This window comes from Azonexus fungiphilus, assembly GCF_003634965.1.
GTDB lineage: Bacteria > Pseudomonadota > Gammaproteobacteria > Burkholderiales > Rhodocyclaceae > Azonexus > Azonexus fungiphilus.
Genome location: NZ_RBXP01000001.1, coordinates 1 through 54,928 on the forward strand (window position 1 = coordinate 1; position 54,928 = coordinate 54,928).

The following is a 54,928-nucleotide window of genomic DNA, read 5'->3' on the forward strand; positions in this document are numbered from 1 at the left end:
CGGGGCGCCGACCTAGGGGTGGTCTTCTTTTTGGCTACTTTTTCTTGGCCACGCAAGAAAAAGTACGCCCGCGCGTCAGGCGCGGAACACAGCGCATCAACACACCCAACCGCCCCCAAGAACCCACAGCCAAACCCAAAACCATGACCTCCTCCCGTAAACCCTACATCCGCCCCCTCGACCTCAAGCACGGCCAGGTCGATATGGCCCACGGTTCCGGCGGCCGGGCGATGGCGCAGTTGATCGACGAACTTTTCGCCCGCCACCTCGGCAACGAATACCTCGGTCAGGGCGACGACGGCGCCGTGCTGCCGCTGCCGGGCGAAGGCCGGCTGGTGATGGCAACCGATGCCCACGTCGTCTCGCCGCTGTTCTTCCCGGGCGGCGACATCGGCTGCCTGTCGGTGCATGGCACGGTCAACGACGTCGCGGTGATGGGCGCCAGGCCGCTCTACCTGGCGGCCAGCTTCATCCTCGAAGAAGGCTTCCCGCTCGGCGATCTCGCCCGCATCGTGCAGAGCATGGCGGCGGCGGCGAGCGCTGCCGGGGTGCCGGTGGTGACCGGCGATACCAAGGTGGTCGAGCGCGGCAAGGGCGACGGGGTGTTCATCACCACCACCGGCGTCGGCGTCGTGCCGCCGGGGCGCGAGCTGTCCGGGCGGCGGGCGCGGCCGGGCGATGTGATCCTGGTTTCCGGCACGCTCGGCGACCACGGCATGGCGATCATGGCCGAGCGCGAAAGCCTGGGTTTCGAGTCGCCGATCGTTTCCGACACGGCCGCGCTGCACGGGCTGATCGAGGTGCTGCTGGCGACGGGCGCCGACATCCGTGTGCTGCGCGATCCGACGCGCGGCGGACTGGCCACGACCTTGAACGAGATCGCCCGTCAGTCGGGCGTCGGCATGATGCTGCAGGAGAAGGCGCTGCCGGTGCAGCCGGCGGTCAATGCGGCCTGCGAGTTGCTGGGGCTGGACCCGCTTTATGTCGCGAACGAAGGGAAACTGGTGGTGATCTGCGGCGAAAATGACGCCGAAAGCTTGTTGACCGTGATGCGCGGGCATCCGCTGGGCCGGGCCGCGGCACGCATCGGCAGCGTCCATGCCGACGAACACCATTTCGTCCAGATGACCACCGCTTTCGGCGGCCGGCGCATCGTCGACTGGCTCAGCGGCGAGCAGTTGCCGCGTATCTGCTGAGGCGCGTCAGTGGCGTTCGGCAATGAGCAGGCTGCGTACGTCGCCGACTTCGAAAAGGACCATCTCGCGGGCGTCGGCGAGGTTGTCGGCGTTGCGCACATGGAACAGGTCGCGGCGGCCGTCGGGATAGCGGACGGCGGCGACGTATTCGACACGGGGGCGGGCGATGCTGCGGGAACGTGGCTGCTTGCGCTGGGTGGCGACCATGTTGGTGAACTCCCTGTATGGTTTTTGCGCATCGTAGCGAAAGCCAAGTCCTTGAAAAATATGGCTAAGGTCATAAACGCACTGCCATGGGGCGGTGCACCTCCGGCAATCGCCCGTGGCTGCGTGCTTCATGCCATGCGGTTCTCCTGAAAAAACCTACCCGACATGCGGATATTATTCATAACGCAAAGTTTCAACGGCCTGACGCAGCGACTTTTCGCCGAGCTGGGCGCCGCCGGTCACCAGCTCAGCATCGAGCTGGACATCGCCGATTCGGTGACGGAAGAGGCAGTCGCCCGCTTCCGTCCCGACCTGGTGCTGGCGCCTTTCCTGAAACGGGCGATTCCCGAATCGGTGTGGTCGGCCGTGCCCTGTTTCATCGTTCATCCCGGCATTCCCGGCGACCGCGGTCCGGCTGCGCTCGATTGGGCGATCCAGCGCGGCGAGGCGCGCTGGGGCGTCACCGTGCTGCAGGCCGAGGCAGAAATGGACGCCGGACCGGTCTGGGCCTCGGCGGAATTTCCGATGCGCCCGGCGAGCAAGGGCTCGCTCTACCGCAACGAAGTCACCGAAGCGGCGGTACGCGCCGTATTGCAGGCGGTCGAGCGTTTCGCTACCGGAGATTTCCAGGCGCAACGCGTGCCCGGGGCGGCGCATCCGCCGATGCGCCAGGACGACCGGAAAATCGACTGGAAAACCCGGTCGACCGTCGACGTCCTTGCCCGCCTGCGTGCCGCCGACGGTTTTCCCGGCGTCGCCGACGAACTCTTCGGGCAGCCGTGTCATTTGTTCGACGTCTGGCCGGAAGAGCGCCTGCGCGGTGCGCCGGGAGCCTTGCTGGCGCGCCGCGAGACGGCGCTGTGCCGGGCGACTGCCGACGGCGCGGTATGGATCGGTCACGTCAAGAAGCCGGGCGGCATCAAGCTGCCGGCGACCGTCGCCTTCCCGGAAGCCGCCGAGTTGCCCGAGGCGCCGCTGGCCGGCTGGGGGCAGGCCGACCATCCGACCTGGCAGGACATCGCCTGGCGCGAGGCCGACGGCGTCGGTTTCCTGTCCTTCCGCTTCTACAACGGGGCGATGGGCACGGCGCAGTGCCGCCGGTTGACCGAGGCCTTCGGCTGGGCGACGAGGCGGCCGGTGCGGGTGATCGTCCTCGACGGCGGCAGCGATTTCTGGTCGAACGGCATCCACCTCAACCTGATCGAGGCCGCCGACAGCCCGGCCGACGAATCCTGGGCCAACATCAACGCCATCGACGACCTGGCCGAGGCCATTTTGCGCTGCCAGACGCAGTTGACCGTTGCCGCCGTCGGCGGCAATGCCGGCGCTGGCGGCTGTTTCCTGGCGCGCGCCTGCGACCGGGTCTGGGTACGCGACGGCGTCGTCCTCAATCCGCACTACAAGAACATGGGCAACCTCTACGGTTCCGAGTTCTGGACCTACCTGCTGCCGCCGCGCGTCGGTGCCGACGGCGCCCGGGCGATCATGCAGCACCGCCTGCCGATGCCGGCCGCCGAGGCGGTCGCCTGCGGCTTCTACGACGCCTGCCTGCCGGCGCCCGGCTTTGCCGTCGATGTCGCCCGGCGGGCGCTGGAAATGGCGCAGGCGGCAGATTTCCCGGCGCAACTGGCGGCCAAGGCGGCGCGCCGCGCCGCCGACGAGGCGGTGAAGCCGCTGGCGCAGTACCGGGAAGAGGAGCTGGCGGCGATGCGGCGCAATTTCTACGGCTTCGATCCGGCTTACCACGTCGCGCGTTATCATTTCGTCCATAAGAGCCCGCATTCGTGGACGCCGCGGCATCTCGCCCGGCACCGCGACCTCGACTGGAAAACGCCCGCATGAATGCACCCGTGTTGCGCCGCCTGCCCGCCGTCCTCGTCGTCGACGACGAGCTGCGCTCGCAGGAAGCGCTGCGGCGCACGCTGGAAGAGGATTTCGAGGTGTTCTGCGCGTCCAGTGCCGCCGAGGGCTGGGAAATCCTTGAAATGGAGGAGGCTACTGCCGGTGTCCGCGTCGTCCTCTGCGACCAGCGCATGCCCGGCACCACCGGCGTCCAGTTCCTCAAGGAAGTGCGCCAGCGCTGGCCGGATATCGTGCGCATCATCCTCTCCGGCTATTCCGACGCCGAGGACATCATCAGCGGCGTCAACGAAGCCGGCATCTGGCAGTACCTATTGAAGCCGTGGCAGCCCGAACAGTTGCTGCTGACGCTGCAGCGCGCCGCCGAGCTGTGGCGGCTGCAGCAGGAGAACCAGCGCCTGTCGCTCGACCTGCGCACCGCCGAGCCGGCCTTGCGCCGGCGCGTGGACAGCAAGCAGGAAAAGCTGCGCAGCACTTTCGGCCTGGCCGGCCTGGTGCGTGCCCCGGGCAGCCCGATCGAGCCGGTCTGCGACCTGGTCGCGCGCATCGCGCCCTACGACCTGTCGGTGATGGTCACCGGCGAATCCGGCACCGGCAAGGAAATGGTCGCCCGTGCCATCCACTACGAGAGCAGCCGCGCCGACAAACCCTTCATCACCGAGAACTGCGGCGCCGTCCCCGACACCCTGCTCGAATCCGAACTCTTCGGCTACAAGCGCGGCGCCTTCACCGGCGCCGTCGACGACCGCATCGGCCTGTTCCAGCAGGCCGACGGCGGCACGCTCTTCCTCGACGAGATCGGCGAAACCAGCCCGGCCTTCCAGGTCAAGCTGCTGCGTGTGCTGCAGGAGGGCGAGTTCCGGCCGCTCGGCAGCAACAAGTCGGTGTCGGTCGACGTCCGCGTGATTGCCGCCACCAACCGCGACCTCGAAGCCGACGTGCGCACCGGCCGCTTCCGCGAAGACCTCTATTACCGGCTGGCGACCATCCCGGTGCATGTGCCGCCGCTGCGCCAGCGACCGATGGACCTGCCGCTGCTCGCCGGCCGCCTGCTCGAACAGAGCTGCGCGGCGCTGGGCAAGCCGGTGCGCGGTTTTGCCGAGGCGACGCTGGCCCGCCTCGCCGCCTACGCCTGGCCGGGCAACGTGCGCGAACTGCAGAACGAGATCCTGCGCCTGGTCGCCCTCGCCGACGGCGAACTGCTTGACCCCGAGCTGCTCTCGCCGCGCCTGCTGCACGGACCGGCAACGCCGCTTCCGGCGAGCGACGAATGGACCGACGGCCTGTCCGGCAACCTGCGCCAGCGCATGGACCAGCTCGAACGCCGCGTGCTGCTGGCGGCGATGCAGCGCCACCAGGGCAACAAGTCGCGCGCCGCCAACGAACTCGGCCTGTCGCGCGTCGGCCTGCGCGCCAAGCTGGCGCGCCACGGATTCACCGAGGCATGAAGGTCCTCTGGCTGCAAAGCGGTGGCTGCGGCGGCTGCACCCAGTCGCTGCTCTGCCACGAGCCGCGCCCGCTGTTCGACGAACTGCGCGGCGCCGGCATCGAGTTCGTCTGGCACCCGGCGCTGTCGGAAGCCAGCGGCGAGGAAGCGCTGACCATCCTCGACGACTGCGCCAGCGGCCGCCGCGAGTTCGACGTCCTCTGCATCGAAGGCGCGATGCTGCGCGGCCCCAACGGCACCGGCAAGTTCCACCTGATGGCCGGCAGCGGCCGGCCGCTGACCGAATGGGTGCAGCGCCTGGCCGAGCGCGCCAAGTGGGTCTTCGCCATCGGTTCCTGCTCCGCCTGGGGCGGTTTTTCGGCGAACACGCCGGGCAATCCGCTGGAAGCCTGCGGCCTGCAGTACGACACCGACACGCCCGGCGGCCTGCTCGGCAAGGCCTTCCGCTCGCAGGGGGGCCTGCCGGTGGTCAATCTCGCCGGCTGCCCGACGCATCCGGGCTGGATCGTCGATACGCTGGAAAAGCTGGCTTTCGACGGGTTGACCGTGCACGACCTTGACGAGGTCGGCCGGCCGCTGCTCTACGCCGAGCAGCTGGTGCACCACGGCTGCCCGCGCAATGAGTTCTACGAGTTCAAGGCGAGCGCCGAAAAGCACTCCGACCTCGGCTGCCTGATGGAAAACCTCGGCTGCAAGGGCACCCAGGCGCACGCCGACTGCAACACGCGGCCGTGGAACGGCGTCGGCTCCTGCCTGAAGGGCGGCTACGCCTGCATCGCCTGCACCGAGCCGGGCTTCGAATCGCCCGGCCACCCCTTCCAGGAAACCCCCAAGCTGGCCGGCATCCCGATCGGCCTGCCGGCCGACATGCCGAAGGCCTGGTTCGTCGCGCTCGCCGCATTGTCCAAGTCGGCGACGCCGAAACGAGTGCGCGACAACGCCGTCGTCGACCACACCGTGGTCCGTCCGGGCGTCAAGAAGGGCGGCAAGTGAAGCGGATCCAGGTCGGCCCGTTCAACCGCGTCGAAGGCGACCTCGAGATCGGCCTCGACGTCGATGCCGGCCGGGTTGTCGCCGCGCGCGTCAATTCGCCGCTGTTCCGCGGGTTCGAGCAGGTCCTGGTCGGTCGCGATCCGGCCGACGCGCTGGCCGTCGTGCCGCGCATCTGCGGCATCTGCTCGGTCGCCCAGTCGGCCGCCGCCGCCAACGCGCTGAGCCGGCTGGCCGGCGTCGCGCCGCCGCCGAACGGCGAACTCGCCGGCCGCTTGGTGCTGGCGGCCGAAAACCTGGCCGACCACCTGACCCATTTCTATCTCTTCTTCATGCCGGATTTTTGCCGTCCGGCCTATGTCGACCGTCAATGGCATGGCACTGCCGCCGAACGCTTCACGGCGCAGACCGGCAGCGCCGTCGCGCCCTGGCTGCAGGCGCGCGCGCGGCTGTTCAACCTGGCCGGCTTCCTCGCCGGCCGCTGGCCGCACACGCTGGCGCTGCAGGCCGGCGGCAGCACCAAGGCGATCGGCGCCGGCGAACGCATCCGCATCCAGGCGCTGCTGCGCGAGTTCCGCGCCTTCGTCGAGGAACGGCTGCTCGGCGACCGCCTCGAAGCCTTCGCCGCACTGCCCGACGCCGATGCCCTGCACGCCTGGGCCGCCGCTCGCAACAGCGACGCCGCGCTGTTCCTGCGCGCTGCCAGCGACCTTGGTCTCGACGCCATCGGTCGCGGTAGCGAGCGCTTCCTTTCCTACGGCGCCTACGGACTCTTCCCGGCCGGCGTCTGGCAGCCGGATCTGACGGTCGACCCGCTCGATCCGGCAAAAATCGCCGAGGACGTCAGCCATGCCTGGCTGCACGGCGACGCGCCGCTGCCGCCGGCGCAGGGCGAAACCCGTGTCGCTGCCGACAAGGCTGGTGCCTACACCTGGTGCAAGGCGCCGCGCTACGCCGGCGAGGTCGTCGAGACCGGCGCGCTCGCCCGCCAACTCGTTGCCGGTCAGCCGCTGCTGCGCTCGCTGGTCGCCCGCCACGGCGGCAACGTCGTCGCCCGCATCGTCGCCCGCCTGATCGAAGTCGCCCGCGTCCTGCCGGCGATGGAGGACTGGCTGCGCGCGATCGAACCCGGCGCCCCCTTCTGCCTGCCGGCGCCGCTGCCCGACAGCGGCCACGCCGTCGGCCTGGTCGAAGCCGCGCGCGGTGGTCTCGGCCACTGGCTGAGCGTGAAACGCGGGCGCATCGAGCGCTACCAGATCATCGCCCCGACCACCTGGAACTTCTCCCCGCGCGACGCCGCCGGCACCCCCGGCGCCCTCGAACAGGCCCTGGTCGGCCTGCCCGCCGGCGACGGCGCACCGCCGACCGTGCAGCACGTCGTGCGCAGTTTCGATCCGTGCATGGTGTGTACGGTGCATTGAGGCTGCGGCGTAGAATCTTCCGGGTCTGAACCGCCTGGAGTTCTCATGTCGGAATCCCTGATCCTGCGCCCGCTGGAGCGCGAAGACCTGCGCTTCGTCCACGAGCTCGACAACAACGAAACGGTCATGCACTACTGGTTCGAGGAGCCTTACGAGGCTTTCGTCGAACTCGCCGATCTCTACGACCGCCACATCCATGACCAGAGCGAGCGCCGCTTCATCGCCGAGGTTGGCGGCGAGCGGGTTGGGCTGGTCGAACTGGTCGAGATCAACCACATCCACCGTCGCGCCGAGTTCCAGATCATCATCGCGCCCAGCCATCAGGGCCAGGGCTACGCCACGCTCGCTACCCGCCTGGCGATGGATTACGCCTTCACCGTGCTCAACCTGTACAAGCTCTACCTGATCGTCGATTGCGCCAACGAGCGCGCCGTCAATGTCTACGCCAAGCTCGGCTTCGTCGAGGAAGGGCGCCTGCGCGAGGAGTTCTTCGTTGACGGCGAGTACCGCGACGTGTTGCGGATGGCGGTTTTCCAGCCCGATTACCTGGCGCGGCGGCGGCTTGCTGCGTCGGCTTGAATTTGTAACCGGTTAACAACATTGTCATTAAATTGTCGTTGATCTATGCTCTCCTGATAAAAAATCTCAGGGAGCTTCGATCATGGGTGCAGGTCTGCCGCCGGCGATCGCCGTCGATCTCGCGAATGCGCGATGCGTCATCATTTTTCCCGCCTACCTGGCGCATACGCGGATGCCCGAGTGCATCCGCCGGCTGGCCGGCGTTGCCGACTGCCGCGAACTGGTCCTCGATTTCTCGGCCACGCGCGAAGTCGACCTGACCGCCTGGGCCGGCCTGTTGCTGCTCCAGCGCCTGTTCGGCGAGCAGTACAGGATCCGGGTCCGCGGCGCTTCGCCGCGCATCGAGGAACACTGCAATGTGCTCGGCATCGGCCGGCCGGCGCATCCGCTGCAGCTGTTCGCGCTCTATCTGCTGCCGGTGTCGCGACCGGCCCGGTTCGGCCTGCTGCTGTCGCTGCTCTCGGTCAGCGCCGTCGCCGCCGCACAGTGGATCGGCGGCTGACGGCGCGCCGTCAGAAGCCGATCTTGCGGCTGCGCCCCGGGCGCGATTGCTCGAAATCGCCGGTTTCCAGCCAGTCGCGGCCGGCCAGCTTGGCGTTGCCGAAGGCCGAGAGCAGGCGCTTTTTCATGTCGCGCGGCGGCAGCGCGGCAAGGCATTCGAGGACGGCATCGTCGGCCTCGGCCGGGAAACCCCAGTCGTGTTCGTTGACACAATGACGGTACAGTGTGCCGGCAATCGCCAGCGATGCGTCACGATCCGGGCGCGGCACCTCGTAGACGTTCATCCGGTTGAGGATCGGTGCCGGAATGCTGCGTTCGTCGTTGGCCGTGGTCACCCAGAGGATGTGCGAGGCATCGATGTCGATGTCGACGAACTCGTCCTTGAAGGCTTTCGCGGTGTCCTGCTCGAGCAGGCTGTAGAGCGCGCCCATCGGGTCGTAACGGGCGTCGCCGCCGGCCTTGTCGATCTCGTCGAGGACCACCACCGGGTTGGCGAAATCGCCATGGACCAGCGCCTGGGCGACCTTGCCGGGCTTGGCATTGGTCCATTGCGCGGAAGCCCCGGAGAGGATCCAGCCGGCGGTGAGGGCGCTCATCGAGACGAATTCATGGCTGGTGCCGAGCTTGCCGGCCAGCTCGCGGGCGAAGTGGGTCTTGCCGATGCCGGGTTCGCCGAGCAGCAGGATCGGCGTGAACTGCAGCGGCTCGCTGCCGGCGACGGCGAGCGCCAGGTGCTTCCTGAGATCGTCGATGACTTCGCCGAAGTTCGGGCAGCTGGTGTAGAGGTCGTCGATCATGTCGATGCCGCTGGGGCGGACCAGGAAACGTTCGCCGCCGCGCTGGCGCATCTTGTCGTAGAGCGCGGCCAGCGCCTCGTTGCGGCCTGGGCCGGCGTCGTCGAGGGCGCGCTCGATGTCGGTCACGTCATAGATGGTGCGCGCTTCGGCGACCGTGAGACGAAGGTCGGTAGGGGCCATGATGACTTCCTCCTGGACTGCTGTCAGCGATTGACGAAGCTGGTGATCCGTCGCGGATCACCAGCCGCACCCAGGTCGAAGCATTTCCCGTGCCGGTCAGGGCAGCCAGAAGGACGCCTTCTGGTCGACGCGGATTTCCGGATCGGCGGCGTCGATCACCGTGAACACGATCGGATGCGAGCCGGCCGCCCGGCTGCCCGCTTCGGCCTGCACCGAGAGCGTGATTTCCTGCATGCCGGCGGCGGGGACGCTGACCGGGCCGCCGCCGTCGAGGCGGATGCCGGGCAGGCCGGCGACCTCGATGCGGAATTCGCGCGCCTGTTCGCTGGCGTTGGTCAGGTGCATGCGGAAGGCATTCTCGATGTTGCCGTTGTCGCTTTCCCGGTAGAGCGCGGCGCGTTCCTTCTCGATACCGACTTTGAGCGGCATCCGCGTGGCCAGCGACCAGGCGCCGGCACCGCCGATGAGCAGCAGCGCACCAAGATAGAGCATCGGCCGCAGGCGCAGCGTCCGGCGCACGATCTCGCTGCGTCCGAAGCCCTGCTCGACGGCATTCTCGGTCGAGTAGCGGATCAGTCCGCGCGGGTATTTCATCTTGTCCATCACCTGGTCGCAGGCGTCGATGCAGGCGGCGCAGCCGATGCACTCGAGTTGCAGGCCGTCGCGGATGTCGATGCCGGTCGGGCAGACCTGGACGCAGATGCCGCAGTCGATGCAGTCGCCCAGTCCGCTGGCCCGCGGGTCGGCCTGCTTGGGACGGCTGCCGCGCGGGTCGCCGCGCTGGGCGTCGTAGGCGACGATCAGCGTGTCGCGGTCGAACATCACGAACTGGAACTGGGCGTACGGGCAGATGTACTTGCACATGTGCTCGCGCATGAAACCGGCCATGCCGTAGGTGGCGGCGCCGTAGAAGAGGATCCAGAAGATTTCCCAGGGGCCGGTGCCGCCGCTGGCGAAACCGCCGATCAGGTCGCGGATCGGCGTGAAGTAGCCGACGAAGGTGATCCCGGTCCACAGCGCGATGAGCAGCCAGATGGCGTGCTTGAGTGTCTTCTTGCGCAGCTTTTCCGGCGAATTCGGGGCCTTGTCGAGCTTGATCCGCTGCGGCCGGTCGCCTTCGATCCAGCGTTCGACCCAGAGGAAGATTTCGGTATAGACCGTCTGCGGGCAACTGTAGCCGCACCACAGGCGGCCGGCCAGGGCGGTGAACAGGAACAGGGCGAGTGCCGAAAGCAGCAGCAGCCAGGTCAGGTAGATGGTGTCCTGCGGCCAGAGAACCAGGTCGAACAGGTAGAAGCGCCGGGTGTCGAGGTCGAAGAGCACCGCCTGGCGGCCGTTCCACGGCAGCCAGCAGAGTCCGTAGAAAACGATCTGGGTGAGCCAGACGAAGGCGACGCGCCAGTTGTTGAAAAGGCCGCTGACGGTGCGCGGATGGACCTTGACGTTGGGGTCGGCGACCGGTTTGATCTCGATGATCCGCGGTTCCGGGGATTGTTTTACCATGATCGCTGCGGGGTTTCTCGTTGGCTTAACATGTATAATTTTTACATCTTATCATCCGGAGCGTGCCAGTGCGACTGAGCAGCTTTTCCGACTACAGCCTGCGCGTGCTGATGTACCTCGGCGTACACGCCGAGCGGCTGGTCACGATCGGCGAGATCGCCGAGGCCTACGGGATTTCGGCCAATCACCTGACCAAGGTCGTGCATCAGCTGGGCCGGCTCGGCTATCTGGAGACGCTGCGCGGCAAGGGGGGAGGCATCCGCCTCGGGCGGCCGGCCGGGGAGATCCGGCTGGGCGAGCTGATCCGCCAGGTCGAGGGCGACTGGGCGCTGGTCGAGTGCTTCGCCACCGGCGGCAACTGCCAGATCCACGGTGCCTGCCGCCTGCCGCCGATTCTCGACGAAGCGTTGGCGGCGATGTTCGCCGCGCTCGACCGCCACACCCTGGCCGAGCTGCTGGTGCGTCCGCGCGAACTCGGTCAGGCGCTGCCCCTGCGCCGGCTCGCCGGATAAACCCGGAGGCTTGCGCGGCAGGCCGGTTGACGGCATTGTCGCGGGCGTCATTGCAAGGAGTCTGCTCGATGGAACGCTTCACCATTTCGCTCGACGATTCGCTCGCCCGCGAATTCGACGCGCTGATCGCCGCCCGCGGCTACGTCAATCGCTCCGAGGCGGTCCGCGACCTGATCCGCGGCGCCATCGAGAGCGACCGCCAGCGCGGCGAGCCGGCCGGCCAGTGCGTGGCGGCCCTGTCCTACGTCTATAACCACCACGAGCGCGAGCTGTCGGAGCGCCTGACCGGGCTGCAGCACGATCACCACGACCTGACGGTGGCGGCCATGCACACCCATCTCGATCACGACAACTGCCTGGAAAATGTCGTTCTCAAGGGGTTGACCGTGGACGTCCGGCGGTTTGCCGACGCCCTCATCGCCGAGCGCGGCGTCCGCCACGGCAAGCTCAACCTGATCGCGCTCGAGGCCGAATACCATCACGCCCACGACGGGCACGGCAGCGACCATGTCCACTACCGTCCCGCCCGCTGACCCGGCCGGCGATCCGCTGCTCGCCGCGACCGGGGAGCAGGCCTGGATCGAGGTGATCCAGAAGATGGACGAGGTCTACAACGACCTCCTGCAGTACGAAGTCGCGCTCGAGGAAAAGAACGCCGCGCTCGAGGAATCGCACCAGTTCATCGAGAGCGTGCTCGCTTCGATGTCGGACATCCTGATCGTCTGCGACCGCAATGGCGGCATCGAGGAGGTCAATCCCTCGCTCTGCCACTTTGCCGGCAAGAGCGCCGAGCAGCTCGCCCGCACCCCGGTTTTCGACCTCTTTGCCGACGAGGTCGAGCGCAGCAAGGCGCGCGACCTGTTCGCCCGCTACGCCCGCGAAGGCGTGCACGACTGCGAGTTCTTCCTGCGCGCCGGTGACGGATCGACGGTGCCGGTGTCGATGAACTGCACGCCGCGGGTGTCGCAGACCGGCAAGCTGATGGGCGTCGTCGTCACCGGCCGCCCGGTCGGCGAGCTGCGCAAGGCCTACCAGGCCCTGCGCCAGGCGCACGACGACCTGAAACGCACGCAAAGCCAGCTGCTGCACGCCGAGAAGATGGTCTCGCTGGGCCGGCTGGTGGCCGGCGTCGCCCACGAACTGAACAACCCGATCAGCTTCGTGCTCGGCAACGTGCTCTCGCTGCAGCGCTATGCCGGCCGGCTCGGCAGCTACCTCGAGGCGGTACATGGCGGTCGCATCGACAGCCTGCCGGCGCTGCGCCAGGAACTGCGCATCGACCGCATCCTCGCCGACATGCCGCAGCTGATCGACGGCATGATCGAGGGCGCCGAGCGCACCCGCGACATCGTCGACGCGCTCAAGCGCTTCTCGGCCGTCGACAAGGCGGCGCCCGAGGAAGTCGACGTCAACGAGGTGATCGAGCGTTCGGTGCGCTGGGTGACGCAGAGTGCTTCCGGCAAGTTCACGGTCGACCTCGATCTGCCGGCAAAAATGCGCTGTCGCGGCTCGTCCGGGCAATTGCAGCAGGTCGCGATGAATCTCGTCCAGAACGCCTGCGACGCCACCGCCGGCCAGCCCGCCGCCCACCTGGCGATCAGCGGCGAGCTTGCCGACGGCCGTCTGCGGGTCCGTTTCGCCGACAACGGTCCGGGCATTCCCGAGGCCAACCTGGCCCACCTGTTCGAGCCCTTCTTCACCACCAAGCCGGTCGGCCAGGGTACCGGGCTCGGGCTGTCGATCAGCTACGGCATCGTCGAACGCCACGGTGGCAGCCTGGCGGCGCGCAACCGGCCCGGGGGCGGTGCGGAATTCATCCTGACACTGCCGGTGGAAAGTCGCTGACCACTTGCGGCCGGTTTCTGCCGGGCAAAGCGAATACGCACAATGACTTATTGTCCGGGCACGGATTTTGTATGAAGATTGTCGTCTACTTCATAACCCGCGTCCGAAGCCATGCGCCGAGCCCTGTTCCTGGTCACCGTCCTGCTCTCTTCCGCCGCCGGCGCCCATGACCTCTGGCTGGAAACCGACGGCGACGCCGTCGTGCTCCTCCAGGGGCACCGGCATTCGGCGCACGAGGGCGCCGAGACCGTTGCCTACGATGCCGCGCGGGTGACCGCTGCGCGCTGTGTGGACGCCGACGGCAAGTTGCGGACGCTGGGCGTGCCGGCTGCTGCGCCGGTGCGCCTGGCCGGCGGTTGCGCCGTGCTGCAGGCGGATTACGTGGCCGGCTACTGGACGAAGACCGCCTGGGAAACGAAGAATGTGCCGAAGACTGGAATCTCCGGCGTGCTCCGCAGCTGGCATTCGGCCGAGTCGGTCAAGCGCATCGCCAAATGGGTGCCGGCCGCCGCCCGGCCGCTCGGCCAGGGGCTGGAAATCACCCCGCTGCGCGATCCGCTGACGCTGGGCAGCGGCGACAAGCTGAGCCTGCTGGTCACCGACGACGGCAAGCCGGTGGCCGGCCTGCCGGTTGCCTACGGCGACGATACCCGGGGCGTCAGCGGCGCCGACGGGCGCATCGCCATCCGCCTGCGCCATCCCGGCGTGCAGTTGATCACGACGACGCTGGAGACGCCGCTCAACGACGGCAAGGCCGATCGTTCGCTGCGCAGCGCCACGCTGCAGTTCGAGATCGCCCGGTGAAGCGCCTGCTTGCCGCAGTGCTGCTGTGCGCCGGGGCGGCGAGCGCGCACGAGGTTCAGGTCGCCACCGCCGGCGCCACCGCCACCGTGCTCACCTTGCGCTATGCCGATGGCCAGCCTTTCGCCTTCGAGGCCTACGAACTCTATCGCAGCGACAGCCAGACGCCGGCCCAGGTCGGCCGCAGCGATGCCGCCGGGCGCATCGCCTTCGTCGCCGACGGGCACGGCGAGTGGCGGCTGAAGGCCTGGTCGGACGACGGTCACGGGGTCGACCGGCCGGTTTCGGCAATTTCCGGCGACCTGGCGGTGTCCGCGCCGGCCGCCGAAACGCCGCGCGCGATCCTGTGGCTGGCCGGCCTGGGAACGATTTTCGGCCTGTTCGGGCTGCTGCAGCTTTACCTGGGGAGGAAAAGACGATGAAAAAATCGATGTTGGGTGCCGGCGCCTTATGCGCTGCCCTGGTCGCGCCGCCGGCGCTGGCTCACCACGGTGTCGCCGGGGTCGGCGCGGTCGGCTTGCAGGGGCCGGGGGCGCCGATCGAGTCGGCAGCGTCGTCGGTGCTGCCGGAAGGCGGCATGCTCGCCTACCTCAAGGTCGACCAGGCGCGCTTCAAGAAATACGACTGGGCCGAGCCGAATGCCGATTACGCCCGCTTCACCATGCTTGGCCTCGGCTATGGCGTCACGCCGTGGTTCTCGGCCTACCTCTTCGTGCCCCACAACACCAAGGTCGAGCAGTCCGGCGGCCTCGATTCGCGCGGCTGGGCCGACGCCTCGCTGATGGGCCAGGTCGGCTTCAAGCTCGACCAGGACGGCTGGCGCCTGACCCCGGCCAACGAGAGCCTCGACGATCTCGAGGACTGGCATTTCAGCGTCTTCGGCGGCGCCACGCTGCCGACCGGCAACGCCAATCATCGCCTTGCCGACGGTTCGATCGACGCCGGCAAGTCGCTCGGTTTCGGCAAGCCGGCCTGGTCGCTCGGGCTGACCGCCAGCAAGATGCTCAGCCGGACGCTGACCCTCAGCCTGGAAGCCTCGACTTTCCGTTTCCAGCCCTATACCTACGATAGCGGCGAGCGCGTCCAGTTTGGCGCCGAGAACCGCCTCAACGCGGCGCTGTCCTGGCGGGCGCTGACCTTGCCGGCGCAAGCCTTCCGTCTCGACCCGGTGCTCGAGGTCCAGTACCTGGCGCTCGGCCGTGATCGCGTCGACGGCGTCGGCGAGCGCGGCACCGGTGGCCGCATGGTTTATCTGATGCCCGGCGTGCGCGCCTACTGGCACAATGCCAGCATCGCGCTCGGGCTGAAGAAGCCGGTGTGGACCGACCTCAATGAATCGCGTACGCAGCAAGGCGCCGAAGGCAAGGAGAAATACCGCCTGGTGTTCTCCGCTTCGCTGATGTTCTGATCAATTTCACTACCGATCGATGCATATTCCCGACGGATTCCTGTCGCCGCAAACCTACCTCCCGGCCTGGGGTGTCGCCGCGCTGGCCTGGGGCTGGGCGGCGCGCGGGCTCGACCGGCGCCTTGACGAAACCCTGGTGCCGCGGCTGGCGATGCTGACGGCGCTGGCCTATGCCCTCGGGCTGATCATGCTGCCCCTGCCCGGCGGCACTTCCGGGCACGCGCTCGGCGTTGCCGCGCTGGCGCTGCTGTTCGGTGTGCGCCTGGCCTTTCTGGCCTACAGCGGCGTGCTGCTGCTGCAGGCGCTGCTCTTCGGCGCCGGCGGCATCACCGCGCTGGCGATCAACGCGCTGGCCCTCGGCCTGGTCGGCGCCGCCGTCGCCGTCGGCCTGCATCGCCTGCTGGCGCGCTGCGGCGAGACGGCCGCCGTGGCCATCGCGGCCTTCGTCTCGCTGCAGGTTTCGGCGCTGCTGGTGGCGCTGGTGCTCGGCCTGCAGCCGACGCTCGCCCGGGCGCCCGACGGCAGCCCGCTGTTCTTTCCGCTCGGGCCGGAAATCACCGTGCCGGCGGTGCTTCTGCCGCACCTGCTGATCGGCATCGGCGAGGCGGCGCTGACCGTCTTCGTCTGGCGCTACGCCCGGCGCAAGGGCTGGCTCGGCCGATGACGCGGGCGCGCGCCTGGCTCCTCGGCTACGTGGCCGCCGTGCTCGCGGCCAGCTTCGTGCATGCGCCGCTGCTGCTGGCCGGCGGTCTGCTCGGCGCCTTGCTCGCCGCCGGGCCGGCGCGCTGGCGGCTGCTCAAGCGGGCGCTGCTGGCGGTGCTGCTGTTCAATGCCGGCGTCAGCCTGGCCTACGCCGTCGTCGCCTGGTGGCAGGCGCGGCCGCTGCTCGATGCGCTGCTGCTGATCAACCTGCGCGTGCTGCTGCTGGTTTTTCTCGGATTCTGGCTGGTGGACCGGGTCAGGCTGCTCGACGCCCTGGCCGGCTGGCCGCTGCTAACCACGATCGCCACCCTGGCGCTCGGCCAGATCGGCGTCTATCGGCGGCTGCTCGAGGATTTCCGGCTGGCCTTCCGCAGCCGCAACGCGCTGCCGCCGACACCGCTGGCGATGCTGCGCCACGCCGGTGCCCAGGGTGGCGCCCTGCTCGACAAGTCGCTGCACGATGCCGAGCAGGCGGCGCAGGCCATGCGCTCGCGCGGAGCCTTCGATGGCTGAGACCCTGCTCGAATTCGCCGATGTCGGCTATGCCTGGCCGGATGGCCGGCCGGTCTTCAGCGGCCTGAGCTTTCGCATCGCGGCCGGCGACAAGGTCGTGCTGCTCGGCCCCAACGGCGCCGGCAAATCGACGCTGCTGCGCCTGGCCAACGGCCTGCTGACGCCGGCGACCGGCACGGTTTTCTGGGAAAACCGGGCGTTGACCGTGGACGGCCTGCGCCAGCGCGAATTCGCACGCGCCTTCCGGCAGGCCAACGGGCTGCTCTTCCAGCATCCGGAAGCGATGCTGTTCAACCCGACGGTGCGCGAGGAAATCGCCTACGGCCCGCGCCAGCTCGGCCTGGGCGGGGTGGATGAGCGGGTCGCGCACTGGGCGGCCGAACTCGGCCTCGACGGCTTGCTCGACGAGGCGCCGTTCGCGCTCTCCGGCGGCCAGAAGCAGAAGCTGGCGCTGGCCTGCCTGCTCGCCGTCGATCCGCGCTTTCTCGCGCTCGACGAACCGAGCGCCTCGCTCGATCCGGCCAGCGTCGGCTGGCTGATCGACACACTGCTCGAATCGACCCGCACCGTCCTGGTCAGCACCCACAACCTCAGCCTCGCCGCCGAACTCGGCGAGCGCGCGCTGATTCTTGGCGGCGATGGCCGCCTGCTCTACGACGGCCCGCTGGCGCCGGCGCTGCAGGACCTGCCATTGCTCCAGGCGGCCGGGCTGGCGCATCGCCACCGGCACCGCCACGGCGGCCTGGCACATGCGCACCTGCACGCCCACGACTGGGAATCTTCCTGATTTTTGCGGTGATTTGACGGTCGACCGTCGAATTGCTGGAAAAATGCGGTGAGCGCGCAAATAATCCATAATTACGCACCCTGGGCCAAAACTTTGGAGTAACCTACAGGGTTTTCCCTAACACCTTAAGCCGAGGAATTTCCGTGGAAAAGGATTTGCGCGAAGCCGCTCTCGAATATCACCGCTGGCCCACGCCGGGCAAGATTTCCGTGCGCCCGACCAAGGGCCTGACCAACCAGCGCGACCTGGCGCTGGCCTACTCGCCGGGCGTCGCCGCTGCCTGCGACGCCATCGTCGAGGATGAAGCGACCGCTGCGCTGTACACCTCGCGTGCCAACCTGGTCGGCGTCGTCACCAACGGCACCGCCGTGCTCGGCCTGGGCAACATCGGCCCGCTCGCCTCGAAGCCGGTGATGGAAGGCAAGGGTTGCCTGTTCAAGAAGTTCGCCGGCATCGACGTCTTCGACATCGAACTGGCCGAAAACGACCCGGACAAGCTGATCGACATGATCGCCGCGCTCGAGCCGACGCTCGGCGGCATCAACCTCGAAGACATCAAGGCGCCGGAGTGCTTCTACATCGAGCAGAAGCTGAAGGAACGGATGAACATCCCGGTCTTCCACGATGACCAGCACGGCACCGCGATCATTTCCGGCGCCGCGATGTTGAACGGCCTCAAGGTGGTCGGCAAGAAGATCGACGAGGTCAAGGTCGTCGTTTCCGGTGCCGGCGCTGCCGCGATTTCCTGCGTCAACCTGTGGTGCGATCTCGGCATCAAGCGTGAGAACATCACCCTGTGCGACTCCAAGGGCGTCATCTACGTCGGTCGCCCGGGCGGCATGGACGAGACCAAGGCCCGCTACGCGCAGAACACGGAAAAGCGCACGCTGGGCGACGCCATGGTCGGCGCCGACATCTTCCTCGGCCTGTCGGCCGCCGGCGTGGTCAGCCAGGAGATGGTCAAGAGCATGGCCGACAAGCCGATGGTCTTCGCGCTGGCCAACCCGACCCCGGAAATCATGCCGGAACTGGTCAAGGAAGTCCGCCCGGAAGCGATCATCGCCACCGGCCGTTCCGACTACGTGAACCAGGTCAACAACGTCCTCTGCTTCCCCTTCATCTTCCGCGGCGCGCTCGACGTCGGCGCCACGCGCATCACCGAAGAGATGAAGATGGCCTCGGTGCGCGCCATCGCCGAACTGGCCGAAGCCGAAGTCACCGACGAAGTGGCCATGGCCTATCCCGGCCACGACCTGACCTTCGGCCCGGAATACCTGATTCCCAAGCCCTTCGACCCGCGCCTGATCGTCAAGATCGCGCCGGCCGTCGCCCAGGCCGCCATCGATTCCGGCGTCGCCACGCGCCCGATCACCGACTGGGCCGCCTACCGCGCCAAGCTGTCGGAGTTCGTCTATCACACCGGCGTCGGCATGCGCGCCATCTTCCAGGCCGCGCGTCAGGCCCAGGGCAAGCGCATCATCTACACCGAAGGCGAAGATGAGCGCGTGTTGCGCGCCGTTCAGGTCGTGATCGAGGAAAAATTCGCCCGTCCGATCCTCATCGGCCGTCCGGAAGTGATCGCTCACCGTCTCGAGAAGGCCAAGCTGCGGATCAGGCCGGGCGTCGACTTCGATGTCGTCAATCCCGAGTCCGACGAGCGCTACCGCGAATGCTGGACCGCCTATCACAAGCTGATGGTGCGCCGCGGCGTGACGCCGTCGATCGCCAAGGAATCGATGCGGCGCAAGCCGACGGTGATCGGCGCCATGCTGCTCAAGCTCGGCTACGCCGACGGCATGATCTGCGGCATGACCGGCCAGTACAGCCACCATCTCGGCGTGATCAGCCAGGTCATCGGCAAGCGTCCGGGCGTCAACACGCTGGCGGCGATGAACTACCTGATGCTGCCCGGCCGTTCGCTGTTCATCTGCGACACGCACGTCAACGATAATCCGTCGGCCGAGGAAATCGCCGAGATGACGCTGATGGCCGCCGAGCAGGTCAAGCGCTTCGGCAGCCAGCCGAAGGTCGCGCTGCTCTCGCATTCGAATTTCGGCTCGAGCAGCTCGGAGTCGGCGCGCAAGATGAGCGCCGCCGCCGGTCTGGTTTCGGCGATGTCGGCCGGCGAGCTGGAAGTCGACGGCGAAATGCACGGCGACTCGGCGCTGAGCGAAGAGGTCCGGCGCGAAGCCAACCCGGATTCGCCGCTCAACGGCGAGGCCAACCTGCTGGTGATGCCGAACATCGACGCCGCCAACATCTCGTACAACCTGCTCAAGATGACCAGCGGCGAAGGCGTGACCATTGGCCCGATCCTGCTCGGCGCGGCGCGTCCGGTGCACGTGCTGACCTCGACGGCGACCGTTCGCCGCCTGGTCAACATGACCGCCCTGGCCGTCGTCGAATCGATGGAACGCTGATCCGGCGCAGCGCAATGCCCAGCCCCCGCCACGGCGGGGGCTTTTTCATTTATGGCTCGCCAAGCAGCTGGCGCAGGTCGGCGGCAATCGGCTCGATCAGCGCCGCTTCCGGAATCGCCAGGCGCAGCTGGCCGCGCGGGTCGATCAGGTAAGCGTCGGTACTGTGGTCGACGACGTAGTTCATGCCGCCTTCGACGTTCTTCTTGCTGTAAACGACCTTGAACTGGCGGGCAACCTCGGCGATCTGCTCTTCCGTGCCGGAGAGGCCGAGGAACTGCGGGTTGAACCACTTGGCGTAGGTGTCGGCGCGTTCCGGCGTGTCGCGCTCGGGGTCGATGCTGATGAAGACCAGCTGGACGCGTTCGGCCTCCTTGTCGCGCAGGTTGCGGATCAGGCTGGCGTACTTGCGCAGTGCCGCCGGGCAGATATCCGGACAGCTGGTGTAGCCGAAGAAGACGATCACCGCCTTGCCGCGGAATTCCTCGAAATTTCGCGGTCGACCCTGACCGTCGAACAGGTTTGCCGTCGGCACGACGTTGGCGGCCTGCAGGTCGGGGTGGTTGAGGCGGGGTTCGCCCTTGCCGCAGGCGGCCAGCGCCAGCGCGGCGGCGAGGCCGATGAAGCTGCGTCGTTTCATGCCGAAAGCCTTTCCAGAAGTTTGCCGTGGATGCCGCCGAAGCCGCCGTTGCTCATCACCAGGATGTGGTCGCCGGGGCGGGCAGCGGCGGCGACCGCCTCGACCAGTCCGTCGATCTGGTCGAAAACGGCGGCGCGCGGGCCCATCGGCGCGAGCGCGGCGGCGGCGTCCCAGCCGAGGTTGCCGGCGTAGCAGAAAGCGGCGTCGACCTGGCCCAGGCTGCCGGGAAGCTGGGCCTTCATCGTGCCCAGCTTCATGGTGTTCGAGCGCAGTTCGAGCACCGCCAGGATGCGGGCGTCGCCGACCTTGCGGCGCAGCCCGGCGACGGTTGTCGCGATTGCCGTCGGGTGGTGGGCGAAATCGTCGTAGACGGTGATGTCGCGGACGACACCGCGCACTTCCATGCGTCGCTTGACGTTGCCGAAGCGGCTCAGGGCTTCCAGGCCCTTGTCCAGCGGCACGCCGACGTGACGCGCGGCGAGCAGCGCGGCGCAGGCGTTGGCGCGGTTGTGTTCGCCGTTCAGCTGCCAGGTGCAGCGGCCGACCTCGCCATTTTTGTCGTGCAGGACCAGTTGACCGTCAGCGTCGTCGCCGCTGCAGCGATAGCCGGCCGGATCGTTGAAGCGCTCGACCGGTGTCCAGCAGCCGCGCGCGAGGACACGCTCGAGGCTGGCTTCGGCAGCGTTGGCGACGATCAGCCCGGATTGCGGCAGGGTGCGCACCAGGTGGTGGAATTGTGTTTCGATCGCTTCAAGATTGGCGAAGATGTCGGCGTGATCGAACTCGAGGTTGTTCAGGACCACGGTTCGCGGCCGATAATGCACGAATTTCGAGCGCTTGTCGCAGAAGGCGGTGTCGTACTCGTCGGCTTCGATGACGAAGAAAGGCGTCGTCCCGAGCCTGGCGGAAACGCCGAAGTTGAGCGGCACGCCGCCGATCAGGAAGCCGGGGCTGATGCCTGCGTCCTCGAGGATCCAGGCCAGCATCGAACTGGTCGTGGTCTTGCCGTGGGTGCCGGCGACGCCGAGCACCCAGCGGCCCTGGAGGACGTTCTCGGCCAGCCATTGCGGTCCGGAAACATAGGCCAGGCCGCGATCGAGGATCGCCTCGAGGAGCGGGTTGCCGCGCGAGATCGCGTTGCCGACGACGAAGGCGTCGGGGTTCAGCGCCAGCTGGTCGACGGCGAAGCCCTCGATCAGCTCGATGCCGGCCTGGCGCAGCTGGTCGCTCATCGGCGGATAGACGTTGGCGTCGCAGCCGGTGACGCGGTGACCGGAGGCGACCGCCAGCTGGGCGATGCCGCCCATGAAGGTGCCGCAGATGCCGAGAATGTGAATGTGCATGTCACGTACTGTGGTTAGAATGAAGGCGATTTTACCCTGAGCGAGACATCATGCCCCGCCACGACAGGCCGAGGACGGGTCCCGGGACCCGCAACGCGATTGCCGCCGCCGCGGCGCGACTGATGGCCGAGGATGGCGTCAGCGATTACCACCTGGCCAAGAAGAAGGCCGCGCGCCAGCTCGGCCTGCCCGAGCACAGTGCCTTTCCCGACAATGCCGAGGTCGAGGCCGAGCTGCGCGCCTACCGCACGCTTTACCAGGGCGAATTGCATGTCGAGATGCTGGCAGCGATGCGTCAGTCGGCGCTGGAGCTGATGGAACTGCTGGCCGACTTCAATCCCTGGCTGACCGGTTCGGTGCTCGACGGCACCGCCGGCGAGCATTCGCACATCGACATCCTGCTCTTCGCCGACAGCGCCAAGGAAGTCGAGATCTTCCTGCTCAACCGGGGCATCGACGTCGATCACGCGACGCCGCGCAGCGACAAGGTCGAGGCCGTGCTGCAGGTGGCCACCGATACCGTCGATGCCAACCTGGTGATCCTGCCGCATCATCTCGAGCGGGTCAGCCTGAAACACCGCGACGGACGGCCGCGCGAGCGGATGCGGGCGGCCGAGCTGCGTCTCTTACTAAAGGAATAGGCTGGACAAGTTGCGGCGATTTGCGGCAAACTTGCCGCCATGACGAAGCGAAAAACTGCTTCCAAGCCGGCGGAAAAGGCCCGCATCCTGGTGGTGCATGGCCCCAACCTGAACCTGCTTGGGACGCGTGAACCCGAACACTACGGTCGCACGACCCTGGCCGACATCAACTTGGCGCTGGCCAGGCTGGCGGAAAGCGTCGGGGTCGAACTGGAAGCCTTCCAGAGCAATCACGAAGGCGCGCTGATCGAGCGCATCCATGCGGCCCGTGAGCAGGGCGTCCGCGCCATCATCATCAACCCGGCCGCCTACACCCACACCAGCGTCGCGCTGCGCGACGCCCTGGCGGCGGTCGCCATCCCCTTTGTCGAGGTGCATCTGTCGAACGTGCATGCCCGCGAACCTTTCCGGCAGCACTCGTACTTCTCCGACCTGGCCGTCGGCGTCATCTGCGGCCTCGGTCACGAGGGCTATCGTTTGGCCCTCGAGTACCTTCTCAACAAGATCAATCTGGATCAATAACGACAATTGTCGTGATCATGCGCCCAAAATGCGCGAAAAATTTAGGGAGTCATCATGGATCTGCGCAAGCTGAAGAAACTTATCGACCTGGTACAGGAGTCCGGCATCTCCGAACTCGAAGTCACCGAAGGTGAGGAAAAGGTCCGCATCGCCAAGCATTTCGGCGCGGTTGCCGCCCCCGTCCAGTATGCGATGCCGGCCGCCATGCCGGCCGCCGCTGCCGCTCCGGCGGCTTCCGCGGTGAACCTCGACGACGAGGACGAGCTGCCGGAAGGCCACGTCGTCAAGTCGCCGATGGTCGGCACCTTCTACCGCTCGCCGTCGCCCGGTGCCGATGCCTTCGTTCAGGTCGGCAGCGTCGTCAAGAAGGGCGACACGCTGTGCATCATCGAAGCGATGAAGCTGCTCAACGAAATCGAAGCCGACGCCGACGGTACGGTCAAGGCGATCCTGCTCGACAACGGCGAACCGGTCGAATTTGGCGAGCCCCTGTTTGTGATCGGCTGATCATGGCGATGTTCGAAAAGATTCTGATCGCCAATCGCGGCGAGATCGCGCTGCGCATCCAGCGCGCCTGCCGCGAACTCGGCATCAAGACCGTCGTCGTCCATTCCGAGGCCGACCGCGAAGCCAAGTACGTCAAGCTGGCCGACGAGTCGGTGTGCATCGGGCCGGCGGCGTCGGCGCAAAGCTACCTGAACGTTCCGGCGATCATCTCGGCGGCTGAAGTCACCGACGCCCAGGCCATCCACCCGGGCTACGGCTTCCTCTCCGAGAATGCCGATTTCGCCGAGCGGGTCGAGACCTCGGGTTTCGTCTTCATCGGCCCGCGCGCCGAAACCATCCGCCTGATGGGCGACAAGGTCTCGGCCAAGGATGCGATGAAAGCGGCCGGCGTGCCCTGCGTGCCCGGTTCCGACGGTGCCCTGCCCGACGATCCGAAGGAAATCATCAAGATCGCCCGGGCCATCGGTTATCCGGTGATCATCAAGGCCGCCGGCGGCGGCGGTGGCCGTGGCATGCGCGTGGTGCATACCGAGGCGGCGCTGGTCAATGCGGTGGCGATGACTCGTCAGGAAGCCGGCCAGTTCTTCGGCAATCCCGCGGTGTACATGGAAAAGTTCCTGGAAAACCCGCGCCACGTCGAAATCCAGGTGCTCGCCGACGAGCACAAGAACGCCATCTACCTCGGCGAACGCGACTGCTCGATGCAGCGCCGCCACCAGAAGGTGATCGAGGAGGCGCCGGCGCCGCACATTCCGGCACGCCTGATCAGCCGCATCGGCGAACGCTGCGCCGAGGCCTGCCGCAAGATCGGCTACCGCGGCGCGGGCACCTTCGAATTCCTCTACGAGGACGGCGAGTTCTACTTCATCGAGATGAACACCCGCGTCCAGGTCGAGCATCCGGTCACCGAGATGATCACCGGCGTCGACATCGTCCAGGAGCAGATCCGTGTCGCTGCCGGCGAGAAGTTGCGCTACCGCCAGAAGGACATCGTCTTCCGCGGCCATGCGATCGAGTGCCGGATCAATGCCGAGGATCCCTTCACCTTCGTGCCCTCGCCCGGCAAGATCGAGTTCTACCATCCGCCCGGCGGTCCCGGCATTCGTGTCGATTCGCACATCTACCAGGGTTATCGCGTACCGCCGCACTACGATTCGATGGTCGCCAAGGTCATCGCCTACGGCGATACCCGCGAGCAGGCGATCCGCCGCATGCGCATCGCGCTGTCCGAGATGAGCGTCCAGGGCATCAAGACCAACATCGCGCTGCACCAGGAGTTGATGCTCGACGCCCGCTTCAACGAGGGCGGCACCAGCATCCATTACCTGGAGCACAAGCTGGCCGACAAGAGCGAGGTCAAGCAGTAAGCATGGCCTGGCAAAACGTCAGCTTCCTGACCGATGCGGCCAGTGCCGAGCCGGTCTGCGACGCCCTGCTCGAACTCGGCGCCCTGTCGGCGAGCATCGAGGATGCCGATGCCGGCACTCCCGACGAGCAGCCGCAATTCGGCGAACCCGGCTCGGTGACCACGCCGGGCTGGGCGCATTCGCGTGTCGTCGCCCTGTTCGAGCCGGATGCCGATGTCGCCGCGATGCTCGCCGAGGCGGCCGCCCAGGCCGGCTTGGCCGGTGCTCCGTCATTCACTGTCGAGCCGGTCGAGGAACAGAACTGGGTCCAGCTGACGCAGGCGCAGTTCGAGCCGATCCGCGTCTCCGGGCGCCTGTGGATCGTGCCCTCGTGGCACGAGTCGCCGGATCCGGCGGCGATCAATCTGGTGCTCGATCCGGGCATGGCTTTCGGTACCGGTTCGCATCCGACCACCCGACTCTGCCTGGAGTGGCTCGAACGGACCATCGCCGGCGGCGAATCCGTCCTCGACTATGGTTGCGGTTCCGGCATCCTGGCGATTGCCGCCGCCAAGTTGGGTGCGGCGGCCGTGGCCGGCGTCGATATCGATCCGCTGGCGGTCGAGGCGGCCAACGCCAACGCCGACAGCAATGGCGTTGCCGCGCGCTTTTCCGACTCGGCAGAGGCGCTGGCAGGCGAGTATGATCTCGTCGTGGCCAACATCCTCTCCAATCCGCTGCGTGTCCTCGCTCCCGCCATCTGCGCGCATGTCCGCGCCGGCGGCCGGCTCGCCCTGTCCGGCATCCTCCGCGAACAGGCCGAGGAAATCATCGCCGTCTACGCGCCGTGGATTCCGCTGCAGGTGGCCGATGTGCGCGAGGACTGGGTATGTCTGGCCGGGGTCAGGCCCTGACCCGCAGCCGTTGCCCGGCGTGTGGCACGGTTTTCCGCGTCACCTCCGAGCAGCTGCGGCTGAAGGCCGGCAAGGTCCGTTGCGGACATTGCCAGAGCGTCTTCAACGCCTTCGATCATCTCCTGGTTGCCGATGACGCCCCGGCGGCCGCAGAGCCCCTCGCCGCGGGGGCGGCAAATCCGCCGGAGCCGCCCCTGGCCGAGAGCGTTCCGCCCCTGCCGGAAGAGCACGTGGCAGAAAATTCGCCGAAGTTCACGGTCGACGTCCCGGAAATGCAGGAAATGCCGCCGGCCGAAGCCACCCCGGCAGCCGCGTTGCCGCCAGAATTGCCGGACGAGCCGCCGCCTGCTGCAATGCCGGCGGTCGACGCAGACGTCGATGTCGCTCCGGCGGCCCTGACGCCGGTCGGCCCCTTGCCCGAGCCCTTGCCGGAAACCCCCGAGGAAAGCACGCTGGCCGCCCGCGAGGCCGGTCTGGTCGCGGTGCGCGAACTGGCCGACAGCCAGGCCTACAACCGCTGGTCGGCCGGTCCGCTGGCCAGCGACGGACTCGGCGGCTTCGACGACGGCAGCCACGCGGCACCGTTGTGGCCCTACCTGCTGGTCTTCGTGCTGCTGCTGCTCGGCCTGGCCGGCCAGCTCGCCCACCACTACCGGACCGAGGTCGTGCTGCGCCTGCCTGCCGCGGCCGATGCCTACGCGGCGCTCGGCATCGCGGTGCCTTTGCCGCGCGACGCGGCGCTGGTCTCGATCGAGACTTCCGACCTGCAGTTCGACAGCGGGCGCGGACTCTTCGTCCTCAATGCCACCTTGCGCAACCGGGCCCGTCACGCGCAGGCCTGGCCGAGCCTGGAGCTGACGCTGACCGACGTCAACGACCGTGTCGTCGCCCGGCGCATCATTGCCGCCGCCGACTACCTGGCCTCGGCCCCGCCGCCCGAATTCCCCTCTGGCAGCGACGTTCCCGTCCGCCTGTGGATCGAAGCCTCGGGTATCGGTGCTGCCGGCTACCGCCTCTACATCTTCTATCCCTGACTCATGACGACACTGATCTGCGGTTCGCTCGCCTTCGACAACATCATGGTCTTTCCGGGCCGCTTCAAAGAGCACATCCTGCCCGAGCAGATCCACATCCTCAACGTCGCCTTCCTGGTCCCGGAAATGCGCCGCGAATTCGGCGGCTGCGCCGGCAACATCGCCTACAACCTGATGCTCCTCGGCGGTGACGCCAGCATCATGGCCACCGTCGGCGACGACGCGGCGCCCTATCTGGCGCGCCTCGACAAGCTCGGCCTCAGTCGCGCGCACGTGCGCGAAGTGCCGGGCAGCTTCACCGCCCAGGCCTTCATCACCACCGACCTCGACGACAACCAGATCACCGCCTTCCACCCCGGCGCGATGAGCTTCTCGCACCTCAACAAGGTCGAGCAGGCCAAGGCCAGGCTTGGCATCGTCGCCCCCGACGGCCGTGAAGGCATGCTCCAGCATGCGCGCGACTTCGCCGCCGCCGGCGTGCCTTTCATCTTCGATCCGGGCCAGGGGCTGCCGATGTTCGATGGCGACGACCTGATGGAATTCCTGCGCCTGGCCGACTACGCCTGTTTCAACGACTACGAGGCCAGGCTCGCCTGCGACCGCACCGGACGCAGCCTCGAGCAACTGGCGCAGGAGGTCAGGGCGCTGATCGTCACCCGCGGCGGCGAAGGCTCCGACATCTACGCCGACGGCACCGTCCATCGCATCCCCTGCGCCCCGGCCGACGCCATCGTCGACCCCACCGGTTGCGGCGATGCCTACCGGGCCGGCCTGCTCCATGGCATCGCCAACGGCTGGGACTGGCCGACGACCGGTCGTCTGGCTTCGCTGATGGGGGCGATCAAGATTGCCCATCGCGGTGGCCAGAATCACCAGCCGAGCCGCGAGGAAATCGGCGAGCGTTACCGCAAGGCCTTCGGCAGCCTGCCCTGGCAATCCTGACATCGAGCTGTAATGGCCGGGCAATAGCCGTGTAACACGCGTCTTCCATGCTGTTCTCCATATGCACAAGGAGAACAACATGGAAAACATCCACAAGGCTGCCGACCGCAGCCGCCCCGAGAAGCGCAGCCTGTCGGTCGGTTTTGCCCGCAGCAACGGCGACATCCTGGAGGCCCAGCGCCTGCGCCATCGCATCTTCGCCGGCGAGATGGGCGCCAACCTGCCCAGCCGCACGCCCGGCGTCGATCACGACATCTACGACCCCTACTGCGAGCATCTGGTCGTCCGCGACACGCAAAGCGGCGAAATCGTCGGCACCTACCGCATCCTGCCGCCGGAAAACGCCCGCCAGGTCGGCTACTACTCGGAAAACGAATTCGACCTGACGCGTCTCCAGCACCTGCGTCCGCGCATGGTCGAGATCGGCCGCTCCTGCGTCCATCCCGACTATCGCACCGGGGCGACGATCACCCTGCTCTGGTCGGGCCTGGCCCAGTACATGATCGAACGCGGCCACGACTACCTGATCGGCTGCGCCTCGATCAGCATGGCCGACGGCGGCCACGCCGCGGCCAGCCTGTATAATCGCCTCGCTGCCGAGCACCTGGGGCCGCAGGAATACCGCGTCTTCCCGCGTTGTCCGCTGCCGCTGGCGGCCCTGCAGCAGGATCGCCCGGCCGAGGTGCCGCCGCTGATCAAGGGTTACCTGCGCGCCGGGGCCTGGATCTGCGGCGAACCGGCCTGGGATCCCGACTTCAACACGGCCGACCTGCCCATCCTGATGCCGATGGCCAAGGTCTCCAGCCGCTACGCCAAACACTACCTGGGACAGACAGACTGAAAGAGACACCGACCGCACTGCGCGCCTACCGGCTGTTCCGCCTCTGCCTGCTGGTGCTGGCCGGCGCGCTGGTGGCGCTGAGCGTGTTCCGCCTCTGCGGCGACCGGCGCCGGCTGCTGCTCAAGCAGAGCTGGTCGGCGGCGGTGCTCGACGCGCTCGGCGTCGAACTCGAGGCCGACCTGACCCACCTCGCGCCCGGGGTGCTGCTGGTCGCCAACCATGTTTCCTGGGTCGACATCTTCGTCATCAATGCCGCCGTCCCGTCGGCCTTCGTCGCCAAGGAAGAAGTCCGGCGCTGGCCGGTGATCGGCTGGCTGGCCTGGAAGAACGACACCGTCTTCCTGCGCCGCGGCAGCCGTGGCCACGCCCGCCTGATCAACGAGGAAATCGCCGGCATCCTCGGTCAGGGCAAGGTGGTCGCTGTCTTTCCCGAAGGCACGACGACCGATGGCCGCAGCCTGCTGCATTTCCACGCGGCGCTGCTGCAGCCGGCGCTGGCCGCCGCCCGGCCGGTACTGCCGGCGGCGATTTCGTACTGGGAGCTGAACGGCGAGCGCAGCCTGGCGCCGCGCTACGACGGCGATCTTTCGCTCGGCCAATGTACGCGTGCCATCCTCAAGCGGCCGCGCATCATTGCCCGGCTGGTGACGACGCCGCTGCGCGGCCTGGCCGGCGAGGATCGCAAGCAGGTCGCGGCGGCGGCGCGCGAGGCTATCGCTTTAGCGGCTGGACTTCCGTTGGCGAGCAATCCACCTGGAACACCCGCCGGTCTTCCAGGCGCACCGCCGTCAGATGGCCGCCCCACAGGCAGCCCGAATCGAGCGCTAGCAGATTCTGCGTGATGCGCAGGCCGAGCGCCGACCAGTGGCCGGTGACCAGCACGCTGTCGGCGCTCTTGCGCCCGGGGACCTCGAACCACGGCAGGTAGCCCTCGGGGGCGTTGGCCAGCTTGCCCTTGGCCTTGAACTCCATGACCCCTTTCTTGGTGCAGAAGCGCATCCGGGTCATCGCATTGACGATCACGCGCAGCCGGCCCCAGCCCTTGAGATCGTCGTCCCAGGCCGCCGGCTCGCTGCCCCACAGGTTGAGGATGAACTCGCGGAAATCCTTGCCCTGCAGCTTGGCCTCGACCTCGCGCGCGAGCTCGCGCGCCTGGCGGGCAGTCCATTGCGGCAACAGGCCGGCGTGCACCAGGCAGTAGTTGCCCTCGGTGTGGCACAGCGGTTGCCGGCGCAGCCAGTCGAGCAGCTCGTCGCGGTCGGGCGCGCCGAGGATGTCGTCGAGCGTGTCGTCCTTGCCGCGGAACTTGGCGCCGCCCTCGGCGACCATCAGCAGGTAGAGGTCGTGGTTGCCGAGCACGGTCAGCGCCGCGTCGCCGAAAGACTTGATCAGGCGCAAGGTCGCCAGCGACTGCGGGCCACGGTTGACCAGGTCGCCGACCAGCCACAGGCGGTCCTGCGCCGGGTCGAAGGCGCAGGCGTCGAGCAGGCGCCGCAGCGAGTCGTGGCAACCCTGGATGTCGCCGATCGCAAAAGTGGCCATGTTTTACGGTCGACCGTCAAATTGCGGCAAAAAGCTCATTCCACGGTCACCGACTTGGCCAGGTTGCGCGGCTTGTCCACGTCGGTACCCTTGACCAGGGCGGCGTGGTAGGAGAGCAGCTGCAGCGGGATGACGTGGAGGATCGGCGAGAGCAGGCCGTAGTGCTCGGGCAGGCGCAGCATGTGCACGCCTTCCGAGGCCGGGATTTCCGAGTCGGCGTCGGCGAAGACGTAGAGTTCGCCGCCGCGGGCGCGGACTTCCTGGAGGTTGGACTTGAGCTTCTCGAGCAGTTCGTCGTTGGGCGCCACCGAAATCACCGGCATGCTGGCGTCGACCAGGGCCAGCGGCCCGTGCTTGAGCTCGCCGGCCGGGTAGGCTTCGGCGTGGATGTAGGAGATTTCCTTGAGCTTGAGCGCGCCTTCGAGGGCGATCGGGTAATGGCGGCCGCGGCCGAGGAAGAGCGCGTGCTGCTTGTCGGCGAAGCGGCGGGCCCAGCCCTCGATCTCGCTTTCCAGCGTCAGCACCTTGTTGACCGCGACCGGCAGGTGACGCAGCTGGTCGATGTAGGCGCTTTCCTGGGCGGCGTCGAGGCGGCCGCGCACCTTGGCGACCACCAGCGTCAGCAGGAACAGCGCCGCCAGCTGGGTGGTGAAGGCCTTGGTCGAGGCGACGCCGATTTCCGGGCCGGCGCGGGTGATGAAGCGCAGCGCCGATTCGCGGACGATCGCCGATTCGGGGACGTTGCAGATGGCCAGCGTTTTCAACTGGCCGAGCGACTTGGCGTGACGCAGCGCCGCCAGCGTGTCGGCGGTTTCGCCGGACTGCGAGATGGCGACGATCAGCTGGCGCGGGTTCGCCACCGAGCAGCGATAGCGGTACTCGCTGGCGATCTCGACCGTGCACGGCACTCCGGCGACGGCTTCGAGCCAGTAGCGGGCGGTCATCCCGGAGTGGGCGCTGGTGCCGCAGGCAAGAATCAGGATGTGGTCGACATCCTGCAGCAAGCTGCCGGCTTCGGCGCCGAAAATGCCGGGCTGGATGCTGCGGCTGCCGCCGACGATCTCGAGCGTGTTGGCCAGGGCTTCCGGTTGCTCGAAGATTTCCTTCTGCATGTAGTGGCGGAAGTTGCCGAGTTCGACCGCGGCGGCCGAGAGCTGCGAGACATGCACCGGGCGCTCGACCGGCGTGCCGTCGAGGCGTTCGATGCGGACGCCGCTGACGGTCAACTCGGCGATATCGCCGTTTTCCAGATAGACCATGTTGCGCGTCACCTGCAGCAGCGCCGAGGCGTCCGAGGCCGCGTAGTTGCCGTCCGCGCCGAGGCCGAGCAGCAGCGGCGAGCCTTCGCGGGCGACGACGACCTTGCCCGGCTGGCGCTGGTCGATGACGGCGATGCCGTAGGCCCCGACCAGGCGGCGGCAGGCGCGCTGGACGGCGCGGAAGAGGTCGGGTTCGTCCTTGAGCAGGGCCTCGACCAGGTGGGCGATGGTTTCGGTGTCGGTATCCGAGGTGAACACGTAGCCCTGGGCGCTCAGTTCCTCGCGCAGGCTCTCGTAGTTCTCGATGATGCCGTTATGGACGACGGCGATGCTGCCCGAGATGTGCGGGTGCGCATTGCGTTCCGAGGGCACGCCGTGCGTCGCCCAGCGCGTGTGGGCGATGCCGGTCGGCGAGGCGGTGCCGGCGGCGGCGGCCTCGAGTTCGGCGACACGGCCGACCGAGCGGACGCGCTCGATCTGCGCGGCGCCGGTGACGGCCAGGCCGGCCGAGTCATAGCCCCGGTACTCGAGCTTCTTCAGGCCCTCGACGAGGATGGGAACGATGTTGCTGCCGGCTGCTGCCGCGACGATGCCGCACATGGTGACTGTCCGTTGTCCAAATCCGGGCATTTTACCGCAGCTGCGCATGATTCATGGATAAGCCGTCGGCCTTGCCGCGGCGTTCTATAATCGCGCCTTCTCCCGGCTTTCCCCTGTTTTTGCCGATGCGCATCCTGCTTGTCAAAACCTCCTCGCTCGGCGACGTCATCCACAACCTGCCGGTCGCCACCGACATCCGGCGGCATTTCCCGGAGGCCAGGATCGACTGGTGCGTCGAGGAGGGCTTCGCCCAGATTCCGCGCCTGCATCCGGCGGTCGGGCGTACCGTCCCGGTTGCCGTCCGGCGCTGGCGCAAGGCGCTGCTGCGCGGCGAGACCTGGCGCGAGATCGGCGATTTCCAGCGCCGCCTGCGCGAGGTCGATTACGATCTGGTGCTCGATACCCAGGGCCTGTTCAAGAGCGCGCTGCTCGCTTCGCGTGCCCGCGGCCCGCTCGCCGGCTACACCGGCGACAGCGCCCGCGAACCGCTGGCGGCCCGCTTCTACGACCGCCACTACCCGGTTGCCCGCGATTTGCACGCGGTCGTCCGCAACCGCTGCCTGGCCGCCGCAGCGCTCGGCTATGCTGCCGACGATCCGGTCGATTACGGCATCGCCGCGCCGGCGCTGGCGCTCGATTGGCTGCCGGCGCGGCCTTACCTCGTGCTGCTCACCGCCACCAGCCGCGACGACAAGCTCTGGCCGGAAGCACGCTGGATCGAACTCGGCGGCGAACTTGCCGGGCGCGGCCTGACGGTCGTGCTGCCGGCCGGCAGTGCCGTCGAGCGGGCCCGTGCGGCCCGCCTGGCGGCGGCGATTCCGGGAGCGCTGGCGGCGCCGGCGATGCGTCTCGACGCGCTGGCGACGCTGCTGGGCGGGGCTCGCGCCGTGGTCGGCGTCGATACCGGGCTGACCCACCTGGCGGTCGCCCTGCGCACGCCGACCGTTGCCCTGTACACGGCGACCGAGCCCGGGCTGACCGGCGTTTACGGCAGCGGCTTCCATCGCAACCTCGGCGGCGCCGGCCAGTGTCCGACCGCCGCCGCGGTCCTCGGCGAACTGGCGCCGGTGCTGGCATGATCGCCCGCTGGCTGTACTTGCTGGCGCTCTACCTGCTGCTGCCGGCGATCTTCGTCCGCCTGGCCTGGCGGGCGCGGCGGCAACCGGAATACCTGGCCAATCTCGGCGAGCGCTTTGCCGTCTACGCTGACGGTCGACGGCCCAGGAACGGCAAAAACCGGCTGATCTGGGTGCATGCCGTGTCGGTCGGCGAAACCCGTGCCGCCCAGCCGCTGGTCGAGGCGCTGCAGGCGCGCTGGCCAGCGCACCGGATCCTGCTCACCGGCATGACCCCGACCGGCCGCGCCGCCGGTGCCGAGGTCTTCGGCGAGCGGGTGATCCAGGCCTACCTGCCGTACGATCTGCCGGATGCGGTTGACCGCTTTTTCCGGCATTTCGCGCCCGAGTTCGGCGTCCTGATGGAAACCGAGATCTGGCCGAACCTGCTGGCTGGTGCCCGTCGCCACGAGATTCCGCTGTTGCTGGTCAATGCCCGGTTGTCCGAGCGTTCGGCGCGCGGCTATCGCCGCTTCGCCGCGCTGGTCCGCCCGGCCTTCGCCAGCCTGGCCGCGGTCGCTGCCCAGAGCGAGGCCGACGCGGCCCGTCTGGCAGCGCTCGGCGCTGCGCCGGTCGCGGTTTGCGGCAACCTGAAGTTCGACGTCGTGCCGGCGCCCGAGCGCCTGGCGCTCGGCCAGTCGTGGCGGACGGCGCTGGCCGGTCGGCCGGTGTGGCTGGCGGCGAGTACGCGCGAGGGCGAAGAAGCGCTGCTGCTCGACGCCTGGCAACGTCATGCCGGCAGCGACGCCTTGCTGGTGCTGGTGCCGCGTCATCCGCAGCGCTTTGCCGAGGTCGCCGAGTTACTTGCTGCCCGCGGCCTGGCCTGGCGGCGGCGCAGCGAGGGCTTGCCGGATGCCGGCACTGCCGTCTGGCTGGGCGACAGCATGGGCGAGATGGCGGCCTATTACGCGTTTGCCGACCTCGCCTTCATCGGTGGCAGCCTGCTGCCGCTGGGTGGCCAGAACCTGATCGAGGCGGCGGCCTGCGGCTGCCCGGTGCTGGTCGGCCCGCACACTTTCAATTTCCAGCGGGCCACCGAGGATGCGCTGGCCGCCGGTGCGGCGCAGCGGGTCGCCGATGCCGACGCGCTGATGCTGACGGTCGACCGCCTGTTTTCGGAAAAAACCACCAGTCTCGCCGCGATGCGTGCCGCCGCTGGCGAATTCGCTGCCGCCCATCGGGGCGCGACGCAGCGGACGCTGGCGCTTATCGAGCGTTTTCCGGGTCGAGCAGGGCGTTGATGCGGGCGACGTCGTCGTCGCCGAGGGCGCCGACCGCCGCCTTCAGGCGCAGTTGCGCGAGCAGCGTGTCGAAGGTCGCCTTGGCCAGGTCGCGGCGAGTCACGTAGACCTGGTTCTCGGCGTTGAGCACGTCGATGTTGATGCGCACGCCGACTTCGTAGCCAAGCTTGTTCGAGGCCAGCGCCGACTGCGACGAGACCAGCGCCGCCTTCAGCGCGTTGACCTGCGACAGGCCGCTGGTCACGCCAAGGTAGTACTGGCGCGCCGCCAGCGCCGCGTTGCGGCGGGCGGCCTCGAGGCCGGACTGGGCGGCGCTGCGGTTGGCGGCGGCTTCGCGCTGCCGCGAGGTGGTCAGGCCGCCCTGGAAGAGCGGGATGTTCAGTTGCAGGCCGACGTTGTTGTAGTCGGAGTCGACCATCGTGCCGCTGGCGAAGGCCTTGGCCTTGCCGCCGTTGGCGACGATGTCCACGGTCGGGTAATGGCCGGCGCGCTGGCGGTCGACTTCGCGGGCGGCGATCTCGGCCAGCGTCTGCTGGATCTGGACCGGCAGCGCGTCCTTTTCGGCGGCGGCGATCCAGTCGGCCAGCCGGTTCGGTTCCGGCGCGTTGAGCGGCGCGTCCTTGCGCGGCGGCGCCAGCGGGCCGGGCTCCTTGCCGGTCAGCGTGCGCAGCGCCTGCTGGCGGATTTCGAGTTCGCTTTCGGCAGCCAGCTCCTGGGCGATGACCAGGTCGAAACGGGCCTGCGCTTCATGGGTGTCGGTGATCGTCGCGGTGCCGACCTCGAAGCTCTTTTTCGCCAGTTCGAGCTGCTGGGCGATGGCTTCCTTGTTGGCGCGCACCGCGGTCAGGTTCTCGCTGGCGTAGAGCGCGTCGAAGTAGGCCTGGGCAACGCGCAGGATGAGGTCCTGGCGGGCCTGGACGAAACTCGCCTCGGCCTGCGCCACCTGCAGCTTGGCCTGGTCGTAGGCGATCCAGTTCTGCCAGCGGAACAGCGGCTGCGACAGCGTCAGCTGGTAGCCGTTGGTGTTGTAGCTGTTGCTGCTGCGTGCCGCCGGGTTGTTGCGCGGCTCGGTCTCGGCATCGTTCCACACCGTATTGCCCGACAGGGTCAGGCTGGGCAGCAGGCCGGAGAGTCCTTGCGGCGCCTTTTCGCGGCCGGCGTCGAGGGTCGAGCGGGCGGCGGCGAAAACCGGGTCGTTGTCCTGGGCCTCGCGATAGACCTGCATCAGGTCGGCGGCGAACAGCGGCGTCGCCAGTAGCGGATAGGCCAGCAGCCAGGCAAGTTTCTTCATGCTTTCCTCAGTATCGGCTCATGCCGGGATCGACTTCGCAGGCCCAGCCCTCGACGCCGCCCATCAGGTTGTACACCGTGGCGTAGCCGCGGCGTTCGAGAAACATCGCAACCTGCATGCTGCGGCCGCCGTGATGGCAGATGACGACGATCTCGCGCGCCGGATCGAGTTCGTCGCAGCGCACCGGCACCGTATGCATCGGCATCGGCAGCGAGCCGGCGATCTGGCACTGCGCCACTTCCCAAGGTTCCCGGACGTCGAGCAGCAGCGGCTGCGGCCGACTGTCGTCGGCCAGCCAGTCGGCCAGTTGTCGCGCCCGGATCTGCTTCATCAGAAGGCGAAGCCCGGCTTGGCGGCGGCGCCGTCGAGCGTCGGCACGACGGTTTCGAAAAGGTTGACGGTGTTGAAGACGCCGTCGGCGACGCAGGTCACCAGTTGCGCTTCCATCACCGGCGCGCTGCCGACCACGGCCGCCAGGCGGCCACCGACACGCAGCTGCTTGAGCAGTTCCTGCGGGATCTCGGCAACGGCGCCGGAGACCACGATCACATCGAAGGGCGCGCGCTGCGGCCAGCCGCGGCTGCCGTCGGCGGTTTCCACCGAGACGTTGGCGACGCCGGCGCGTTGCAGGTTGGCGCGGGCGGCATCGGCCAGGGCCGGACGCACTTCCAGGCTGACCACATGCTCGCCGCGGGCAGCCAGCAGGGCGGCCATGTAGCCGCTGCCGGTGCCGATCTCGAGGATGCGGTCGCTCTTGCGGACAGCGAGTTCCTGCAGCAGGCGGGCTTCGACGCGTGGCGCCAGCATCACCTGGCCTTCGCCGAGCGGGATTTCCATGTCGGCGAACGCGAGATTGCGATAAGCGGCCGGCACGAAGTCCTCGCGCTTGACGACGAAGAGCAGGTCGAGCACTTGCGGGTCGAGAACCTCCCAGGGGCGGATCTGCTGTTCGATCATGTTGAAGCGCGCTTGTTCGATGTTCATGTGGTGTCTCCGCAGACAAGTATTAGCATACGCTAATATATTGGTTCCGACAAAAGCTGATTATACCCGAGGGACGCACAGCCCCTGCCGCATCAGATCCATGTGCACCGCAAGATAGGCGTTGGTGTCGCTGGGCGTGTCCTTGAAGTGGCCGAGCGAGAAATCCCAGATCAGCAACATCAGCACCGGTGCGATGACGACGTCGATCGTCTGCTCGATGTCGAGACGGCGGAATTCGCCGCTGTCCATGCCGCGCTGCAGTGCGGCGCCGACCAGCGCGCGGCCGCGGGCGATCACGTTGCGGTAGTAATAGGCGGCGATTTCCGGGAAGTTGCGGGCTTCGGCGACCATCAGCTTGGGAATGCCGGCGTAGGCGGTGCAGCCGATGCGGCTCCACCAGTGCTCGAGCAATTTTTCGAGCAGGGCGAAGCTGCTGCCGGTATGGCGGGCGGCGATTTCCTCGTTTTCGGCCAGGACCGGCACGATGCCTTCCTGGATCACCGCCATGAACAGCGCTTCCTTGTTGGCGTAGTAGAGGTAGAGCGTGCCCTTGGAAACCCCGGCCAGCGTCGCCACGTCCTCGAGTCGGGTGGCGGCGTAGCCCTTGTCCACGAAAAGGCTCAGCGCGGCCGCCAGCAGTTCGCTGGGGCGGGCTTCCTTGCGGCGTTTGCGGGCGGGAGCAGGGGTTGGCATGTGCAACTTAATGACTTTGGGGTCATTAAGTTAGCACTGCGCTCCCGTCAGGGTCAACGGCTTTCCTTGATCAGGCGGTCGCCGACCGCTTGCAGCGGGCGGGCGTTGTTGCGGTAGAGGCGGCTGAAGATGCGGATCTGCTCGTCGGAGACCTGGACCGGCTGCTTCATGACGATCCAGGTGACGCCTTCGGTGCACGGCGGTGTCGTCAGCGAGCCCATGAAAGTGTAGTACTGCCCGGATTCGGGCAGCAGCCGGGCCGGATTGACGGCGGTTTTCGGCGGCTGCACCGGGCTGTGCTTCTCCAGCGGCAGGTGGTTCCACAGCGTCTGGATTTCCGGATGCTCGGTGCCGCGCTCGAGGAGCAGCGCGACAACGGCGAGGGCGCCGTCGAGCGAGCGGTGCACCAGGTGGATCGACATCTCGTAGCGCTGGCCGTCGACGCGCATTTCGGATGGCCGGTGGAAATGGATGTCCTCGAGCTCATAGGTTTTGCCGGTCAGCGAAAAACGGCTTTCGCCGACGTTGACCGAGACGGTGTGGCCGTTGTCGATGATGCGGAAGGTCGACGGGCGGTAATCGAAGCGGATCGGTTCGAGGTCGACCTTGATGCCGTCACGGATGTCGATCGGCGATTGCCGCTTGCCGCTGGCGCAGAGCTGGTTGCGCGGGTCGATGCGGGCCCAGTTTTCGGGGCCGCCGGCACCTTCGTAGCCCCATTCGATGCGCCCTTGTGGCAGTGCTTGTGCCGGATTGACGAGTTCCAGCATGTAGCCGCCAGCCGCCGGCGTCGGCTTCGCCGCCGGACGGGGGGCGCTGCGCGGGGTCGGGGCATTGTTGCGGACGAGTTGCGTGGTGCCGAGCGGAGCGTTGATTGTCGGCAGGGCGCGGGCCGCGGCCGGCTTTTCGGTAGCGGCGGCAGGCGCTTTCTCGGTGGCGGCGGCCGTTTTTTCCTGCGACTGGTTGGCTTCGGCGGCGGCCTTGAGGTTCGGGCGGATCGACGGAATCGGTGCCGCGGTTTCGCTGGTCTTCAGCGCCGGGCTGCCTTCGGTCCTGGCCAGCTCCTTCTTGAGCAGGGCTTCGTTCGCCTGCTGCAACTGGCCGGCGGCCTCGTTCGCCTTCTGCGCCAGTTCGCCGGCGCTTTCCTTGGGTGGCCGGCAGACTTCGCGCAGCACGCGGTCGTCGAGCGTGCCGCTACGCACCGGCAGCTCGGTGCCGGCGATGTCCTCTTCGCGCAGCGCTTCCTTCTCGGTTTGCCGATAGATGCGCTTGATCGTCCTGGCGCTGCGCGTGGCGCAGTCGTAGCGGGTGGTCGCCTCGATGATCTTGTAGGGGTTGCCGGTCTTGCCGTCGGTCAGTTCGCGGTCGAGCGTGACCCGGCTCTGCGCCTCGACGACGTTGCCGGTGCGCTTGAGCGTGCTGCGGTCGAGTTCGATGCGGCGGCCGGCTTCGGACGAGATGTTCTGCCAGCTCGGCGCTGCCGAGGCGATCCAGGGCAGGCTGGCCAGGGCGATGGCGATGGTCATCAGGCGCATGGGCGTTCCTTTGGTTTTTTCTTCATATTCGCAGGCTTGTCGGACATATTTCGACCGATTTCGAGAAATCTTGAGCCGGCCTTCGCATTTCTTGCATTTTGCCTGTCTTTCCAGTACCTTGCAGCCCACTCGTTAGGGGTGCCGCGCGAATTTCCTGCGGCTGAGAAATACCCTTCGAACCTGATCGGGTCATGCCGGCGAAGGGAAACGAACTCCGACCTAGGAACCAGCTCGCTTCCCGCCCGTCTTACCCGCTGATTCCAAGACCGGAGACATCATGAACGCCAAAGACACCTTCCTTGCCGCCAACGCCCAAGTCGACGAGGCCGCCATCCAGCCGCTGCCGAATTCGCGCAAGGTTTACATCGAGGGCTCGCGCCCCGACCTCCGGGTGCCGATGCGTGAAATCTCGCAAGCCGACACGCCGACCGGCTTCGGTGGCGAGAAGAATCCGCCGATCTTCGTCTACGATTGTTCCGGCCCGTATTCCGACCCGGCGGCGCAGATCGACATCCGTTCCGGCCTGCCGGCGCTGCGCGCCAGGTGGATCGAAGAGCGCGGCGACACTGAGGAGCTGCCCGACCTGACTTCCGAATACGGCCGTCAGCGCGCTGCCGACGCCAAGCTCGACGAACTGCGTTTCCCCGGCCTGCAGCGCAAGCCGCGCCGCGCCAAGGCCGGCGCCAACGTGTCGCAGATGCATTACGCCCGCAAAGGCATCATCACGCCGGAAATGGAATACGTGGCGATCCGCGAAAACCTCAATCGCGCCGCCTACATCGAAAGTTTACGGTCGACCGGCCCGCAGGGCGAAAAAATGGCCAAGCTGCTGACCCGCCAGCATCCGGGCCAGAACTTCGGCGCCAGCATCCCGGCCGAAATCACGCCGGAATTCGTGCGCTCCGAGATCGCCCGCGGCCGCGCCATCATCCCGAACAACATCAACCACCCGGAAAGCGAGCCGATGATCATCGGCCGCAACTTCCTCACCAAGATCAACGCCAACATCGGCAACTCGGCGCTCGGCTCGTCCATTCAGGAAGAAGTCGAGAAAATGACCTGGTCGATCCGCTGGGGCGGCGACACGGTGATGGACCTGTCCACCGGCAAGAACATTCACGAAACCCGCGAGTGGATCATCCGCAACTCGCCTGTACCGATCGGTACCGTGCCGATCTACCAGGCGCTGGAGAAGGTCAACGGCAAGGCCGAGGACCTGACCTGGGAAATCTTCCGTGACACGCTGATCGAGCAGGCCGAGCAAGGCGTCGATTACTTCACTATCCACGCCGGCGTGCTGCTGCGCTACATCCCGATGACTGCCAACCGCATGACCGGCATCGTCAGCCGCGGCGGCTCGATCATGGCCAAGTGGTGTCTGGCGCACCACAAGGAAAGCTTCCTCTATACGCACTTCGAGGAAATCTGCGAAATCATGAAGGCCTACGACGTCGCCTTCAGCCTCGGCGACGGCCTGCGTCCCGGCTCGATCTACGACGCCAACGACGAAGCACAACTGGGCGAGCTGAAGACCCTGGGCGAACTGACCGAGATCGCCTGGAAGCACGATGTGCAGACCATCATCGAAGGGCCGGGTCACGTGCCCATGCACCTGATCAAGGAGAACATGGACCTGCAGCTCGAATACTGCAAGGAAGCCCCGTTCTACACCTTGGGCCCCTTGACCACCGACATCGCGCCGGGCTACGACCACATCACCAGCGGCATCGGCGCCGCGATGATCGGCTGGTACGGCACCGCCATGCTCTGCTACGTGACGCCGAAGGAGCACCTGGGGCTGCCGGACAAGAACGACGTCAAGGAAGGCATCATCACCTACAAGCTCGCCGCGCACGCCGCCGACCTCGCCAAGGGCCATCCCGGCGCGCAGATCCGCGACAACGCGCTGTCCAAGGCGCGCTACGAGTTCCGCTGGGACGACCAGTTCAACCTCGGTCTCGACCCGGACAAGGCCAAGTCCTTCCACGACGAGACCCTGCCCAAGGAATCGGCCAAGGTCGCCCACTTCTGCTCGATGTGCGGCCCGCACTTCTGCTCGATGAAGATCACCCAGGACGTGCGCGACTTCGCCGCGGCGCAAGGCCTGAACGAGGCCGAGGCGCTGGAGAAGGGGATGGAGACCAAGGCGGTCGAGTTCGTCAGGAGCGGTGCCGAGATCTATCGCAAGCTGTGACACGGTCGACGCCCCGAAAGCGATGAAAATGGCGGCTGCGGCCGCCATTTTTATCGGCCAATGTCCGGCAAAATCGGTCAAAATGCCGGTCATGTCTTCGTTTTTCGCAGAACTGTTGCCGGCGTCCGGCCCCTTGCCCCGGTGGCGCCCCTGATGCAGCGCTGGCTCGAAGCCCGCCTGCGGCGCGCCCAGGCCTGGATGCGTGCCAACCAGAATCATCTGCTGGCGCGGCTGAAGGTTTGGGGCGGGCGCCTGGTCTTCTGGGGCTGCGCCATCGTTGTCGGCCTGGCGGCGGTTGCCTTCGCGCTGCTCAGTGACAAGGCCGGCGAAACCTTCGTCCACTTTGCCGAACGCTTTCCCTGGCTGCCCTTCGTGCTCACGCCGGCGGCCGGCGCCGCCTTGCTCTGGCTGACCCGCGAGTATTTCCCCGGGGTCCAGGGCAGCGGCATTCCCCAGGTCGTCGCCGAAATCCGCCGGCCGGCGCAGGGGCCGTGGCGGCCGCTGGTCTCGCTGCGTATCGCGCTGGGCAAGATCGTGCTCGGGGTGGCGGCGGTCGGTGCCGGGTTCTCCTTCGGCCGCGAAGGGCCGACGGTCCAGGTCGGCGCCAGCCTGATGGCGGCGGCCGGTCGCTTCATGCCGACGACTTTGCGCATCCATCGCCAGCATCTGCTGGTCGCCGGCGGTGCCGCCGGCATTGCCGCTGCCTTCAACGCGCCGCTGGCCGGCATCGTCTTCGCCATCGAGGAGCTGTCGCGCAGCGTCGAATCGCGGCTCAGCGGCGTCGTCATCGCCGCGATCGTCCTCGCCGGCGTCGTCGCCCAGCATTTTCTCGGCAGCGAAAACTACTTCGGCCGGGTCGTCTTCTTCGGCGAAAGCAACGAACTGTTCTATACCGTGCTCGTCTGCGCCGTCGTCACCGGCGTTGCCGGCGGCGTCTTCGCGCGCATGCTGCTGATTCCGGTGGCCGGCTGGAAGGGGCGGCTGGCCGATTTCCGCGCCGCCCATCCCTACGCCTTCGTCGTCTTCTGCGGCCTGCTGCTGGCAGCGCTGGGCACGGTCAGCGGCGGCGTCACCTGGGGCAGCGGCTTCACCGAGGCCGAGGCGCTGCTCAGCGGGCGCGAGGAGGTGCCCTGGTATTTCGGGCCGGCCAAGTTCGTCGCTACCGTGCTCTCCTACCTGAGCGGGCTGCCTGGCGGCATCTTCGCGCCGTCGCTGGCGATCGGCGCCGGCATCGGCCAGGACCTGCTGCCGCTGCTGATCGACCACGCCTTCCCGACCAGCGTCCTCGTCCTGTGCATGGTCGGCTTTCTGGCGGCGACGACGCAGGCGCCGATCACCGCCTTCATCATCGTCATGGAGATGGTCGCCGGCTATTCGCTGGTGATGAGCCTGATGGCGACGGCGCTGATCGCCTCGGTGGTGTCGCGGATGATCTCGAAGCCGCTCTACGCCACGCTGGCCGAGCACATGCTCCGTCAGCAGGCGTCGGTCGAGCCGAAATGAGCCTGGCCTGCCGGCCGGGCTGCGGCGCCTGCTGCATCGCCCCTTCGATCAGTTCGCTGGCCAAGCCGGCCGGCGAGCCCTGCCGCCATCTTGACGGCGACCTGCGCTGCCGGATCTTCGGCCTTCCCGAACGCCCGGCCTGCTGTTCCGGGCTGCAGCCGTCGGCCGAGATGTGCGGCGACGATCCTGCCTCGGCGCTGCGCTGGCTGGCCGATCTCGAGGCGGCAACGCGGCCGCCGGGGTAAAATGCGCGCTCTTGTCATAGAGCCTCCTGCATGGACCCCATCCTTCTCCTGAAAGCCCTGATCCTCGGCGTCGTCGAGGGTCTTACCGAATTCCTGCCGATTTCCTCGACCGGCCACCTGATCATCGTCGGCAGCCTGCTCGGCTACACCGACGACCAGAGCAAGGTGTTCAAGATCGTCATCCAGCTGGCGGCGATCCTCGCCGTCTGCTGGCTCTATCGCGAGCGCATCGTCCGCGTCGCCGGCGGCCTGCGCGGCGATCCGGTGCAGCAGCGCTTCGTCGGCCTGCTGGTGGTCGGTTTCCTGCCGGCGGCGATACTAGGGCTGATGTTCCACGGGACCATCAAGACCTACCTGTTCAATCCGCTGACCGTCGCCGGGGCACTGATCGTCGGCGGTTTCCTGATCCTCTGGATCGAGCGCAAGGTGTACCAGCCGCGCATCAGCAGCGTCGACGCAATGCGCTGGCCGGATGCGCTCAAGGTCGGTTTCGCCCAGGCGCTGGCGATGTTTCCCGGGACCTCGCGCTCGGGGGCGACGATCATGGGCGGCCTGGTTTTCGGTCTGTCGCGCCAGACCGCGACCGAGTTCTCGTTCTTCCTGGCGATCCCGACGATGTTCGCGGCGACCCTCTACGACGTCTACAAGAACTGGGCGATCCTGCGCCTCGAGGACCTGCCGGTGTTCGCGGTCGGTTTCGTCGCCTCCTTCGCCGCCGCCATGCTCAGCGTCAAGGCCCTGGTCCGCTACATCTCGAACCATGACTTCACGCTGTTCGCCTGGTACCGCATCGTTTTCGGCCTGGTCGTGCTGTTGACCGCGCAGATGGGCTGGGTCGAGTGGGTGGATTGATCCTCTACCTGCACGGCTTCTGCTCGTCGCCGGCTTCGTGGAAGTCGCGCCTGATGGCCGAGGCGATGGCGGTCCGCGGCCTGGGCGGTCGCTTCCTCTGTCCGCAGCTGTCGCCGGTGCCGGCGCAGGCAGTCGCCGATCTCGGCCGGCTGATCGAGGCTGCCGAGGTGCCGCCGACGCTGGTCGGTTCCTCGCTCGGCGGCCACTACGCCAGCCACCTGGCGGCAAAGTACGGGCTCGCCGCGGTGCTGATCAACCCGGCCACGGTCAACGCCCTCGATCCGGCAAAATTCATCGGCGAACACGCCAATTTCCATAGCGGCGAGCGTTTCGTGTTCACCGCCGAGCATGCCGGGCAGCTCGCCGCCCAGGTCGCCCGGCCGGATCCGGCGCGCACCTGGCTGCTGCTCGAGACCGGCGACGAGGTGCTCGATTACCGGCAGGCGCAGGCCTTCTGGTTCGGCTGCCGGCAAAGCGTCTTCGAGGGTGGCGACCACAGCTTCACCCGTTTTCCCGGGATGATCCCGCAAATACTTGAATTTGCCGGGATATAATCCGCCGATGAACGTATTGTTTGAAGAAGACGGCGGCTTCAAGGCCGGCACCATCATGGCCGACAACGACAGCTCGTTGCAGGTCGAACTGCCGACCGGCAAGCGCAGCAAGATCAAGGCCGCCACCGTGTTGTTGCGTTTCGCGACTCCCTCCGCCGCCCACCTGCTCGAGCAGGCGACGCCGCTGGCCGGGGAGATCGAGGCCGATTTCCTGTGGGAGTGCGTCAGCGATGGCGAATTTTCGTTTCTGGATTTTGCCCGTGATTACTACGGACACGACCCCGCGCCGGTCGAAGCGACGGCGGTGCTGCTTGCCCTGCACGCCGCGCCCGTCTATTTCCACCGCAAAGGCAAGGGCCGCTTCCGCAAGGCGCCAGCCGACATTCTCGCAGCTGCTCTGGCCAATCTTGAAAAAAAGCGTCAGCAAGCGCTGGCGATGGAAGGCTGGCTCGCCGAGCTGAAGGAATTCCGCCTGCCGCCGGAAATCGGCGCGCTGACCGATGCCCTGCTCTACGCGCCGGACCGCAACAAGCCGGAAACCAAGGCCTTCGAGAGCGCCTGCGCCGAAACCGGACTGAGTGCCGCGCAACTGCTGTTCAAGTGCGGCGCGATCAAGTCGGCCTATCACCTGCATTACAAGCGCTTCCTGCACGAGCAGTTCCCCAAGGGCACCGGCTTCCCGGCGCTCGAGGCGCCCGGCCTGCCGTCTGATCTGCCGAAGGCCGGCGTGCGCGCCTTCTCGATCGACGACGCCAACACCACCGAGATCGACGACGCGCTGTCGGTCACCTGGCTGCCCGGCATCGGCACCCGCATCGGCATCCACATCGCCGCGCCGGGGCTCGCCATCGAGCACGGTTCGCCGCTCGACGGCGTTGCCCGCGCGCGGCTGTCGACGGTGTACATGCCCGGCAACAAGATCACCATGCTGCCCGACGCGGTGGTCCAGAACTACACGCTGGCCGGCGGCGTCGATTGCCCGGCGGTGTCGCTGTATCTGACGGTCAACGACGTTTTCGAGGTGGTTTCCCACGAATCCTGCGTCGAACTGGTGCACATCGCCGACAACCTGCGTCACCACGACGTCGAACCCTGGTTCAACGCCGAGACGGTCGGCGGCGCCCTGCCGGACAAGCCCTTTGCCCGCGAGTTGCTGCACCTGTGGCACTTCGCCAACGCCTGCGAAGGCCGCCGCGGCAAACCGTCGGCGGTGCAGGGCGTGAACGACTACAACTTCGAGATCGTCGGCGACCTCGCCGACCCGGACAGCTGCAGCGTCGGCATCAGCGAGCGCAAGCGCGGCAGCCCGCTCGACAAGCTGGTCGCCGAGCTGATGATCGTCGCCAATTCGACCTGGGGCGGCCTGCTTGCCGAGAAGAACATCGCCTGCCTGTACCGCGCCCAGACCCAGGGCAAGGTGCGCATGACCACCTCGCCGCTGCCGCACGAAGGCCTGGGCGTGCCGCAATACGCCTGGATGACCTCGCCGCTGCGCCGCTATTGCGACCTGGTCAACCAGTGGCAGCTGATCGCCTGCCTGCGCGGCAATCCGCCGCCCTTCCCGCAGAAGTCGGCCGAACTGTTCGCGGCGATGCGCGATTTCGAGCTGACCTACGCCGCCTATGCCGATTTCCAGCGCCAGATGGAACGCTACTGGTGCCTGCGCTGGCTGCAGCAGCACGACATCCATGAAATCGACGCGAGCGTGCGCCGCGAACAACTGGTCAAGCTCGACCACCTGCCGTTGCTGACCCGGGTGCCGTCGATCCCGGCCGACCTGATGCCCGGCCAGCGCCTGCGTCTGGCGGTCGAGAGCATCGACCTGCTCGGCCCCGAGCTCAGCCTGCGCTTCGTCGGACTGCTCGATGCCGCGGCGGTGCCTTCGGCAGCAGCGGACGCGGAGGCGGAGGAAGAACTCGATTGAAGGCGTCGCTGCTCCCCGGCAACCCGGCCGACCGTCGCCTGTGGGTGGCGATCGCGATTTCGCTGCTCTTCCACGGGCTGCTGCTCAGCCTGCATTTCGCCTTTCCCGAGGCCTCCCGCGTTGCCCGCGAGAAGGCGCTCGACATCATCCTGGTCAATGCCCGCTCGAGCCGCGCGCCGAGCGATGCCCAGGCGCTCGCCCAGGCCAATCTCGACGGCGGCGGCAATACCGACGAGTCGCGCCGGGCGAAGACGCCGTTGCCGCCGACCGAGCGCCAGCTGAGCGGCGACGACCTGCTGCAGATGCGCAAGCGTGTCCAGGAACTCGAGGCGGCCCAGCAGAAGATGCTGGCGCAGGCGCGCAGCCTGGCCAAGGTCGCTGCCGCCGAGACGCGCAGCGAACAGCCGGCACCGGCGGCGCCGCTGAGCGGCCTCGACCTGGCCGACGCGGCGCGGGCGATGGCCCGCCTCGAAGGCGAGATCAACAAGTCGGTCGAGGAATACAACAAGCGGCCGCAGAAGAAGTTCGTCGGTGCGCGCACCCAGGAGTACGCCCTGGCGCCGTATTTCGATGCCTGGAAGCAGAAGATCGAGCGCATCGGCACGCTCAATTACCCCGACGAAGCACGCGGCAAGCTCTACGGGCGGGTGATCATCTTCGTCGAGCTGCGCGTCGAGGACGGCAGCCTGTACAACGCCGAAATCTCGCGTTCGTCGGGGCACAAGGTGCTCGACCAGGCAGCCCTGCGCATCCTGCGCATGGCTGCGCCGTTCGGGCCGATCCCGCGCGAGGCGATGGGCGGCGCCAGCGTCCTTTCGTTTGCCCGCGAATGGAATTTCGTCCCCGGCGACACCCTCGCCACCGGTAACCGCTGACACCCATGTCCGACCTCTACTGCGTTTTCGGCAATCCGATCGCCCACTCCAAGTCGCCGGCGATCCACGCCGCCTTCGCCGCGGCCTGCGGCGAGGACCTCGTCTATGAAGCCCGCCTGGCGCCGGTCGACGGTTTTGCCGCGGCCCTCGCCGCCTTCGTCGGCGAGGGCGGGCGTGGCGCCAACGTCACCGTGCCGTTCAAGGAGGAGGCCTTTCGCCTGTGCGACACGCTGACCCCGCGTGCGGCGCGGGCCGGGGCGGTGAACACGCTGAGCTTCGCCGACGGCCGGGTCAGTGGCGACAACACCGACGGCGCCGGTCTGGTCGCCGACATTGTCGCTAACCTGGGTTTCGCGCCGGCCGGCCAGCGCATCCTGCTGCTCGGCGCCGGCGGCGCCGCGCGCGGCGTCGTCGAACCGCTGCTGGCGACGGCGCCGGCGACGCTGACGATCGCCAACCGCAGCGCCGGCAAGGCGCGGGCGCTGGCCGAGGCGTTTGCCGGCATGGGCACGGTCGACGCGCTGAATTTCGCAGAATTGGCAGGCAAAAGCTTCGATCTGGTGATCAACGCCACCTCGGCCAGCCTCGCCGGCGACGCCCTGCCGCTGCCCGGCGGCGTCTTCGCGCCCGGCGCGCTGGCCTACGACATGATGTACGGCAAGAGCGAAACGCCTTTCCTGGCACAGGCCCGCGCCCAGGGCGCGGCGCGCTGCGCCGACGGTCTCGGCATGCTGGTCGGCCAGGCCGCCGAGGCTTTTGCGGTGTGGCGCGGCGTGCGCCCGGCGACGGTGCCGGTGCTGGCGGCACTGCGCGCGGCGCTGAACGGATGAAGACGTTCGGCCGCTGGCTGCGCTGGGCGCTGCTCGGCGTGCTCGGGCTGGCCTTCGCCTGGCTGCTCTGGCTGTTCCTGTGGGTGATGTTCTGGTCGCAGTTCAATCCCGGCACCACCCGCTTCATGGACATCCGCCTCGACGAACTGCGCGAGAAGAACCCGGCGGCGCAACTGCGCCAGCAATGGCTGCCCTATGCGCAGATCTCGATCCACCTGAAGCGCGCGATCATCGCTGCCGAAGACGCCAAGTTCGTCGATCATGAAGGCTTCGACTGGGAAGGTATCCAGAAAGCCATCGAAAAGAACCAGAAAAGGGGGCGCTTCGTCGCCGGCGGCTCGACCATCAGCCAGCAGCTCGCCAAGAACCTGTTCCTGACGCCGACCAAATCCTATTTCCGCAAGGCCGAGGAGGCGGTGATCACGCTGATGCTGGAAAACCTGTGGTCGAAGCGGCGCATCTTCGAGGTCTACCTCAACGTCATCGAGTGGGGCAACGGCGTCTTTGGCGCCGAAGCGGCCGCCCGCCACTACTTCGGCGTCGGTGCCGGCCAGCTTGGCCCGGTGCAGGCGGCGCGGCTGGCCGGCATGGTCCCCAATCCGCGTTTCTACGACCGCAACCGCAACGCGCCGGGGCTGGCGCGCAAGGCCGGGATCATCCTCGCCCGGATGCCGTCGGCGGTGGTCCCCGAGTAGGGGTAAACCGCAGGCTTTTCGGCTGCATTCGGCGGCCGGCGCGCACTGTTGCGGTGCTAAAATGGCGCACCTATTGCGGCGCTGCACCATGAGCGAAGACAACCAGCTGACCGATGCCGAAGACTTGCAGGAGCGCCTCGCCGAGGTGCAGACCCTGCTCGCCCGGCACAAGCTGGTCGAGGACCTGGTGCACCGGCAGGAAGGCCCGCGCCACGACCTGGTCGAGGACATCGTGCACAAGCAGCACCTGCACGAACTGCAGCACAAGCTGGAGCCGATGCACCCGGCCGACGTCGCCTACATCCTCGAGGCGCTGCCGCCCGACGAACGCCTGATCGTCTGGGACCTGGTCAAGGCCGAACACGACGGCGAGATCCTGCTCGAAGTCTCGGATGCGGTCCGCGAAAGCCTGATCGAGTCGATGGCCCGCAACGAGCTGGTTGCCGCCGCCGAAACGCTGGATGCCGACGAGCTTGCCGACCTTGCCCCCGACCTGCCGCAGGGCGTCATCGACGACGTCTTCCGCAGCCTGCCGGCCGAGGAGCGCGAGCACCTGCGCGCGGCGATGTCCTATGCCGAGGATTCGGTCGGCTCGATCATGGACTTCGACATGGTCACCGTGCGCGAGGACGTCACCCTCGAGGTCGTGCTCCGCTACCTGCGCCGCTTCGACGAGTTGCCCGACCACACCGACCAGCTCTTCGTCGTCGACCGCGACGAGCACCTCAAGGGCGTGTTGCCGCTGAACATCCTGCTGGTCAACGAAGTCGAGGTCGAGGTCGGCAGCCTGATGCACACCGATTTCGTCGAGTTCGAGCCGGACGACGAGGCCGAAGACGCCGCCAAGGCCTTCGAGCGCTACGACCTGGTGTCGGCGCCGGTGGTCGATGGCGACGGCCGGCTGCTCGGCCGGGTCACCGTCAACGAGGTGGTCGACTTCATCCGCGAGGAAGCCGAGCAGGAACAACTGGCCCACGCCGGTCTGGCCGAGGAGGAAGACATCTTCGCCTCGGTCTGGGATTCGGTGCGCAACCGCTGGGCCTGGCTGGCGGTCAACCTGGTCACCGCCTTCGTCGCCTCGCGCGTCATCGGCGCCTTCGAGGATTCGATCGAGAAGCTGGTGGCGCTGGCCGCGCTGATGCCGATCGTCGCCGGCATCGGCGGCAATTCCGGCAACCAGACGATCACCATGATCGTGCGCGCGATCGCCATGGGCCAGGTCCAGCCCGATGCGATGCGCCGGCTGCTGCGCAAGGAACTCGGCGTCGCCAGCATCAACGGCCTGATCTGGGGCGGCCTGCTCGGCGTCGCCGCCTGGTGGCTGTACGGCAGCTACCAGCTTGGCCTGGTGATGACCGCGGCGATGACGCTCAACCTGCTGCTCGCCGCCTCCGCCGGCGTCGGCATTCCGCTGATGCGCCAGAAGTTCGGCGCTGATCCGGCGATCGGCGGCTCGGTGATGATCACCGCCCTGACCGACTCGGGCGGCTTCTTCATCTTCCTCGGCCTGGCGACCCTGTTCCTGATGTGATTTTTGCCCGGATTTGACGGTCGACCGTCAAATCCGGCGAAAAACCGCCTAGCGCTGCGTCGCGAACCAGGCGTCGGCGGCGGCCACGGTCGCCGCGATCTCGACGTCGCTGTGCGCGGCCGAGACGAAACCGGCCTCGAAGGCCGACGGCGCGAAGTAGTGGCCGGCGTCGATCATGGCGTGGAAGAAGCGGTTGAAGGCGTCCTTGTCGCAGGCCAGCACTTCGTCGTAGGTACCCGGGCAGCGCTCGGCGAAGTAGAGGCCGAACATGCCGCCGACGTTCTGCGCGCTGAAAGCGACGCCGTGCTTCTGCGCGGCGGCAACGAGGCCGTCGCACAGCGCCTTGGTCTTGGCGGTCAGCGTCTCGTGGAAGCCCGGCGCTTGAATGAGTTTCAGCGTCGCCAGGCCGGCGGCGGTGGCGATCGGGTTGCCGGACAGGGTGCCGGCCTGATAGACCGGGCCAAGCGGCGCGATCTTTTCCATGATCTCGCGACGGCCACCGAAGGCGCCCATGGGCATGCCGCCGCCGACCACCTTGCCGAAGGTGGACAGGTCCGGGGTGATGCCGAACAGGCCCTGCGCGCTCTTCAGGCCGACGCGGAAGCCGGTCATCACTTCATCGAAAATGAGCACGGCGCCGTATTGCGCGGTCAGGTCGCGCATGGCCTTGAGGAACTCCGGCGTCGGCGCGATCAGGTTCATGTTGCCGACCACTGGCTCGACGATCACCGCGGCGATCTTGTCGCCATGCGCCTTGAAGGCTTCGGCCAGCCCCTGCGGGTCGTTGTAGGTGAGGACCATGGTCGTTTCGGCGGTGCCGGCCGGGACGCCGCCCGACGACGGATTGCCGAAGGTGAGCAGGCCGGAGCCGGCCTTGACCAGCAGATGGTCGGCGTGGCCGTGGTAGCAGCCCTCGAACTTGACCAGGATGTCGCGACCGGTGAAGCCGCGCGCCAGGCGGATGGCGCTCATCGTCGCCTCGGTGCCGGACGAAACCAGGCGCACCATGTCGAGCGACGGCACCATGGCGCAGAGCAGGTCGGCGATCTCGACTTCCTTCTCGGTCGGCGCGCCGAAGGAGAGGCCGTCGACCACCGCGGCCTGCACGGCGGCGATGACTTCCGGGTGGGCATGGCCGAGGATCATCGGGCCCCAGGAGCCGACGTAGTCGGTGTACCACTTGCCGTCGGCGTCCTGCACCTGGCTGCCGGCGCCCTTCTGGAAGAACAGCGGCGTGCCGCCGACCGAGCGGAAGGCGCGCACCGGCGAATTGACGCCGCCGGGGATGTGTTTCTGGGCGCGGGCGAAGAGTTCTTCGTTACGGGAGGTCATGACTGGGCTTCCTCGAAAAGTCGTTGATAGGCGGCGGCACGGGCAGCGATGTCCGGCGCCGAAAAGAGATCGGTGATCACGGCGAGCAGGTCGACGCCGGCGGCGAGCAGCGTCGGCGCATTGGCGGCGGTGATGCCGCCGATCGCGCAGACCTTGACGGTCAACGCGGTTTTTGCCCGGAAAAACAGGTCGACCGTGGCGTTTGCCGCCTCCGGCTTGGTCGGCGACGGAAAGGCGGCGCCGAAGGCGACGTAGTCGGCGCCGGCTTGCTCGGCGGCCTGCGCCCGCGCCAGGTCGGCGTAGCAGGAGGCACCGAGGATCTTCTCCGGGCCGAGCAGGCGGCGGGCCTGCGCGAGGTCGCCGTCGTCGCGGCCGAGGTGGACGCCGTCGGCATCGACCAGTCGGCACAGCGCCAGATCGTCGTTGATCAGCAGCAGCGCACCGTGGCGCAGCGTCGCCGCGCGCAGCGCGCGGGCGCGCGCCAGGCGTTCTGCCATCGGGCTCAGCTTGTCGCGCAGCTGGACGACCCGGCAACCGCCGGCCAGCGCCGCCTCGACGTCGGCGAGCAGCGCGCCGCCGTCGGCCCGTTCCGGCGTGACCGCGTACAGTCCGCGTAGCCGGGCGAGCTGCTCAGGATTGGCCATCTTTGCCGTCCTTGCCGTCGGCCTCGTCGTCGCGCGCCCAGAACAGGCGATCGGGAATGAACTGGCCCATGCCGCCGCGGAAACCGTGCTTGAGCGCCTGCCAGGTGTAGTCCTGGGCGTCGCGCACCGCCTCCTCGACGCTGGCGCCGCCGGCGATGCAGCCGGCGATCGCCGAGGCCAGCGTGCAGCCCGAGCCGTGGTAGCTGCCGGGCAGGCGCTCCCAGCGGTCGTGGCGGATCACGCCGGATTCGCCGTAGAGGGTGTTGACCACCTGCGGCGTGTTCTCGTGGGTACCGGTGATCAGCACGTACTGCGCGCCCATCTCGATCAGCCGGGCGGCGCAGACGTCGAGCCCGGGTTCGCCGTCGTCCTCGTCGCTTTCGGCGAGCCGGCGCGCCTCGGGGGCGTTGGGGGTGATGATCGTGGTCTGCGGCAGCAGCATCTCGCGCATCGCCGCGATCACTTCCTCGCCGGACAGGTCGTCGCCACGGCCGGAGGCTAGCACCGGGTCGAAGATCAGCGGAATCTCGGGGTAGTCGCCGACGATCTCGGCCACCGCCAGGACGTTCTCGACGCTGCCGAGCAGGCCGATCTTGAAGGCGGCCACCGGCATGTCCTCAAGCACCGTCCGCGCCTGCTGCTCGAGCAGTTCGGCGGCGACCGGATGCAGTGACTGGACGCCGGTGGTGTCCTGGACGGTCAGTGCGGTCAGTGCGGTCAGCGGGTGGCAGCCGAGGCTGGCCAGGGTCAGGATGTCGGCCTGGATGCCGGCGCCGGCGGACGGGTCGCTGGCGGCGAAGACGAGTACCTGCGGCGGATTGGCCGGCGGGGTCGGGGTGGTCTGCATGATCGGGAACGCTGGTTCGAAGGCAGAATTCTATCCGATTCGCGCTGCCGGCCGGGTTTCCTCCGCTTATGCCTGGCGAGTTACGGTTTGCCGAACGGCAGCGGTTCCGTAGTAAGATGGCTGCTCCAAGCAAAGTGCGCCAAGAGACACTCAGGGGGCAGTGAATTGACTGATTTATCGAGACTGCGCGGCGTCCGCGTGATGGTCATCGACGACAGCAACACGATACGCCGCAGTGCCGAGATCTTTCTCGTGCAGGCCGGCTGTCAGGTCGTTCTCGCCGAGGACGGCTTCGATGCCCTGGCCAAGATCGCCGATCACCAGCCCGCGGTGATCTTCTGCGACATCATGATGCCCCGCCTCGACGGCTACCAGACCTGCGCACTGATCAAGAAGAACCCGCGTTTCAAGGCCACCCCGGTGATCATGCTGTCGTCCAAGGACGGCCTGTTCGATCGCGCCCGCGGTCGCATGGTCGGCTCCGACCAGTACCTGACCAAGCCCTTCACCAAGGACAGCCTGCTGCAGACCGTCGCCAGCTTCGCACTGGCGCCGGAGATGGAAGAACTCAAACCGTAGTCCAGGGAGCAACAATGCCCGTCAAGAACATCCTCGTCGTCGACGATTCCCCCACCGAACGCTTCTTTGCGGTCGATCTGCTGAGCAAGGCCGGTTACCTGGTCGCCACCGCCGAGAACGGCGAAGAAGGCATCGCCAAGGCCAAGGCGACCAAGCCCGACCTGATCCTGATGGACGTGGTCATGCCCGGCCTGAACGGCTACCAGGCGACGCGGACGCTGACCCGCGACGAGGAAACCAAGCACATCCCGGTCATCGTGTGCACCTCGAAGGGCCAGGAGACGGACAAGATCTGGGGCTTGCGCCAGGGCGCCGTCGATTACCTGGTCAAGCCGCTCAATCCGCAGGAACTGCTGCAGCGCATCGCCGCCCTGCCCTGAGATCGCCATGGCCCGCAAGAGCAGTCTGCGCGATTTTCAGGCCTACCTCGCCGGTCGCCTCAGCGACGCGGCGCAGGGGCACGGGGGCGCTTCCTGGCTCGGCCTCGAGATCGCCGGCGAAGGCTGGCTGATCGACCTGTCCGACGGCGGCGAGATTGTCCAGGCGCCGCAGCTGGCGCCGGTACCGCTGGCGCGGCCGTGGTTTTCCGGAATTGCCAACGTCCGCGGCAATCTCTATGCGGTCACCGACTTTGCCGCCTTCCTCGGCGCCCAGCCGACGCCGCGCAATGCCAATGCCCGGTTGCTGCTGATCGGCGTGCGCCACGGCTCGAACGCGGCGCTGCTGGTCTCGCGCATGCTGGGCCTGAAGAAACCCGAGAATTTCGAGCTGCTGCCCGCCGACGACGCATTCCGCGCCTGGGGTCGGCAGCGTTTCAGCGACGCCGACGGCAGGGTCTGGCGCAAGCTGGCCGTGCGTGAACTGCTCGCCGACCAGGATTTCATGAACATCGGACTATAAGAGCTGGCCCGCGCCGACGGGTCGCAGTGGAGGATAGAAATGGCTTTGCGCTTCAAACTCCCGAAATTCGGGGCCGCCAAACAGAATGTGTCGCCGCTCACCGTGACCGGGGACGAGCCGCTGTCGAAGGCGAAGACGGCTGCGGCCGGGCCGGGTTTCCTGGCCGGCAAGACGGCAGTCCAGCAGATGAAGATCCTGGCGGCCATCTTCTTCGGCCTGCTGCTGGTAATCGCCATCCTGGTCGCCCGCGACAACCGCGATTCGTCGCAGGCGACCGCCTACGTCGCCGCTGCCGGTGAAATGCGGATGCTCTCGCAGCGCCTGGCGAAGGCCTCGTCGCTGGCGCTCCAGGGCAACCCGGTGGCGTTCGCCCAGCTCAAGGAATCGCGGACCACCTTCGGCGACCTGATGGACAAGCTGACCCGCGGCGGCGAACTCGGCAGCGTCAGCGTGCCGGCCTCGCCGGCGGCGGTGCAGGCCCAGCTCGATACGCTCAGCCAGCGCTGGGTGCAGACCGACAAGGACGCCGAGACGGTGATCGGCCAGGAAAAGAACCTGATCGCACTGGGCAAGAACGTTGCCACCATCGACGACAACAACGCGATCATGCTCGAACTGACCGAGCAGGTCGCTGCGCTCAAGCTGCAGGCCGGCGCCACCGCCCGCGAGATCGCCGCGGCCAACCAGCTGGTCATGCTGACCCAGCGTATCGCCAAGAACGCCTCGGCGCTGCTGGTCGGCGCCGAGATCAACCCGGAAGTCGCCTT

At 67.5% G+C, this 54,928-nt stretch carries 56 protein-coding genes, 1 pseudogene and 1 riboswitch (1 of these 58 cut by a window edge); of the genes and pseudogenes, 42 read left to right on the forward strand and 15 right to left on the reverse strand.

Annotated elements, in window-relative coordinates:
- Positions 1-143: 143 nt before the first annotated feature.
- Positions 144-1,196: a hydrogenase expression/formation protein HypE gene (hypE, locus tag DFR40_RS00005; protein ID WP_121456445.1), complete on the forward strand. Its 1,053-nt coding sequence runs from the start codon at positions 144-146 to the stop codon at positions 1,194-1,196.
- A 6-nt stretch (positions 1,197-1,202) separates the two neighbouring features.
- Here the strand turns inward: hypE and DFR40_RS00010 are convergent, their stop codons facing one another.
- The gene (locus tag DFR40_RS00010) at positions 1,203-1,403 is read right to left on the reverse strand and encodes a hypothetical protein (protein WP_121456446.1); all 201 of its coding nucleotides are present in this window, start codon (positions 1,401-1,403) and stop codon (positions 1,203-1,205) included.
- 165 nt (positions 1,404-1,568) lie between these two features.
- Between DFR40_RS00010 and DFR40_RS00015 the strand changes: the two genes are divergently transcribed.
- The 6 genes from DFR40_RS00015 to DFR40_RS00040 all read left to right on the forward strand — a co-directional run bounded on the left by DFR40_RS00015 (position 1,569) and on the right by DFR40_RS00040 (position 8,202).
- Positions 1,569-3,245 (forward strand): hydrogenase maturation protein, encoded by a 1,677-nt coding sequence (locus DFR40_RS00015; protein WP_121456447.1) that lies wholly within the window; start codon positions 1,569-1,571, stop codon positions 3,243-3,245.
- Complete coding sequence (locus tag DFR40_RS00020) at positions 3,242-4,711, forward strand: sigma-54-dependent transcriptional regulator (RefSeq protein ID WP_121456448.1); 1,470 nt, start codon at positions 3,242-3,244, stop codon at positions 4,709-4,711. The genes DFR40_RS00015 and DFR40_RS00020 overlap by 4 nt, the downstream gene beginning before the upstream one ends.
- Positions 4,708-5,703, forward strand: a complete 996-nt coding sequence (locus DFR40_RS00025) for an NADH-quinone oxidoreductase subunit B family protein (RefSeq protein ID WP_121456449.1) — start codon at positions 4,708-4,710, stop codon at positions 5,701-5,703. The genes DFR40_RS00020 and DFR40_RS00025 overlap by 4 nt, the downstream gene beginning before the upstream one ends.
- Positions 5,700-7,121, forward strand: coding sequence for a nickel-dependent hydrogenase large subunit (locus tag DFR40_RS00030; protein WP_121456450.1), 1,422 nt, complete (start codon positions 5,700-5,702; stop codon positions 7,119-7,121). Before DFR40_RS00025 ends, DFR40_RS00030 begins: the two co-directional genes overlap by 4 nt.
- 45 nt (positions 7,122-7,166) lie before the next feature.
- Positions 7,167-7,700, forward strand: a complete 534-nt coding sequence (gene speG / locus DFR40_RS00035) for a spermidine N1-acetyltransferase (RefSeq protein WP_121456451.1) — start codon at positions 7,167-7,169, stop codon at positions 7,698-7,700.
- 82 nt (positions 7,701-7,782) lie between these two features.
- Positions 7,783-8,202, forward strand: coding sequence for a hypothetical protein (locus DFR40_RS00040; RefSeq protein WP_121456452.1), 420 nt, complete (start codon positions 7,783-7,785; stop codon positions 8,200-8,202).
- 10 nt (positions 8,203-8,212) lie between these two features.
- On the opposite strand, the gene DFR40_RS00045 is transcribed toward DFR40_RS00040, so the two are convergent.
- The gene (locus tag DFR40_RS00045) at positions 8,213-9,178 is read right to left on the reverse strand and encodes an AAA family ATPase (protein WP_121456453.1); all 966 of its coding nucleotides are present in this window, start codon (positions 9,176-9,178) and stop codon (positions 8,213-8,215) included.
- A gap of 96 nt (positions 9,179-9,274) precedes the next feature.
- A complete protein-coding gene (gene ccoG, locus DFR40_RS00050) occupies positions 9,275-10,681 on the reverse strand; it encodes a cytochrome c oxidase accessory protein CcoG (protein WP_121456454.1) in 1,407 nt (468 codons plus the stop codon).
- Between the two features lie 68 nt (positions 10,682-10,749).
- Between ccoG and DFR40_RS00055 the strand changes: the two genes are divergently transcribed.
- The 10 genes from DFR40_RS00055 (at position 10,750) to DFR40_RS00100 (ending at position 19,669) form a co-directional block, all read left to right on the forward strand.
- Positions 10,750-11,193 (forward strand): RrF2 family transcriptional regulator, encoded by a 444-nt coding sequence (locus tag DFR40_RS00055; RefSeq protein WP_121456455.1) that lies wholly within the window; start codon positions 10,750-10,752, stop codon positions 11,191-11,193.
- Positions 11,194-11,261: 68 nt separating this feature from the next.
- On the forward strand, positions 11,262-11,726 hold the full coding sequence (gene nikR, locus DFR40_RS00060) for a nickel-responsive transcriptional regulator NikR (RefSeq protein WP_121456456.1): 465 nt from the start codon (positions 11,262-11,264) through the stop codon (positions 11,724-11,726).
- On the forward strand, positions 11,701-13,038 hold the full coding sequence (locus DFR40_RS00065; protein ID WP_121456457.1) for an ATP-binding protein: 1,338 nt from the start codon (positions 11,701-11,703) through the stop codon (positions 13,036-13,038). The genes nikR and DFR40_RS00065 overlap by 26 nt, the downstream gene beginning before the upstream one ends.
- A gap of 111 nt (positions 13,039-13,149) precedes the next feature.
- Positions 13,150-13,842 carry a DUF4198 domain-containing protein gene (locus DFR40_RS00070; RefSeq protein ID WP_121456458.1) on the forward strand — a complete coding sequence of 231 codons (693 nt, stop codon included), beginning with the start codon at positions 13,150-13,152 and terminating at the stop codon, positions 13,840-13,842.
- The gene (locus DFR40_RS00075) at positions 13,839-14,261 is read left to right on the forward strand and encodes an ABC transporter permease (protein ID WP_121456459.1); all 423 of its coding nucleotides are present in this window, start codon (positions 13,839-13,841) and stop codon (positions 14,259-14,261) included. The genes DFR40_RS00070 and DFR40_RS00075 overlap by 4 nt, the downstream gene beginning before the upstream one ends.
- Complete coding sequence (locus DFR40_RS00080) at positions 14,258-15,247, forward strand: hypothetical protein (protein WP_211329697.1); 990 nt, start codon at positions 14,258-14,260, stop codon at positions 15,245-15,247. The genes DFR40_RS00075 and DFR40_RS00080 overlap by 4 nt, the downstream gene beginning before the upstream one ends.
- 19 nt (positions 15,248-15,266) lie before the next feature.
- Positions 15,267-15,911 carry an energy-coupling factor ABC transporter permease gene (locus DFR40_RS00085; protein ID WP_121456460.1) on the forward strand — a complete coding sequence of 215 codons (645 nt, stop codon included), beginning with the start codon at positions 15,267-15,269 and terminating at the stop codon, positions 15,909-15,911.
- Positions 15,908-16,462 (forward strand): ABC transporter permease, encoded by a 555-nt coding sequence (locus tag DFR40_RS00090; RefSeq protein ID WP_121456461.1) that lies wholly within the window; start codon positions 15,908-15,910, stop codon positions 16,460-16,462. Before DFR40_RS00085 ends, DFR40_RS00090 begins: the two co-directional genes overlap by 4 nt.
- On the forward strand, positions 16,455-17,249 hold the full coding sequence (locus DFR40_RS00095; protein WP_211329698.1) for an energy-coupling factor ABC transporter ATP-binding protein: 795 nt from the start codon (positions 16,455-16,457) through the stop codon (positions 17,247-17,249). Before DFR40_RS00090 ends, DFR40_RS00095 begins: the two co-directional genes overlap by 8 nt.
- Before the next feature lie 143 nt (positions 17,250-17,392).
- Positions 17,393-19,669, forward strand: a complete 2,277-nt coding sequence (locus DFR40_RS00100) for an NADP-dependent malic enzyme (protein ID WP_121456462.1) — start codon at positions 17,393-17,395, stop codon at positions 19,667-19,669.
- 49 nt (positions 19,670-19,718) lie between these two features.
- Here the strand turns inward: DFR40_RS00100 and DFR40_RS00105 are convergent, their stop codons facing one another.
- On the reverse strand, positions 19,719-20,306 hold the full coding sequence (locus DFR40_RS00105; protein ID WP_121456463.1) for an SCO family protein: 588 nt from the start codon (positions 20,304-20,306) through the stop codon (positions 19,719-19,721).
- A complete protein-coding gene (mpl, locus tag DFR40_RS00110) occupies positions 20,303-21,649 on the reverse strand; it encodes a UDP-N-acetylmuramate:L-alanyl-gamma-D-glutamyl-meso-diaminopimelate ligase (RefSeq protein WP_121456464.1) in 1,347 nt (448 codons plus the stop codon). The genes DFR40_RS00105 and mpl overlap by 4 nt, the downstream gene beginning before the upstream one ends.
- A gap of 50 nt (positions 21,650-21,699) precedes the next feature.
- Between mpl and DFR40_RS00115 the strand changes: the two genes are divergently transcribed.
- The 9 genes and pseudogenes from DFR40_RS00115 to DFR40_RS17285 form a co-directional block, all read left to right on the forward strand.
- A complete protein-coding gene (locus DFR40_RS00115) occupies positions 21,700-22,290 on the forward strand; it encodes a hypothetical protein (RefSeq protein WP_121456465.1) in 591 nt (196 codons plus the stop codon).
- A gap of 39 nt (positions 22,291-22,329) precedes the next feature.
- On the forward strand, positions 22,330-22,812 hold the full coding sequence (gene aroQ, locus DFR40_RS00120; RefSeq protein WP_121456466.1) for a type II 3-dehydroquinate dehydratase: 483 nt from the start codon (positions 22,330-22,332) through the stop codon (positions 22,810-22,812).
- Between the two features lie 54 nt (positions 22,813-22,866).
- Positions 22,867-23,319: an acetyl-CoA carboxylase biotin carboxyl carrier protein gene (accB, locus tag DFR40_RS00125; protein WP_121456467.1), complete on the forward strand. Its 453-nt coding sequence runs from the start codon at positions 22,867-22,869 to the stop codon at positions 23,317-23,319.
- 8 nt (positions 23,320-23,327) lie between these two features.
- Positions 23,328-24,686: an acetyl-CoA carboxylase biotin carboxylase subunit gene (gene accC / locus DFR40_RS00130; RefSeq protein ID WP_121456607.1), complete on the forward strand. Its 1,359-nt coding sequence runs from the start codon at positions 23,328-23,330 to the stop codon at positions 24,684-24,686.
- A 2-nt stretch (positions 24,687-24,688) separates the two neighbouring features.
- A complete protein-coding gene (prmA, locus tag DFR40_RS00135; protein WP_121456468.1) occupies positions 24,689-25,579 on the forward strand; it encodes a 50S ribosomal protein L11 methyltransferase in 891 nt (296 codons plus the stop codon).
- The gene (locus DFR40_RS00140) at positions 25,555-26,613 is read left to right on the forward strand and encodes a DUF3426 domain-containing protein (protein ID WP_121456469.1); all 1,059 of its coding nucleotides are present in this window, start codon (positions 25,555-25,557) and stop codon (positions 26,611-26,613) included. Before prmA ends, DFR40_RS00140 begins: the two co-directional genes overlap by 25 nt.
- Positions 26,614-26,616: 3 nt before the next feature.
- A complete protein-coding gene (locus DFR40_RS00145; protein WP_121456470.1) occupies positions 26,617-27,555 on the forward strand; it encodes a carbohydrate kinase family protein in 939 nt (312 codons plus the stop codon).
- 79 nt (positions 27,556-27,634) lie between these two features.
- Entirely contained in the window at positions 27,635-28,396 is a 762-nt protein-coding gene (locus DFR40_RS00150; RefSeq protein WP_121456608.1) for a GNAT family N-acetyltransferase, read from the forward strand.
- 200 nt (positions 28,397-28,596) lie between these two features.
- Positions 28,597-28,917 (forward strand): annotated as a pseudogene (locus tag DFR40_RS17285) (lysophospholipid acyltransferase family protein); the annotation flags it as partial.
- Between the two features lie 190 nt (positions 28,918-29,107).
- Here DFR40_RS17285 and DFR40_RS00160 read toward each other — a convergent pair.
- Complete coding sequence (locus tag DFR40_RS00160; RefSeq protein WP_121456471.1) at positions 29,108-29,938, reverse strand: symmetrical bis(5'-nucleosyl)-tetraphosphatase; 831 nt, start codon at positions 29,936-29,938, stop codon at positions 29,108-29,110.
- Positions 29,939-29,973: 35 nt separating this feature from the next.
- Complete coding sequence (gene glmS, locus DFR40_RS00165) at positions 29,974-31,797, reverse strand: glutamine--fructose-6-phosphate transaminase (isomerizing) (RefSeq protein ID WP_121456472.1); 1,824 nt, start codon at positions 31,795-31,797, stop codon at positions 29,974-29,976.
- A 125-nt stretch (positions 31,798-31,922) separates the two neighbouring features.
- On the opposite strand from glmS, the gene waaC reads away from it, so the two are divergent.
- Positions 31,923-32,876, forward strand: a complete 954-nt coding sequence (gene waaC, locus DFR40_RS00170) for a lipopolysaccharide heptosyltransferase I (protein WP_121456473.1) — start codon at positions 31,923-31,925, stop codon at positions 32,874-32,876.
- Positions 32,873-34,153, forward strand: coding sequence for a lipid IV(A) 3-deoxy-D-manno-octulosonic acid transferase (waaA, locus tag DFR40_RS00175; protein ID WP_121456474.1), 1,281 nt, complete (start codon positions 32,873-32,875; stop codon positions 34,151-34,153). The genes waaC and waaA overlap by 4 nt, the downstream gene beginning before the upstream one ends.
- Here waaA and DFR40_RS00180 read toward each other — a convergent pair.
- Genes DFR40_RS00180 through DFR40_RS00200 form a run of 5 tightly spaced genes read right to left on the reverse strand, consistent with a single transcriptional unit; the run spans position 34,119 to position 38,656 of the window.
- Positions 34,119-35,444, reverse strand: a complete 1,326-nt coding sequence (locus DFR40_RS00180; RefSeq protein ID WP_121456475.1) for a TolC family outer membrane protein — start codon at positions 35,442-35,444, stop codon at positions 34,119-34,121. The genes waaA and DFR40_RS00180 overlap by 35 nt on opposite strands.
- 7 nt (positions 35,445-35,451) lie before the next feature.
- Entirely contained in the window at positions 35,452-35,775 is a 324-nt protein-coding gene (locus tag DFR40_RS00185; protein WP_121456476.1) for a rhodanese-like domain-containing protein, read from the reverse strand.
- Positions 35,775-36,428, reverse strand: a complete 654-nt coding sequence (locus DFR40_RS00190; RefSeq protein WP_121456477.1) for a protein-L-isoaspartate O-methyltransferase family protein — start codon at positions 36,426-36,428, stop codon at positions 35,775-35,777. Before DFR40_RS00190 ends, DFR40_RS00185 begins: the two co-directional genes overlap by 1 nt.
- Positions 36,429-36,488: 60 nt before the next feature.
- A complete protein-coding gene (locus DFR40_RS00195; RefSeq protein ID WP_121456478.1) occupies positions 36,489-37,121 on the reverse strand; it encodes a TetR/AcrR family transcriptional regulator in 633 nt (210 codons plus the stop codon).
- 53 nt (positions 37,122-37,174) lie between these two features.
- On the reverse strand, positions 37,175-38,656 hold the full coding sequence (locus DFR40_RS00200; RefSeq protein ID WP_121456479.1) for a carbonic anhydrase: 1,482 nt from the start codon (positions 38,654-38,656) through the stop codon (positions 37,175-37,177).
- Positions 38,657-38,780: 124 nt separating this feature from the next.
- A riboswitch (TPP riboswitch) is annotated at positions 38,781-38,879 on the forward strand.
- Between the two features lie 54 nt (positions 38,880-38,933).
- On the opposite strand from DFR40_RS00200, the gene thiC reads away from it, so the two are divergent.
- The 10 genes from thiC (at position 38,934) to mgtE (ending at position 49,859) form a co-directional block, all read left to right on the forward strand.
- Positions 38,934-40,850 carry a phosphomethylpyrimidine synthase ThiC gene (thiC, locus tag DFR40_RS00205; protein ID WP_121456480.1) on the forward strand — a complete coding sequence of 639 codons (1,917 nt, stop codon included), beginning with the start codon at positions 38,934-38,936 and terminating at the stop codon, positions 40,848-40,850.
- A 153-nt stretch (positions 40,851-41,003) separates the two neighbouring features.
- Positions 41,004-42,353, forward strand: coding sequence for a chloride channel protein (locus tag DFR40_RS00210; protein WP_121456609.1), 1,350 nt, complete (start codon positions 41,004-41,006; stop codon positions 42,351-42,353).
- A gap of 2 nt (positions 42,354-42,355) precedes the next feature.
- Positions 42,356-42,598: a YkgJ family cysteine cluster protein gene (locus DFR40_RS00215; RefSeq protein ID WP_211329703.1), complete on the forward strand. Its 243-nt coding sequence runs from the start codon at positions 42,356-42,358 to the stop codon at positions 42,596-42,598.
- A 30-nt stretch (positions 42,599-42,628) separates the two neighbouring features.
- Positions 42,629-43,450: an undecaprenyl-diphosphate phosphatase gene (locus DFR40_RS00220; protein WP_121456482.1), complete on the forward strand. Its 822-nt coding sequence runs from the start codon at positions 42,629-42,631 to the stop codon at positions 43,448-43,450.
- Entirely contained in the window at positions 43,438-44,004 is a 567-nt protein-coding gene (locus DFR40_RS00225; RefSeq protein ID WP_342767590.1) for a YqiA/YcfP family alpha/beta fold hydrolase, read from the forward strand. The genes DFR40_RS00220 and DFR40_RS00225 overlap by 13 nt, the downstream gene beginning before the upstream one ends.
- 7 nt (positions 44,005-44,011) lie before the next feature.
- Positions 44,012-45,928, forward strand: a complete 1,917-nt coding sequence (locus DFR40_RS00230; RefSeq protein WP_121456484.1) for a ribonuclease catalytic domain-containing protein — start codon at positions 44,012-44,014, stop codon at positions 45,926-45,928.
- A complete protein-coding gene (locus DFR40_RS00235; RefSeq protein WP_211329699.1) occupies positions 45,925-46,803 on the forward strand; it encodes an energy transducer TonB in 879 nt (292 codons plus the stop codon). The genes DFR40_RS00230 and DFR40_RS00235 overlap by 4 nt, the downstream gene beginning before the upstream one ends.
- Positions 46,804-46,808: 5 nt before the next feature.
- Entirely contained in the window at positions 46,809-47,633 is an 825-nt protein-coding gene (aroE, locus tag DFR40_RS00240) for a shikimate dehydrogenase (RefSeq protein ID WP_121456485.1), read from the forward strand.
- Entirely contained in the window at positions 47,630-48,328 is a 699-nt protein-coding gene (mtgA, locus tag DFR40_RS00245) for a monofunctional biosynthetic peptidoglycan transglycosylase (RefSeq protein WP_121456611.1), read from the forward strand. Before aroE ends, mtgA begins: the two co-directional genes overlap by 4 nt.
- Before the next feature lie 88 nt (positions 48,329-48,416).
- Positions 48,417-49,859 (forward strand): magnesium transporter, encoded by a 1,443-nt coding sequence (gene mgtE / locus DFR40_RS00250; RefSeq protein ID WP_121456486.1) that lies wholly within the window; start codon positions 48,417-48,419, stop codon positions 49,857-49,859.
- A gap of 48 nt (positions 49,860-49,907) precedes the next feature.
- Here the strand turns inward: mgtE and hemL are convergent, their stop codons facing one another.
- The 3 genes from hemL to thiD are packed head-to-tail and all read right to left on the reverse strand — an operon-like array spanning position 49,908 to position 52,682.
- Entirely contained in the window at positions 49,908-51,191 is a 1,284-nt protein-coding gene (gene hemL / locus DFR40_RS00255; RefSeq protein WP_121456487.1) for a glutamate-1-semialdehyde 2,1-aminomutase, read from the reverse strand.
- Positions 51,188-51,835 carry a thiamine phosphate synthase gene (gene thiE, locus DFR40_RS00260; RefSeq protein WP_121456488.1) on the reverse strand — a complete coding sequence of 216 codons (648 nt, stop codon included), beginning with the start codon at positions 51,833-51,835 and terminating at the stop codon, positions 51,188-51,190. Before thiE ends, hemL begins: the two co-directional genes overlap by 4 nt.
- Positions 51,822-52,682, reverse strand: a complete 861-nt coding sequence (gene thiD, locus DFR40_RS00265) for a bifunctional hydroxymethylpyrimidine kinase/phosphomethylpyrimidine kinase (protein ID WP_121456489.1) — start codon at positions 52,680-52,682, stop codon at positions 51,822-51,824. Before thiD ends, thiE begins: the two co-directional genes overlap by 14 nt.
- A 201-nt stretch (positions 52,683-52,883) precedes the next feature.
- Here thiD and DFR40_RS00270 point away from each other — a divergent pair, with 201 nt between their 5' ends.
- The 4 genes in view from DFR40_RS00270 to DFR40_RS00285 are tightly spaced (at most 39 nt apart) and all read left to right on the forward strand, a layout consistent with a single transcriptional unit that may run on beyond the window.
- The gene (locus tag DFR40_RS00270) at positions 52,884-53,261 is read left to right on the forward strand and encodes a response regulator (RefSeq protein WP_121456490.1); all 378 of its coding nucleotides are present in this window, start codon (positions 52,884-52,886) and stop codon (positions 53,259-53,261) included.
- 14 nt (positions 53,262-53,275) lie between these two features.
- Positions 53,276-53,641, forward strand: coding sequence for a response regulator transcription factor (locus tag DFR40_RS00275; RefSeq protein ID WP_121456491.1), 366 nt, complete (start codon positions 53,276-53,278; stop codon positions 53,639-53,641).
- Between the two features lie 7 nt (positions 53,642-53,648).
- Positions 53,649-54,161: a chemotaxis protein CheW gene (locus tag DFR40_RS00280; RefSeq protein ID WP_121456492.1), complete on the forward strand. Its 513-nt coding sequence runs from the start codon at positions 53,649-53,651 to the stop codon at positions 54,159-54,161.
- A gap of 39 nt (positions 54,162-54,200) precedes the next feature.
- Positions 54,201-54,928: the 5' portion of a methyl-accepting chemotaxis protein gene (locus tag DFR40_RS00285; RefSeq protein WP_121456493.1), read on the forward strand. The gene runs 1,396 nt beyond the window's last position; 728 of the gene's 2,124 nt are visible here — the first part of the coding sequence; it begins with the start codon at positions 54,201-54,203; its stop codon lies beyond the right edge, outside the window.

Excerpts from the sequence above, each read along its gene's own strand:
- nikR (WP_121456456.1), top strand. The coding sequence starts at position 11,262 with ATGGAACGCTTCACCATTTCGCTCGACGATTCGCTCGCCCGCGAATTC.
- DFR40_RS00275 (WP_121456491.1), top strand. The coding sequence starts at position 53,276 with ATGCCCGTCAAGAACATCCTCGTCGTCGACGATTCCCCCACCGAACGC.
- glmS (WP_121456472.1), bottom strand. The coding sequence starts at position 31,797 with ATGTGCGGCATCGTCGCGGCAGCAGCCGGCAGCAACATCGTTCCCATC.
- DFR40_RS00220 (WP_121456482.1), top strand. The coding sequence starts at position 42,629 with ATGGACCCCATCCTTCTCCTGAAAGCCCTGATCCTCGGCGTCGTCGAG.
- DFR40_RS00195 (WP_121456478.1), bottom strand. The coding sequence starts at position 37,121 with ATGCCAACCCCTGCTCCCGCCCGCAAACGCCGCAAGGAAGCCCGCCCC.
- accB (WP_121456467.1), top strand. The coding sequence starts at position 22,867 with ATGGATCTGCGCAAGCTGAAGAAACTTATCGACCTGGTACAGGAGTCC.
- aroE (WP_121456485.1), top strand. The coding sequence starts at position 46,809 with ATGTCCGACCTCTACTGCGTTTTCGGCAATCCGATCGCCCACTCCAAG.
- DFR40_RS00210 (WP_121456609.1), top strand. The coding sequence starts at position 41,004 with ATGCAGCGCTGGCTCGAAGCCCGCCTGCGGCGCGCCCAGGCCTGGATG.
- DFR40_RS00180 (WP_121456475.1), bottom strand. The coding sequence starts at position 35,444 with ATGAAGAAACTTGCCTGGCTGCTGGCCTATCCGCTACTGGCGACGCCG.
- DFR40_RS00040 (WP_121456452.1), top strand. The coding sequence starts at position 7,783 with ATGGGTGCAGGTCTGCCGCCGGCGATCGCCGTCGATCTCGCGAATGCG.
- thiE (WP_121456488.1), bottom strand. The coding sequence starts at position 51,835 with ATGGCCAATCCTGAGCAGCTCGCCCGGCTACGCGGACTGTACGCGGTC.
- DFR40_RS00190 (WP_121456477.1), bottom strand. The coding sequence starts at position 36,428 with ATGAACATCGAACAAGCGCGCTTCAACATGATCGAACAGCAGATCCGC.
- accC (WP_121456607.1), top strand. The coding sequence starts at position 23,328 with ATGTTCGAAAAGATTCTGATCGCCAATCGCGGCGAGATCGCGCTGCGC.
- DFR40_RS00280 (WP_121456492.1), top strand. The coding sequence starts at position 53,649 with ATGGCCCGCAAGAGCAGTCTGCGCGATTTTCAGGCCTACCTCGCCGGT.
- DFR40_RS00090 (WP_121456461.1), top strand. The coding sequence starts at position 15,908 with ATGACGCGGGCGCGCGCCTGGCTCCTCGGCTACGTGGCCGCCGTGCTC.
- DFR40_RS00145 (WP_121456470.1), top strand. The coding sequence starts at position 26,617 with ATGACGACACTGATCTGCGGTTCGCTCGCCTTCGACAACATCATGGTC.
- hemL (WP_121456487.1), bottom strand. The coding sequence starts at position 51,191 with ATGACCTCCCGTAACGAAGAACTCTTCGCCCGCGCCCAGAAACACATC.
- DFR40_RS00020 (WP_121456448.1), top strand. The coding sequence starts at position 3,242 with ATGAATGCACCCGTGTTGCGCCGCCTGCCCGCCGTCCTCGTCGTCGAC.
- DFR40_RS00185 (WP_121456476.1), bottom strand. The coding sequence starts at position 35,775 with ATGAAGCAGATCCGGGCGCGACAACTGGCCGACTGGCTGGCCGACGAC.
- DFR40_RS00200 (WP_121456479.1), bottom strand. The coding sequence starts at position 38,656 with ATGCGCCTGATGACCATCGCCATCGCCCTGGCCAGCCTGCCCTGGATC.
- DFR40_RS00230 (WP_121456484.1), top strand. The coding sequence starts at position 44,012 with ATGAACGTATTGTTTGAAGAAGACGGCGGCTTCAAGGCCGGCACCATC.
- DFR40_RS00085 (WP_121456460.1), top strand. The coding sequence starts at position 15,267 with ATGCATATTCCCGACGGATTCCTGTCGCCGCAAACCTACCTCCCGGCC.
- DFR40_RS00070 (WP_121456458.1), top strand. The coding sequence starts at position 13,150 with ATGCGCCGAGCCCTGTTCCTGGTCACCGTCCTGCTCTCTTCCGCCGCC.
- DFR40_RS00270 (WP_121456490.1), top strand. The coding sequence starts at position 52,884 with ATGGTCATCGACGACAGCAACACGATACGCCGCAGTGCCGAGATCTTT.
- waaC (WP_121456473.1), top strand. The coding sequence starts at position 31,923 with ATGCGCATCCTGCTTGTCAAAACCTCCTCGCTCGGCGACGTCATCCAC.
- prmA (WP_121456468.1), top strand. The coding sequence starts at position 24,689 with ATGGCCTGGCAAAACGTCAGCTTCCTGACCGATGCGGCCAGTGCCGAG.
- DFR40_RS00150 (WP_121456608.1), top strand. The coding sequence starts at position 27,635 with ATGGAAAACATCCACAAGGCTGCCGACCGCAGCCGCCCCGAGAAGCGC.
- thiC (WP_121456480.1), top strand. The coding sequence starts at position 38,934 with ATGAACGCCAAAGACACCTTCCTTGCCGCCAACGCCCAAGTCGACGAG.
- DFR40_RS00095 (WP_211329698.1), top strand. The coding sequence starts at position 16,455 with ATGGCTGAGACCCTGCTCGAATTCGCCGATGTCGGCTATGCCTGGCCG.
- DFR40_RS00065 (WP_121456457.1), top strand. The coding sequence starts at position 11,701 with ATGTCCACTACCGTCCCGCCCGCTGACCCGGCCGGCGATCCGCTGCTC.
- DFR40_RS00115 (WP_121456465.1), top strand. The coding sequence starts at position 21,700 with ATGCCCCGCCACGACAGGCCGAGGACGGGTCCCGGGACCCGCAACGCG.
- DFR40_RS00010 (WP_121456446.1), bottom strand. The coding sequence starts at position 1,403 with ATGGTCGCCACCCAGCGCAAGCAGCCACGTTCCCGCAGCATCGCCCGC.
- aroQ (WP_121456466.1), top strand. The coding sequence starts at position 22,330 with ATGACGAAGCGAAAAACTGCTTCCAAGCCGGCGGAAAAGGCCCGCATC.
- hypE (WP_121456445.1), top strand. The coding sequence starts at position 144 with ATGACCTCCTCCCGTAAACCCTACATCCGCCCCCTCGACCTCAAGCAC.
- DFR40_RS00160 (WP_121456471.1), bottom strand. The coding sequence starts at position 29,938 with ATGGCCACTTTTGCGATCGGCGACATCCAGGGTTGCCACGACTCGCTG.
- DFR40_RS00025 (WP_121456449.1), top strand. The coding sequence starts at position 4,708 with ATGAAGGTCCTCTGGCTGCAAAGCGGTGGCTGCGGCGGCTGCACCCAG.
- DFR40_RS00140 (WP_121456469.1), top strand. The coding sequence starts at position 25,555 with ATGTCTGGCCGGGGTCAGGCCCTGACCCGCAGCCGTTGCCCGGCGTGT.
- mgtE (WP_121456486.1), top strand. The coding sequence starts at position 48,417 with ATGAGCGAAGACAACCAGCTGACCGATGCCGAAGACTTGCAGGAGCGC.
- waaA (WP_121456474.1), top strand. The coding sequence starts at position 32,873 with ATGATCGCCCGCTGGCTGTACTTGCTGGCGCTCTACCTGCTGCTGCCG.
- speG (WP_121456451.1), top strand. The coding sequence starts at position 7,167 with ATGTCGGAATCCCTGATCCTGCGCCCGCTGGAGCGCGAAGACCTGCGC.
- DFR40_RS00105 (WP_121456463.1), bottom strand. The coding sequence starts at position 20,306 with ATGAAACGACGCAGCTTCATCGGCCTCGCCGCCGCGCTGGCGCTGGCC.
- thiD (WP_121456489.1), bottom strand. The coding sequence starts at position 52,682 with ATGCAGACCACCCCGACCCCGCCGGCCAATCCGCCGCAGGTACTCGTC.
- ccoG (WP_121456454.1), bottom strand. The coding sequence starts at position 10,681 with ATGGTAAAACAATCCCCGGAACCGCGGATCATCGAGATCAAACCGGTC.
- mpl (WP_121456464.1), bottom strand. The coding sequence starts at position 21,649 with ATGCACATTCACATTCTCGGCATCTGCGGCACCTTCATGGGCGGCATC.
- DFR40_RS00080 (WP_211329697.1), top strand. The coding sequence starts at position 14,258 with ATGAAAAAATCGATGTTGGGTGCCGGCGCCTTATGCGCTGCCCTGGTC.
- DFR40_RS00045 (WP_121456453.1), bottom strand. The coding sequence starts at position 9,178 with ATGGCCCCTACCGACCTTCGTCTCACGGTCGCCGAAGCGCGCACCATC.
- mtgA (WP_121456611.1), top strand. The coding sequence starts at position 47,630 with ATGAAGACGTTCGGCCGCTGGCTGCGCTGGGCGCTGCTCGGCGTGCTC.
- DFR40_RS00015 (WP_121456447.1), top strand. The coding sequence starts at position 1,569 with ATGCGGATATTATTCATAACGCAAAGTTTCAACGGCCTGACGCAGCGA.